Genomic DNA, 56,042 nt, shown 5'->3' with positions numbered 1-56,042 from the left:
CGGGCCGAGTGCCTTTGATTGGGTCAACGAGAGCGAACACCTGCCTGATGTGGCGGAGTTGGGCGTGGTGTTTCTGCTGTTTTCCCTCGGCCTGGAGTTTTCCCTGTCGAAGATGATCGCGCTGCGCCAGGTGGTATTTCGCCTCGGCAGCCAGCAGGTGCTGATCAGCACCGCGCTGCTCGGTTTGCTGCTGATGCTGCTGGGGATGCCGCTGACGCCGGCGCTGTTGCTCGGCGCGGGGCTTTCACTGTCTTCGACGGCGATTGTCAGCAAAGAACTCGGCAGCCTCGGCGAGGTGTTCAGCAGCCATGGCCAGAACGCTATCGGCGTGCTGCTGTTTCAGGACGTGGTCGCGGTTTTACTGCTGACCCTGGTGCCCGTGTTCGCCGGGAGCAGCACCCATGCCTGGTATTGGGCGCTGCCGTTGACGCTGGCGAAAACCGTCGTCCTCTTCATCGGGCTGCTGCTCGCCAGTCGCTGGCTACTGCCACGGTTGTTTCAGGAAGTAGCCGCCTCGCGCTCGGCGGAACTGTTTGTACTGCTGGCTCTGGTGATCGTTCTGCTGACGGCGTGGCTGACGCATTTGCTGGGCCTGTCCCCGGCCCTCGGCGCATTTCTGGCCGGCATGTTGCTCGGTGAAAGCCACTATCGGCATCAGATCGAAGCCGATATCCGGCCGTTCCGCGACATCCTGCTCGGGGTGTTTTTCGTTAGCATCGGCATGCTCATCGACCTGCAACTGTTTGCCAGTCACGGCCTATTGATCCTCGGTCTCACCGTTGGCTTGATGGTGATCAAAGGTATCGTCGTGGCGCTGTTGGTGAAATGGCGTGGCAGTGACAGCGAAACCGCTTGGCGCAGTGGTCTGGCGTTGGCACAGGGCGGCGAGTTCTGCTTCGCGCTGATGGCGCAGATGCAGCAAAACAGCCAGCTTCCGGATCAACTGGGCGCCCTTTTACTAGCGGCAACATTCTGCTCGATGCTGCTGACACCGCTGCTGCTTCGCGCCGCGCCACGCATTGCCTCCGCCCTCCACCGCAAGCCCAATGAAGAAGCGCAGATCGAAGAAATCAGCGCCCTCAACGCCGACCTCGACAAGCACGTAGTGATTTGTGGCTATGGCCGCGTCGGCCAATCCATCGGCCGCTTTATGCGCAACGCCCGGCAACCTTACATCGCGCTGGACAACGACCCGGTGCGCGTCCAGGAAGCCGCGACTGGCGAGAGCGACGTGCATTACGGCGATTCGTCACGCGGCGATCTGCTGACCGCCGTCGGCTTGCTGCGCGCCAGGTTGTTGGTGATCGCCGTCGATCAAAGTGACGTCGCCCTGCGCATTCTCAAGGAAGCGCGCCGACTCAATGCTCATGTGCCGATTCTGGTGCGCACCCGCGATGACAGCCAGTGGGCGGAACTGAAATCCGCCGGCGCCACCGAAGTGGTGCCGGAGTTGCTGGAATCGAGCCTGATGCTCGCCTCTCACGCGTTGATCATGCTCGGCTTGCCGGCGCATCAAGTGCAGGAGAAAGTCGATCAAGTGCGGATCGACCGCTACCGTCTGCTGCACGGTTTTTATCCCGGTGCTGACGATGAGGAGACTTAGTCCTGGCTCACCGCGCCGATCTTGTGCAGCGACAGATCGGCGCCGTAATACTCTTGTTCCTGACTCAGGCGCAGCCCATGCAACGCCTTGATCGCGCCGTAAACGACGAAGCCACCGATCAACGCCACGGCGACGCCGAGTGCGGTGCCGATCAACTGGCTGATCAGGCTGACGCCGCCGAGACCACCGAGTGCTGTCTGGCCGAAGATGCCGCAGGCAATCCCGCCCCATACGCCGCACAAACCGTGCAATGGCCAGACGCCGAGCACATCGTCGATGCGCCATTTCACCTGCGCGGCGGTGAAGCACCAGACAAACAGCGCGCCGGCAATCGCACCGGTCACCAGCGCACCGACCGGATGCATCAGATCGGATCCCGCACAGATCGCCACCAACCCGGCCAATGGGCCGTTGTGCAGGAAGCCTGGGTCATTGCGCCCGACTATCAACGCCGCCATGGTGCCGCCGACCATCGCCATCAACGAGTTGACCGCCACCAGCCCGCTGACACCCTGCAGCGTCTGCGCGCTCATCACGTTGAAGCCGAACCAGCCGACAATCAGAATCCACGAGCCCAGTGCCAGAAACGGAATGCTCGACGGCGCGAACGCCACCAGGCGCCCGTCGCGATAACGGCCGTTACGCGGCCCGAGCAACAGCACCGCCGCCAGCGCCAGCCAGCCGCCCATGGCATGCACCACCACGGATCCGGCGAAATCATGAAATCCGGCACCAAACTGCGCCGCCAGCCAGGCCTGCAGGCCATAGTTGCCGTTCCAGATCATCCCTTCGAAAAACGGATAGATAAACGCCACGATCAACGCCGTTGCGCACAACTGCGGAACGAAGCGTGCGCGCTCGGCAATGCCGCCAGAAATAATCGCCGGAATCGCTGCAGCGAAGGTCAGCAGAAAGAAGAACTTCACCAGTCCATAGCCGTGATCGGCGTTCAAGACCGCCGCCGGTTGCATGAAGGTCGCGCCGTAGGAGATCCAATAGCCTATAAAGAAATAGGCCAGCGTCGAGACGGCGAAATCGCTGAGGATTTTCGACAAGGCGTTAACCTGGTTTTTCTGCCGGACCGTACCGACTTCCAGAAAGGCGAAGCCGGCGTGCATCGCCAGCACCATCACCGCACCGATCAGAATGAACAACGTGTTGGAGCTGTGGACCAGGGTGTCCACAGCGCTTTGCAGATTTTCCATAAACAGGCAGACCTAAAGGCGAAAAAGGCACCAAAGCGGTTCATGCGGGCATTTCATGCACCAACTTGCGACCGGGCAGTCACTGAATTGGACATCCAGCGAACTGCTTTGGCGCACAGGGTCGATGTCCTGACACGAACCGGGATCATTTGAGATAAGGTTTCTCAAGGCGCACGCCCGGCAACAGCGCACAACGGCCGGACGACGCACCACGACACAGCAAAAGTTGTACCAGTCATTTGTAATGAACCTTCGCGCAAGGCTCATACTCGAACGCTTCAGACGTCATTTACGGAGATCCACCCATGGCCAGCATCAAGGCAAAGACCGCTCAAGAAATCCTCATGAACGACTTCCAGACCCTGGTCGCCGACACCGAACGGTTGCTCGAGCACACCGCCACTCTGGCCGGCGATCAGGCAGATGAATTGCGCGAGCAGATCCACGACAGCCTGCTGCGCGCCCGGGAAACCCTGAAATTGACCGAAGACACGCTGCGTGAGCGCGGCCAGGCGGCTGTCACCGCCACCGAAGATTATGTGTCGGCTAATCCGTGGCAATCGGTGGGTATCGCTGCCGGTGTCGGCTTTCTGATCGGCCTGCTGGCCACGCGGCGCTGATCATGGCGATCGGTGAATCCGGCCCGGCTGCGGGCACCGCTTCCTCCACGCGGCGCTTGGGCGCCGCCGTTCTCGGTTTGCTGCACAGCCATGTCGAATTGTTCGGCATCGAGTTGCAGGAACAGAAATCGCGCACCGTCAGCCTGTTGCTGTTTGCAGGTTTGGCCTTGGTATTTGCCCTGTTGTTGCTGGTGGGGTTATCGACACTGGTCATGATCATCTTCTGGGACACCTACCGTCTGGCGGCGATCATTGGCCTGTGCGTCTTTTACACCCTGGCCTCGATCTTCTGCGGACTGCGCCTCAAAGCGGCGATTTTCGATGAGTCCTCGCCCTTCCACGGCACGCTCGAAGAGCTGGCCAACGACCGGGAGCGCCTGCTGCCATGAGCCTGACTGAACTGCCACACAACGGCTCACGCCGGGAAATGCGCAAGGCGTTGATTCGCCTGCGCATGGAGATGCATCGCCAGGAAATCCGCCATGAAACCGGGCAAGTGCTGCAGCCTCTGCAGCGCATGCGCGGCATGTCGCAGAATCTGCAAGGCGGCTTCGGCATCAAGCACGCGCCATTGTGGGGCGTAGCTGCAGTCACCCTGTTGGGCTTCATCACCGGCAAAGGTGCGAAAAGCGGCGGCGGTAGTGGCCTGACTCGACTGGTTCGTCTCGGCACGACCCTCGGGCCGCTGATCAAACTGGTCATGCAGAGCTCCAGCAAACGCTGAACGGATACATCTGGCTACATTCTTGCAACATCATCGGAATGAACCTCTTATCCGGAGGTTCAATCCCGTGTGCCTACCCGGTCGGCGGGGTTCATCAGAACAAGAACTACTAAGGAGGCCCCGTGATCGACGGGCAACCGCTCGCCTGCTTTCAGCCTTTCATCGATACCGCCACGGGACGTATTGCAGGCGTCGAAGCATTGGGTCGCTTGCGCCAGGCCGACGGCCAACTGACCTCGGTCGGACCGCTGTTCGCCGATCCGCGAACCCCCGCCATCGCCTTGCGCCGCCTCGACCGGCAGATCCGGGATAATGCGTTGAGCCGTCTGCACGAGGCACCATCCGACTGGTTTCTCAGTCTGAACATGTCGCCACGCTGGATCAGCCGTTTGCGTGCGGATCAGGCGCTGCCGAGTCTCAAGCAACTGGCGCGACACGATGTGGACCCTCAGCGCATCGTCTTCGAAATCACTGAATTAGGCGGCAATATTCAGCGCCTTGCCGACGTGGCCGGTCGCTATCGCGAGGCCGGCGCAAGAATCGCCATCGACGACTTCGGTGCCGGCTATTCGCAACTCGACCGTGTACTCGCCCTGCAACCGGACATCCTCAAACTCGACATGCGCCTGTTTCAGGCTGCCGCTTTGGGCGGCCCGAGCAGTGACGTCGTCAAGGCGCTCGCGCAGATGGCCGAGAAAACCGGCTGCTGGATTATTGCCGAAGGGGTCGAGACCGAGGCGCAGCTGAATTTCGCGCTCGAATGCGGCTCGCGTTATGTGCAGGGATTTCTCTTCGCCCGGGCGCAGGAAACGTTTTTCGCCGCCGATGCGTTCGTGCAACGTTTTGCAGAACTGCGCCAGCGCTACGTGCGGCAAAAGCTCGTCGAACGCGGACGATTGATGCAGATGCGCCAACAACTCAGTGAGCTGATGGCGATTCTGCAAGCTTGGGCGCAAACGCACGCGCCGTTGAGTGCCCTGCCACACCTTGAGGCTTTTCCGTGGTTGCTGCGGTTTTATCAATGCGACCGTCACGGTACGCAACTGACGCCCAACCTCGAATGGCGACACAACGGCTGGGTCGCGGACAATCGCTATCTGGGTCACAACTGGTCATGGCGCCCGTACTTCTATCACTTGCTCGCCGAAGGTTGGGATGAGCGGCGCCTGACGCTTTCCAACACTTACCGCGATGCCACCAGCAACCAGTATTGCCTCACTGCCGGGCAGTTTTTCGATAATGGTGAACGCCTGCTGTTGATCGACATTGATGCAGCGGGCCTGTAGTTCCCCTTGCAGGCGCCGGGCTGAACCGGGAAGCTAGGGCGATCAGTCACCAGACGGAGAGAACCAGCCTTGGATTGGCAAACCCTGCTCAACCGCGAACGTCTCGGCAAGCCGCTGCACAGCCCGCAGGAACTTGGCCGCAGCCCCTTTCACAAAGACCATGACCGCATCATTTTCTCCGGAGCCTTCCGGCGTCTGGGTCGCAAGACTCAGGTGCACCCGGTATCGAGCAATGACCATATCCACACCCGCCTGACCCACTCGCTGGAAGTCAGTTGCGTCGGTCGTTCGCTGGGCATGCGCGTCGGCGAAACCCTGCGCAGCGCCCTGCCCGACTGGTGCGATCCGGCCGATCTGGGCATGGTCGTACAATCGGCCTGTCTGGCCCACGACATTGGCAACCCGCCCTTTGGCCATTCCGGTGAAGATGCGATTCGTCACTGGTTTCAACAAGCTGCCGGCCGTGGCTGGCTGGACGGCATGAGCGAAGCGGAACGTGGCGACTTCCTCAATTTCGAAGGCAACGCCCAAGGGTTCCGCGTACTCACGCAGCTTGAATACCATCAGTTCGATGGGGGGACACGGCTGACCTACGCCACCCTCGGCACTTATCTGAAGTATCCGTGGACGGCACGCCACGCCGATTCTCTCGGCTACAAAAAGCACAAGTTCGGTTGCTACCAGAGCGAACTGCCGCTGCTCGAACAGATCGCCCACAAGCTTGGCCTGCCGCAACTGGAAGAACAGCGCTGGGCACGTCACCCGCTGGTGTATCTGATGGAGGCTGCCGACGACATCTGCTACGCGCTGATCGACCTGGAGGACGGTCTGGAGATGGATCTGCTGGAGTACGCCGAAGTCGAATCGCTGCTTTTGGGTCTGGTCGGTGATGATCTGCCGGAAACCTACCGCCAGCTCGGCCCACAGGATTCACGCCGGCGCAAACTGGCGATTCTTCGCGGCAAAGCCATCGAACATCTGACCAACGCCGCAGCGCGGGCATTTGTCGAGCAGCAGGATGCGTTACTCGCCGGCACGCTGCCGGGTGATCTGGTGGAACACATGCACGGTCCGGCCAAACGTTGCGTGTTGAATGCCAAAGACATCGCCCGCAAGAAAATCTTTCAGGATAAACGCAAGACGCTGCATGAAATCGGCGCCTACACCACGCTGGAAATCCTCCTGAACGCCTTCTGCGGGGCGGCCCTGGAACAACACAACGGCCGCACGCCGTCGTTCAAAAGCCGCCGGATTCTCGACCTGCTCGGCAACAATGCGCCAGACCCGAACGGTCCGTTGCACACGTCGTTCCTGCGCATGATCGACTTCATCGCCGGCATGACGGACAGCTACGCCAGTGACATGGCCCTGGAAATGACCGGTCGCTCCCACCACTGAAACCGCACGACTCGACCGACCCATAAAGGGTCAGTCGAGCACGTTCGGCAGTATTAAACAGCGCATTTGCGAACAGATCGAACCCCCGCGCTTAAACAAATAACAACATAACGGGCGCAGTGTCTTCTCCAAGACAAGTTTCGCACCTTCACCTCTAAAAATAGTCGTGCCTACTTACGTATGACCCGGCGCAGTAGTAGGCCCAGTCCTTTTTAATTGTAGGACTTTTCCCATATAGCCTCTAAGGCCACCTTGGTCCCTGCGACCACTCATTCAACTGAGCTAAGGTGCGCGCTTTATTCGTGCTTGTATGGGATTTGATTATGAACTCCGTTTTTATCGTCGACGATCACCCGGTCATACGGCTTGCCGTCCGAATGTTGCTGGAGCATGAGGGGTACAAGGTCGTTGGCGAGACCGACAATGGGGTCGATGCCATGCAAATGGTTCGCGAATGCACGCCTGATCTGGTCATTCTCGACATCAGCATTCCCAAGCTTGACGGCCTTGAGGTGCTGGCCCGCTTCAACGCAATGGGTTCCCCCCTGAAAATCCTTATCCTGACAGCGCAATGCCCGACCTTGTTCGGCATCCGATGCATGCAATCGGGCGCATCGGGATATGTGTGCAAACAGGAAGACTTGAGCGAACTGGTCAGTGCGATCAAAGCGGTACTTTCCGGTTACAACTATTTCCCCAGCCAGGCGTTGAACCCGGTGCGCAGCGATGATGCGCGCTATACCGAACTTGAACTATTCAAAGCCGTCAATGATCGCGAACTGATGGTGCTGCAACTATTTGCCCAGGGGCGAACTAACAAGGAAATCGCCAAAGGCATGTTCCTCAGTAATAAAACCGTCAGCACTTATAAAAAGCGTCTCATGCAAAAACTGAAAGCCAAGTCCCTTGTAGAACTTATCGAAATGGCCAAACGCAACGCACTCGTGTGAGAGGCAACATGCCCAGTCGATTGAAGGATTATCTGACTGCATTAAGCACTTTTCTGTGCTTGTGCATTCCCTTGTACAGCGTGGCCGACACCTCGTCAGACTTCGCCTTGTTGAGTCGTTCGGCGAGCGAGTCGGTGCAGGTTCTGTTCGAGGCTTCGCAACGGCAATGGCTACAGAGCCGCCATGAATTGATCCTGGGAACCTCCGCACCTGATTACCCACCCTTCGACATGACGGTCAGCGGACGCGATTACGAAGGATTGACCGCCGATTACGCGGGACTGCTCAGCCAAGCCACGTTGTTACCGATCCGCATCCACCGCTTCCCTTCTCGGGATGACGCGATCCGGGCACTGGTGGACGGGCAAATCGACATGCTCGGCACCGCAAACGGCTTCGAAGCCGGCAACGCCAGACTCGCACTGTCGCAACCCTACGCCATCGACCAGCCCGTCCTGGTCACCCGTGAAAGTGAGACCCGCAGCCTCAGTGAGGGCCTGGCCGGAATGCGCCTGAGCATGGTCTACCACTATCTGCCGCTGGCCGAAGTCAAAGCGCTGTATCCCAAGGCGCTGATCACCTGCTATCCGTCCTACCAGAACGCGATCAATGCGGTGGCTTTCGATCAGGCCGATGTGTTCCTCGGCGACACCCTCTCCACCCATTACATGATCAACAAGGGTTACCTCAACAACGTGCGCATGGCCAATTTCGGCAAGCAGGAAGCCAATGGTTTCAGCTTTGCAGTGCGCCGCGACAACACCTCGCTGCTGGGCATCATCGACAACGTGATCAAAGCCGTACCCCGTAGCGAACGCGACAATATCGCCAAACGCTGGAGTGCCGGCAGTGACCTGCTGCTGACCGATCAGAAACTGCAACTGACCGGGCGCGAGGAGGAGTGGCTCCAGCGCCACCCGGTGGTCACCGTGGTGGCGAACGAGGCTTTTGCACCGCTGACATTCTTCGACAGCGACGGCAATCTGCGCGGCATCAGCGCTGATCTGCTGGAGTTGATTCGCCTGCGCACCGGCCTGCGCTTTCAGATCCAGCGCAGTCGTAACGACGCCGAAATGATCAAACAGATCGACGATCATCAGGCTGATCTGATCGCGGCGCTGTTGCCGACCGCGCAACGCGAAAAGACGTTGAATTACAGCCGGCCCTATCTGGAGAACTCTTACGTCCTGTTGACCCGCAGGAGTGCCGACAGCCCCTCGCATCTGGGTCAGCTCAAGGACAAGCAACTGGCGATCGCGCAGGGTAATCCCATGGTCGAATATTTGCGCCGAGAGTTTCCACGTATTCACTTGGTCGAGACACCGGATACCTTCAGCGCCGTATCCATGCTTGCCGATGGTCGCGTCGATGGCACCGTGAACTCGCTGGTTATTGCCAACTATTTCATCTCCTCGCAGATCTTTGAGCAACCGTTACAGATCACGACCACCATCGGTACCGGACAGGCCGCGTTCTCACTGGCCACCGCTCGCGATAACCCTGAGCTGGCGTCGATCCTCGACAAGGCATTGTTAAGCATTGCCCCTGAAGAGCTTGGCGTCATCAATGGCCGCTGGCGTGGTTACTCGGCCGCATCGCAAAGCGCATGGCGCAATTATCAGAGATTGTTCTATCAGGTAGTGCTCGGTGCATGTCTGCTGCTTTTGTTGCTACTCGCGTGGAACGCCTACATGCGACGCCAGATCAATCAGCGCAAGGCCGCCGAACGTGCCTTGGGCGATCAATACGAATTCATGCGTTCACTGGTCAATGGCACGCCGCATCCGATCTACGTCCGCGACCGCGCGGGGCTTTTACAGAGTTGCAACGACAGTTACCTGCAAGCGTTCAACGCCCGGCGAGAAGATGTGATCGGCAAAAGCGTGATGGAAGGTTCACTGAGCAATGCTTTCGAAGCACGGACCTTCCAGGCCGATTACCAGCGCGTGATTACCGAGGGCCGATCGCTGGTGCTGGATCGACCGCTGCACATCGGCAGCCAACGCCTGACGATCTATCACTGGATTCTGCCTTACCGTGATTCCAGCGGCGATGTTCAAGGCATTATCGGCGGCTGGATCGACATCAGTGAACGCCGGCAGCTGCTCGACGATCTGCGCGCTGCCAAGGAACAGGCCGACGACGCCAATCGCGCCAAGAGCACGTTCCTCGCGACCATGAGCCATGAAATCCGTACCCCCATGAATGCCGTGATCGGCATGCTGGAACTGACCCTCAAACGCATGGCCCGGGAACATCCCGATCGCTCATCGATCGACACCGCCTACCAGTCGGCCAAGGATTTGCTCGGATTGATCGGCGACATTCTCGATATCGCCAGAATCGAATCAGGGCGTTTGAGTCTGGTGCCCGAGCGGGTCAATCTCGTCGACACGGTCAACGCCGTGGTACGCATCTTCGACGGTCTGGCCCGGCAGAAAACCCTGTCCCTGCTGCTGACCGTCAATCCGCCGGAGCTCGCGGTCGATGTGTGCCTCGATCCGCTGCGCTTCAAACAGGTGTTGTCCAACCTGGTCAGCAATGCCATCAAATTTACCGAACAGGGTCAGATCAGGGTAACCCTCGATCTGATACCCGGCGACGAGCCTGCACACGCGCTCGTCCAGTTAACAGTGCAAGACAGCGGTGTCGGCATCAGTGCCGAGGATCAGCAACGTTTGTTCGAGCCGTTTGCCCAGGCCGACAGTGGCAGTCAACGCAGCCGAAGCGGCGCAGGACTGGGTCTGGTCATCAGCCGCAACCTGTGTGAAATGATGGGCGGCCAGTTGCTCTTGAGCAGCCACCCCGGGATTGGCACCCGGGTAATCATGTCCCTGCCGATGCAGACCTTTGCCGCCGAAGCGGCGCCGCGAAAAACCGAACCTGCCATCCAGGCATCAGACACCCCTTTGAATGTGCTGGTGGTTGACGATCATCCGGCCAACCGCTTGCTGATGTGTCAGCAACTGGAGTTTCTCGGTCATCGCTTCAGCATCGCCGAGGAAGGGCGTAGCGGTTTCGAGCAATGGCAAAAGGATCGCTACGATCTGGTGATCGCTGACTGCAACATGCCGTTGATGAATGGCTACGAACTGACCCGCGCCATCCGCCAGCACGAACAACAGAACCGGCAACCAGCATGCATTGTGCTCGGATTCACCGCCAATGCCTTGCCTGAAGAAGTGCAACGCTGCAAACAGGCGGGAATGGACGATTGCCTCTTCAAGCCGTTGAGCTTGAGCGTCTTGAGCGAATGGGTCGGAGGAGTACAGCCGGCGGCGCGCAGTCCTGCCTTCAACTTTGACGGTTTGAGTCTGCTGACCGGGGGCAACCCGATCCAGGCGTTGCGACTGATGACTGAGCTGCTCAACAGTAATCGCGTCGATCGTCAGGAGTTGCTGGCATTGTCCGCTGAAAACGATCGCGAGGCACTCGCGCTGATCGCCCACAAAATCAAGGGCGCAGCACGCATCGCTCAGGCAAAACAGCTCATCGACTGTTGCGATGCCCTTGAGCAAGCCTGTGAGCAGGCAATGTCCGCCCACGAGATCAGTCAGCGACGCGAAGCGAGCAGCCTGGCGATGCTCGATCTGGAGCAAGCACTGCAGCAACAATTGACCCTGACCGGGCAAAGCAGAATGAGCGGGGCTTAACTATGCTTGGACGCTGAGCAGTGAGTTAAACATCATGGAGAGTCCGAAATGCCCAGCCCACTGCGCCCGGAGCAACGCCGGTTTCCGCTGCACGTGCACATCAGTGTCATGTTCACCTTTCTCTTGTTGCTCACCGGCGTGGTGCTCGGTCTGTTCCATTATCGCCAGACCACGCAGATCATCCTCTCAAGCAGTGAAAAGCTGTTTGAAAGGATCGAACAGGATGTGCGCCTGGACATGGCGGCCACCTATCAGCCGATCAGGCACTTGCTCAGTCTGCTGGCGGACAACCCGGCCAGTCAGGCGACGAATCTCGAACAACGCTTGCCCTTGCTCAGGCCGTTCAGCCAGTCGCTCACCGATAATCCAACCCTCGCCTCGCTATACCTGGGTTATGCCAATGGCGACTTCTTCATGGTGCGACCGCTGCGAACGGCCGCACTCCAATCCCTGCTCCACGCACCCGACGGGGCCGCTTATCAGGTCTGGAGCATCGAACACGACGCCCAAGGCAGGCAGCACTCGCAATCGCTGTTCTTCGATCAGGCTCTGACGCCCATCAGCCGCCAGGACAACCCCGACGATGCCTACGATCCACGCAGTCGCGCCTGGTTCCTCGACGCGCGCCGACAATCTGAACAGATCACCACCGAACCCTATGTGTTTTTCTCCACGCACAATGTCGGCACCACCCTGGCCCGACGCAGTGGCGACAACGCGGTGATTGGCGCAGACCTGACGCTGGCGACCCTGTCTGCCACGTTGAGCAAGCACGTGGTGACGCCGTCCACCGAGATTGCGCTGTTCGATGCTGAGGGTAACGCGGTGGCTTATCCCGACAGCAGTCGATTGATCGTCGATGATCGCACCGCGCATCTGGCCAAAGTCGCCGACCTGAGTCCAAGCCTGCACGCGCTGCTCAACGGCGATCACAAAGGCAATCGCCTGCAAGCTGATGAACGCCAATGGATCGTCGCCCGCAGCAACATTCAAGAGGGTGGCCCGAAAGGCCTGCAACTGGCGCTCCTGGTGCCGGAGGACGAATTACTGGTCGATGCCTACCGCCTGCGCTGGCAAGGCGCGCTGATCACTTTGGCAACGCTGCTGCTGTGTCTGCCTCTGGGCTGGCTGATTTCCCGGATTCTGGTCAAACCTCTGCACGCTTTGGTCAAGGAAGCCGATGCAATTCGCAGCTTCGACTTCAACTTTCCCCTCGCACGGCGTTCGCCAGTGCTTGAGGTCGACCAGTTGAGCCTGTCGATGGCGCGCATGAAGGACACCCTGGCGAGCTTCTTCCGTATCACCGACACCCTCGGCGCGGAAACCCGTTTCGCGCCGCTGCTGCAGCGAGTGTTGTTCGAAACCGTGCAGATCGCTCAGGCTCAGGCGGGATTGATCTACCTGCGCGAAAGCGATGGCAATCGTATGGAACCTTATGGATTGGTCATCGACGGCGCTCCTCAAGCGTTGGAGACCTTCGACATTCAGGGACACGATCTACAAAAAAACAGCGGCCCGACATGGTTTCAGCAATTGGTCGGCAGCAACAATGTAGTGAGCAACTTCGGTTACGATCAGGCCGGGGATCTGCAGAAAGTCCTGTCGGCCATGCAGGCGCCACGGGTCCACTTGATCGGCATCCGCCTGCATAACCGCCACGACGAAACCATTGGTTTGCTGATCCTGTTGGTCAACGACAGTGGCGCACCAGCCGATCTGGAAAAACTGCGACCTGATCGCATTGCGTTCTTGCAAGCGGTGTCCGGCGCTGCGGCGGTCAGTATCGAAAGCCAGCGCCTGCAAGCCAGACAAAAGCAGTTGCTCGATGCCTTCATTCAATTGCTCGCCGGCGCCATCGACGCGAAAAGCCCCTACACCGGCGGCCATTGTCAGCGCGTGCCGGAACTGACGCTGATGCTCGCCCAAGCCGCGGCCGCCAGTCAGGCGCCGGCCTTCAGCGCCTACCAGCCGACCGAAGATGAGTGGGAAGCCCTGCATATCGCTGCCTGGCTGCACGATTGCGGCAAGGTCACCACACCCGAATACGTAGTCGACAAAGCCACCAAACTCGAAACCATCAACGACCGCATTCACGAAATCCGCACCCGCTTCGAAGTGCTCAAGCGTGATGCCTGGATCGATTACTGGCAGGCGCTGGCCAAGGGCGGGGATGAGACGGTGCTGAGCCAGGCACGCAACGCCACACTGGCGGCGCTGGACGAGGATTTTGCCTTCGTTGCCCGCTGCAATCTGGGCGGTGAAGCCATGGCCGCAGCCGATCTGCAGCGCCTCGATGGCGTGGCCCGGCGCACTTGGTTGCGCACATTGGATGATCGTCTGGGCGTGTCGTGGGAGGAAAACAAGCGTCAGTCCCGCACACCCGCGCCCAGCTTGCCGGTCAGGGAAAACCTGCTGGCGGACAAGCCTGAGCACTTGCTCGAACGCGATGTGAACGAACTGATCCCCGAGGACAATCCGTGGGGTTTCAAACTGGATGTGCCGCGCTACAAATACAATCGCGGCGAGCTGTACAACCTGAGCATCGCTCGCGGTACGCTGACCCGTGAAGAGCGCTACATCATCAACCACCACATGGTGCAGACGATCATGATGCTCAGCCACCTGCCCTTCCCCGGTCACCTCGAAAGCATCGCCGAAATTGCCGGCGGCCATCATGAAAAAATGGACGGCACCGGTTATCCGAAACGTTTGAAGCGCGAAGAAATGAGCCTGCCGGCAAGAATGATGGCGATTGCCGATATTTTTGAAGCGCTGACGGCCGCCGATCGACCGTACAAGAAAGCCAAATCATTGAGCGAGGCGCTGGGCATCATGGCGACGATGTGCCGCGAGGCGCACATCGATGCGCAGCTGTTTGGCCTGTTCATCAACGAGGGTGTGTACATGCAGTACGCCAGCCGTTTTCTCGACCCACAGCAGATTGACGCCGTGGATCCGGCCAGCCTGCTGCACAAGGCTGGCCTTACCGCGTGATCAGCAGTCGGTCAGACGCAGAAAGATCGCGGCCAGTTGCTCGATGCCGACCTGATCGTCAGCGCCAAAACGCGCCAGTTTCGGGCTGTCGAGATCGAGCACACCGATCAGGCGGCCGCCCTTGACCAGCGGTACGACCAGTTCACTGTTCGATGCGCTGTCGCAAGCGATATGCCCGGGAAACGCGTGAACGTCTTCAACCCGCTGGGTCTGCAAGGTGGCTGCCGCTGCGCCGCAAACACCGCGACCGAATGGAATGCGCACACAAGCGATCTGCCCCTGAAACGGGCCGAGCACCAGTTCCTCGTTGCGATTGAGGTAGAAACCCGCCCAGTTCAAGTCATCGAGCTGGTTGAACAGGAACGCCGAAAACTGTGCGGCATTGGCGATGAAGTCGCGCTCGTCCGCCAGCAGCGATTCCAGTTGTGCGGCCAACATGCCATAGCCTTCGAGGCCCTGGCCGCTTTGTTGCAAATCAATCATGCCTTGTGCTCCAACAATTTCAGTCCCACCCAGTAACGGGCGAATTGGTACGCGCAACGTCCGTTGCGATTACCGCGGCCGGTGGCCCAACGCACGGCAAGGATGTCCAGTTCTTCGTCGCGCTGCCAGCTCAGGCCGGCCTTGGCGGCCAACTGGCCGATCCAGTGTTCGACGACATTGAGGAAGTGTTCTTGGGTAAACGGATAAAACGACAGCCACAGACCGAACCGGTCCGACAGCGCTATTTTGTCTTCCACGGCTTCGCTTGGGTGCAGTTCGCCGTCGACGCGCTTCCAGTTTTCGTTATCGCTTTCCTTTTCCGGCACCAGATGGCGACGGTTGGAAGTGGCGTACAGCAAGACGTTATCCGGCGCCTGTTCAAGCGAGCCGTCGAGCACGCTTTTGAGGACGCGGTAATCGCCTTCACCGGACTCGAACGACAAATCATCGCAAAAAAGTACAAATCGTTGCGGCAGCTTTCCGATCTGCTCGACCACGCGAGGCAGGTCGGCCAGATGATCACGCTCGATCTCGATCAGACGCAGACCTGCCGCGGCGTGTTCCGCCAGCAGCGCGCGCACCAGCGAGGATTTTCCCGTGCCGCGCGAGCCCCACAGCAATGCGTGGTTGGCCGGCATGCCGTCGAGGAATTGTTGAGTGTTGCGCCCCAGTTGTTCGAGCTGACGGTCAACACCGATCAGGTCGGACAGGCGCATATCGAGGCTGACTTCCAGCGGCAGCAAATAACCGCTGCGCCCGTCGCGCTGCCAGCGTGCAGCCAGACAGGTGCCCCAGTCGATAACCGGACGTGGTGCCGGCAGCAACGGTTCGATCCGCGCCAGAACCGACTCGGCGCGTTCAAGAAAAGCATTCAATCGGGAATCCACGTCTTCTCCTCGGGCACTTTCACAGTGATGATGGCGATCCAGCAACGACCCACAGATCAAAATTCCCGCGCGGCGCCTTGTTACAAGGCGATTCGGGAACCTCGGTATCCATACATGATCGACTATGCTTGAGCAGCGAAGGGAAACGGAAGTGGTTCAACACCCCATGGATATCAAATTCACCCACCGGCTGTCGTACAAGCAAGCCAGGCTTACTGTGCTGGTCGGGTTCATTCTGGGCACGCTGCTCAGCCTGCTGCAGATCGGCATCGATTATGCCAGTGAAGACGCCTCCATCAACCGTGAAATCCTGTCTTTGCTGGAAATCAGCCACAATCCGGCATCACGCATCGCCTACAACATCGACGCAGAACTGGCCCAGGAGCTCACCTTGGGCCTGCTGCGCTCGCCGGCGATCATCGCCGCGCAACTGACCGACAACAACAATACCGTGCTGGCCAGCGTGAAACGGCCGGAACTGCAAAGCGGCTATCGGGTGATCAGCGACTTTCTGTTCGGTGCCAAACGTCAGTTCGAAGACCGCCTCTATCTGGATCACTTGCCCAACGAATCCCTGGGTGTGTTGCGCCTCGAGGTCGACACCTATGCATTCGGCAGCCGTTTTCTGCGCCGGGCCGAGGTGACCTTGCTCAATGGTTTCGCCCGCAGCCTGATCCTCACTGGCCTGCTGCTGGCGCTGTTCTACGTGATGCTGACCAAACCGCTGGTGCGGGTGATCCGTGAACTCAGTGGGCGCGACCCGCGCAGTGCCGAGCCAACCACCCTGGAATGTCCCGCCGGACACGGCAACGATGAAATTGGCGTGCTGGTCAAAGTCGCCAATCAGCAGTTCGAAAACATCGCCACCGAAATCCAGCAACGGCGCAACGCAGAAAACCGCTTGACCGACTACCTCAGCCAACTTGAAAACATCGTCTCGGCGCGTACCGCCGAGCTCAAGGCGATCAACACCCGGCTCAGCCAGTCCAACGAGGAACTCGAAGTCGCCCGCAGCACCGCGCTGGAAATGGCCGAAGCACGTTCGGCGTTCCTCGCCAACATGAGCCATGAAATCCGCACACCGCTCAACGGCCTGCTGGGGATGATCGCGCTGTCGCTGGATGGTCCGCTGAATGCCGAACAACAGCAGCAGCTGTCGATTGCCCACGACTCGGGCAAGGTGTTGGTGGAGTTGCTCAACGATATTCTCGACCTGTCGAAATTCGATGCAGGGCAGCTGGAGCTTGAGCACATTCCGTTCGACCTCGGCTCGTTGATCGAAGACACGGCCAATCTGCTCTCGCAGAATGCCGCGCCGAGCGTCGAGCTGACCTGCCTGATCGACCCGCACTTCCCGGCGCTGGTGCTGGGTGACCCGACCCGGGTTCGGCAAATTGTCAGCAACCTGCTGTCGAACGCGTTGAAATTCACCCGCTTCGGTCGGGTCGATGTGCGCTTGTCGACCTATAAGGATGGCGTGCGTATCGAAGTTTGCGACACCGGCATTGGCATCGCGCAGGATGCGCAGGTAAAAATCTTCCAGCCCTTCACTCAGGCGGGAGCCGGTATCACCCGCCAGTACGGTGGCACCGGATTGGGCCTGGCGCTGACTTACAACCTTTGCGAAGCGATGCAAGGACGCCTGACCATCAGCTCCGAAAGCGGGTTCGGCAGCCAGTTCTGCGCCGAACTGCCACTGCCCTGCCATACCCGTGCGCTCACGGCGGCACCACTGAATGGCAAGGTGCTCGCCATCACCCCGGCCAGCAGCGGACTGGCGGAGCTGTTGCAAAGTTTGTTGCCCGCATGGGGGGTGGCCTATGAGCAACGCACCATTGACGACTCACTGCTGGGGCTGACGCCAGACGTGGTCATCACCGATTGCCCGGAGTGTCTGTTCGGCCTGCGTCCGACGCTGGCAGCGCCGATTCTGTTGGTCACTGCTTATGGCAGTTTCTTGCCGAGCGAAGAAGCCGCCGCCCTCGCGCCTCTGCAACAACAGGCCCGGCCGCTGGCACGGAATGCGCTGTATCAGAATCTGCGCCGAACCCTGCAACCGGACATTGCCAACACCGATGATGCGCGCCCGCAGGCTTCACCTTCGGTGCGACGCGGGCGAGTGCTGCTGGTCGAGGACAATCCGGTCAATCAACTGGTGGCCAAAGGCATGCTCGGCAAACTCGGCTGCGAGGTGGTGGTTGCCGCTCACGGTGCCGAGGCGCTGGATCAACTGGAGTATCACGAATTCGATCTGGTGCTGATGGATTGCAACATGCCGGTCATGGATGGCTACGAGGCCAGTCGGCAGATTCGCCAGAGCGGGCGCTGGCCAAACCTGCCGATTGTCGCCTTGACCGCCAACGCCATGTCCGAGGAACGCGAACGTTGTCGCGCGGCGGGCATGAGCGACTATCTGGCCAAGCCGTTCCGCCGTGAAGAACTCGCCGCGCTGCTCGATCAGTGGGTGCCGACTACGACAACGCCTTGATCTGGCCCAACAGGTGATCGAGGCCATCGCGCAAATCATTGAGTCGATTCAGATCCACGCCACTGTCGCAGAGTAACCGGGCCTTCAATGGCCCGACCTGCTCACGCAGTGCCTGCCCCGTGGCAGTGAGGCTTAGGTGCACTTCACGCTCATCACGCGCCGAACGCTGACGCTGCACCAACTGCAACTGTTCCAGACGCTTGAGCAGCGGCGTCAACGTACCGGAATCGAGCGCCAGCCGTTCACCCAACGCCTTGACTGTCGGCTGCTCCGGCGCCACGTCCCGCCATTCCCACAGCACCAGCATCGCCAGATACTGCGGATACGTCAGGCCGAGCTGGTCGAGCATCGGCTTGTAAGCGCGTATCACCGCCCGGGATGCGGCATACAGCTTGAAGCACAACTGGCTGTCGAGCTTCAGCGAATCAACGGGCAGTTGGTTCATTTGAGCAGAGCTTCGATCTCGCGGCTCAGGTCCTGCGGCTTGGTGGCCGGGGCGAAGCGCTTGACCAACTGGCCGTCCTTGCCGATCAGGAATTTGGTGAAATTCCACTTGATGCCCTGGGAACCGAGCACGCCTGGAGCTCGCTTCTTCAGTTGCACGAACAGCGGATGCGCGCCGGCGCCGTTGACCTCGATCTTCTTGAACAGCGGAAAACTGACGCCGAAGTTCAGCTCGCAGAACTCACTGATTGCGCCTTCGTTGCCCGGCTCCTGCTTGCCAAACTGGTTGCACGGAAAACCCAGCACGACCAGACCTTGATCCTTGTAGGTCTGCCACAGCTCTTCGAGGCCTTTGTATTGCGGGGTAAAGCCGCATTTGCTCGCGGTGTTGACCACCAGAACTGCCTTGCCGGCGAAATCGGCCAGGGTCTTTTGCTCACCTTTGATGGTGGTGCACGGAATATCCAGCAGGTTGTCGCTCATGGTTCAGGGCTCCGTAGAGAGTCGGGAAAGGCCAAACATAGCGAGCAATTAAATTGCGTGCAATTTAATTGTCGAAAAACAAGGCGACCCGAAGGTCGCCTTCAGCGGTTTATTCGCGTGGCTCGAGATTCAGGCACACCGAGTTGATGCAATACCGCAGGCCGGTTGGCGGCGGGCCGTCCGGGAACACGTGGCCCAGATGCGCGTCGCAGCGTGCGCACTTCACTTCGGTGCGGATCATGCCGTGCGTGGTATCACGGAGTTCGGTCATGGCACTTTCGCCGATCGGCTCATAAAAGCTCGGCCAGCCACAGCCGGAGTCGAATTTGGCTTTGGAGTCGAACAATGCTTCGTTGCAGCAAACACAGTGATAAACACCGTCGGTTTTGGTGTCGTTGTATTTGCCGGAGAACGGTCGCTCGGTGGCACTGAGGCGGCAAACCTCGTACTGCTGCGGATCGAGCATGGCTTTCCATTCTTCCAGGGTTTTTTCCAACTTTTCCATCATCACACCTCTGCGGCTGAAAAAGCCCGATCTGTACCTTTTCCACGGATCGGGCGGCACGTATGATTGCGCCTCATTGGATGCCAGTCTGGCAGCCGCGTTACATGCACTCAAACGGATTTTTTGCAGCGTGACGTTCCGGCACCCGGTTGGCATGCAAACGCAGGAATCCCAGTACGGTAGTTCATACAGCGTCTGGATCGTTCATTTTCGGGATCACATCGCCATGCAGTTCAGCAAATCGAACAAGCTCGCCAACGTCTGCTATGACATTCGCGGCCCGGTGCTCAAGCACGCCAAACGACTGGAAGAGGAAGGCCAGCGCATCCTCAAGCTGAACATCGGCAACCCGGCGCCGTTTGGTTTCGAGGCGCCGGAAGAAATTCTTCAGGATGTGATCCGCAACCTGCCGACCGCGCAAGGCTACAGCGACTCCAAAGGCCTGTTCAGTGCGCGCAAAGCGGTCATGCAGTATTACCAGCAGAAAAACGTTGAAGGTGTCGGCATTGAAGACATCTACCTGGGTAACGGCGTGTCCGAGCTGATCGTGATGTCGTTGCAGGCGCTGCTCAACAACGGCGACGAAGTGCTGGTGCCGGCCCCGGACTATCCGCTGTGGACCGCTGCCGTCAGCCTCGCTGGTGGTAACGCCGTGCACTATCTGTGCGACGAAGGCGCCGACTGGTTCCCGGACCTGGCCGACATCAAGGCCAAGATCACCCCGAACACCAAAGCCATGGTGATCATCAACCCGAACAACCCGACCGGCGCGGTGTATTCGAAGGAAGTGTTGCTGGGCATGCTGGAAATTGCCCGAGCGCACAACCTCGTAGTGTTCTCCGACGAGATCTACGACAAGATCCTGTACGACGACGCCGTGCACATCTGCACTGCTTCGCTGGCGCCGGACCTGCTGTGCCTGACCTTCAACGGCCTGTCGAAGTCGTACCGCGTGGCCGGTTTCCGCTCTGGCTGGATCGCCATCTCCGGGCCGAAGCACAACGCGCAGAGCTACATCGAAGGCATCGACATGCTGGCCAACATGCGTCTGTGCGCCAACGTGCCGAGTCAGCATGCGATCCAGACCGCACTGGGTGGCTATCAGAGCATCAATGACCTGGTGCTGCCGCAGGGCCGCCTGCTCGAACAGCGCAACCGCACCTGGGAGCTGCTCAACGACATTCCAGGCGTGAGCTGCGTCAAACCGATGGGCGCGTTGTACGCCTTCCCGCGGATTGACCCGAAGGTCTGCCCAATCCACAACGACGAGAAATTCGTTCTCGACCTGCTGCTTTCCGAAAAGCTGCTGGTGGTGCAAGGCACCGCCTTCAACTGGCCTTGGCCGGATCACTTCCGCGTCGTCACCCTGCCCCGCGTCGATGATCTGGAAATGGCCATCGGTCGTATCGGCAACTTCCTCAAGTCCTACCGCCAGTAACTGGCCAGCAGTGCGCAACACCTCTGAGTTGCGCACTGTCTGATTCAGCAACACTTCTGCATCGCGCCTCTGCGCACGCCTTCTACACTTGCGATTCGTACCGTTTACCTGCGTCTGACGTAATGGCGACGGGATGCGGCTGGTCGTCATCCCTGTCGGTATCTGCCGTGGGAAACGGACTGCGCACCAAAGAATCCGCTGTAGGACACAGTTTGAAATAGTCACTCAGTTGAATAGCCCGGTGCGGCACCTTATATACCCCGCAGTACGCTACATCTTTAGCTTGAGGAGATTTCTACAACCATGATGCGCATCCTGCTGTTTTTGGCCACTAACCTGGCGGTCGTGCTGATAGCCAGCATCACCCTGAGCCTGTTTGGCTTCAACGGGTTCATGGCGGCCAACGGGGTCGATCTCGACCTTAGTCAGCTGCTGGTTTTCTGTGCAGTCTTTGGTTTCGCCGGCTCGCTGTTCTCGCTGTTCATCTCCAAGTGGATGGCGAAGATGAGCACCGGTACCCAGATCATCAGCCAGCCACGTACTCGTCATGAGCAATGGCTGCTGCAAACGGTCGAGCAACTGTCCCGTGAAGCCGGGATCAAGATGCCCGAGGTCGGTATTTTCCCGGCCTACGAGGCCAACGCGTTCGCCACTGGCTGGAACAAGAACGATGCGCTGGTCGCGGTCAGTCAGGGCCTGCTGGAGCGTTTTTCGCCTGATGAAGTGAAAGCCGTGCTGGCCCACGAAATCGGTCACGTTGCCAACGGCGACATGGTTACGCTGGCGCTGATTCAGGGCGTGGTGAACACCTTCGTGATGTTCTTCGCACGGATTATCGGCAACTTCGTTGACAAAGTGATCTTCAAAAACGAAGAAGGCCAGGGCATCGCCTATTACGTGGCAACCATCTTCGCCGAACTGGTACTGGGCATTCTCGCCAGTGCGATCGTCATGTGGTTCTCGCGCAAACGCGAATTCCGCGCCGACGAAGCCGGTGCACGCCTGGCCGGCACCAGCGCGATGATCGGTGCGCTGCAACGTCTGCGCGCCGAACAGGGTCTGCCGGTGCACATGCCGGACACCCTGAACGCCTTTGGCATCAACGGTGGCATCAAGCAGGGCTTTGCCCGCATGTTCATGAGCCACCCGCCGCTGGAAGAGCGTATCGACGCGCTGCGTCGTCGCGGTTGATCTGACCGGTGACAATGAAAAGGCCCGCAGTGATGCGGGCCTTTTTTATTGCATCTGAATTAGTTGGCTGCTCCTGATGACCCTATCGCTGGCGAGCCAGCTCCCACACTAGTCTGTGGTGTATTGAAAATCGAGAGAACACAACAGAACCCTGTGGGAGCTGGCTTGCCAGCGATGAGGCCAACACTATCGGCACAGAACTATCGGGATGAAACGCGGTAAACCCGCTCTTCCAACCGAGTAACGCCCGCTTGCAAGAACTTCCCGCTTTCCCCGAGCACATCCTGCTCTTCCAGCACCTGCAACGCCCAGCCATCCCCCATCAATCGCTGCACCTCAGCATCCCCCACCGCAAACGGCGGCCCCGAGATCTGCGCCTGATCGTAATCCAGCGTAATCAACAGCCCCTGCACAACCTGCGGCAATATCTGTTGAAGATGCGCCGCATAGCGCTCGCGCATCGCCGGCGGCAAGGCAATCAACGCTGCCCGGTCATACAGCGCCGTACAGTCGGCCACATCGCCGGCAGTCAGCGCGAAGAAGTCCCCACACCACAATTCGATGGATTCGCTGTGATAGACCTTGAATGCGCCCTTCTCGCTGATCAGCGGCTGAATCTGCTGCTCGCTGAAGAAATCCTCGATAGCCTTTTCGGACAGCTCAATTCCCAATACCTGATGACCGCGCCCGACCAGCCAAGCCAGATCCAGACTTTTCCCACACAGAGGCACGAGCACTCGCGCCGTTGCCGGCACCGCCCAGTGTCGCTGCAAATACGGATTGACGTCCGCCAAGTGAAAACCGATCTGCCCCGAATCCCACTTCTTGTGCCAAAACTCAGGCTGCATGCCTCACTCCCAAAAAATCGATCAAAAAGCGCTAAAACTTATATTAGATTTCGATCGATGAACTGACCGAAGATGAATCATCTTAACGCTCAGGAACCCATCATGTTTCCCAGCCTGTTTATTTCCCATGGCTCACCCATGCTTGCACTGGAACCCGGGGCCAGTGGCCCGGCGCTGGCGCGGCTGGCAGCCGAACTACCGAAACCCAAAGCCATCGTGATCGTCTCCGCCCATTGGGAGAGCCACGAACTGCTGGTCAGCAGCAACGCGCAACCGGAAACCTGGCACGACTTCGGCGGTTTTCCGCGTGCATTGTTTGAAGTCCAGTACCCGGCGCCAGGCGATCCGCAGCTGGCTGCCGAGGTGGCTGATCTGCTGAGCGCCAGTAACCTGCCTGCGCGCCTCGACCCGCAACGACCGTTTGATCATGGTGTTTGGGTGCCGTTGTCGTTGATGTATCCGCAAGCGGATATTCCGGTGGTGCAAGTCTCTCTGCCAAGTCGTGGCGGCCCAGCACTGCAAACCCGGGTCGGTCAGGCGCTGCAGAGTTTGCGCGATCAGGGCATTTTGCTGATCGGCTCCGGCAGCATCACCCACAACCTGCGCGAACTGGACTGGCACGCCGGGCCGGAAAGTGTCGAGCCTTGGGCAAGGGACTTCCGTGACTGGGTGATCGACAAGCTCGCAGCCGATGACGAGGCGGCGCTGCATGATTATCGCCAACAGGCGCCGAATGCGCTGCGCAGTCATCCGAGCGATGAGCATTTGTTGCCGCTGTATTTTGCGCGGGGTGCAGGAGGTGCATTCAGCGTGGCGCACAAGGGATTCACCATGGGGGCATTGGGCATGGATATTTATCGCTTCGGTTAAAAGCAAAAGATCGCAGCCTTCGGCAGTTCCTACAGGGAAATGCTTTCCAATCTAGGAGCTGCCGAAGGCTGCGATCTTTTGATCCTGAAAAACAGGCAAAAAAAATCCCCGAACCAGTCGGGGATTTTTTATGTGCGATCAATCAGCCCAAGGGCGGATCAATCTTCGCGGTAGCGACGCAGTTTCAGCTGCTTACCGGCAACGCGAGTGTCCTTCAGTTTGGTCAGGAGTTTGTCCAGACCATCTTCCGGCAGCTCGACGAGGCTGAAGCTGTCACGTACCTGGATGCGACCGATCGCTTCACGGGCCAGACCGCCTTCGTTGAGGATGGCGCCCAGCAGGTTTTTCGCAGCGATACCGTCACGTGCGCCCAGCGCGGTGCGGCAACGAGCACGGCCTTCGCCCAGAGGCATTGGCGCGCGACGCTCGCGGTCACCACGATCAGGACGATCACCGGTACGCTCAGGACGGTCGCCACGCGGTGCGTTGTTCGGCACCAGTGGACGTTCCTTCTCGATCGCTGCCAGGTTCAGCGCTTGACCGTTGGTGGCTTTGCGCAGCAGCGCAGCGGCCAGAGCACGCGGGGTGCAACCGATGTCAGCGGTCAGACGATCGAGCAGCTCACCGTGAGTCGATTCGGCATCAGCGACCAGCGGCGACAAGCTGTTAGTCAGTTTCTTGATGCGCGCATCGAGAACAGCCTGAGCATCCGGCAGGCGGACTTCAGCGACTTTCTGACCGGTTACACGCTCGATCACTTGCAGCATGCGGCGCTCACGAGGAGTCACCAGCAGCAGTGCACGACCTTCGCGACCGGCACGGCCGGTACGGCCGATACGGTGAACGTAGGATTCCGGGTCGTACGGCATGTCAACGTTGAACACGTGAGTGATGCGCGGAACGTCCAGACCACGAGCAGCAACGTCGGTCGCGACAACGATGTCCAGACGGCCATCTTTCAGCGAGTCGATGACGCGCTCACGCTGGTTCTGGGCGATGTCGCCGTTCAACGCTGCAGCTTTGTAGCCTTTGGCGTCAAGGGCGCTGGCCAGATCCAGGGTCGCTTGCTTGGTGCGCACGAACATGATCAGAGCGTCGAAATCTTCCACTTCCAGCAAGCTGAGAACGGCCGAAGTCTTCTGGTCAGCGTGAACCAACAGGTGAGCCTGTTCGATCGCGGTAACGGTCTGGGTCTTGGTCTGGATCTTCACGTGTTGCGGATCGCGCAGGTGGCGTTCGGCAATGGCGCGGATCGACTGCGGCAGGGTAGCCGAGAACAAAACGGTCTGACGGGTCGCTGGCAGAGCCTTGAAGATGACTTCCAGGTCATCCATGAAGCCCAGCTTCAACATTTCGTCAGCTTCGTCGAGAACCAGGTGATTCACGGTCGACAGGACTTTTTCGTCACGACGCAGGTGGTCGCACAGACGGCCCGGAGTGGCGACAACGATCTGTGCGCCATTACGGATTGCTTTCAGCTGTGGGCCCATCGGCGCGCCGCCGTAAACGGCCACAACGGTAACGCCCGGCATTTGCTTGGCGTAAGTTTCAAAAGCGGTTGCTACTTGCAGCGCCAACTCACGAGTTGGCGCCAGGATCAGGGCTTGCGGTTCGCGCTTGGCAGGATCGATGCGGTGCAGAATAGGCAGTGCGAACGCGGCGGTTTTACCGGTACCGGTTTGCGCCTGACCAATCATGTCCTGGCCGGCCATGATGATCGGGATCGATTGCTGCTGAATCGCCGAAGGCTCTTCGTAGCCGGTCGCTGCGACGGCTGCAAGAATATTCGGATTAAGATTAAAAGCGGCGAATCCGCCGGTTTCCTGGGTCATGGGTCTGCCTCTAAGTGCATCCGCAAAGACCCATGCTCCAAAGCTGCGCATGCCGTGTTGAGACTCAAGAGTCGCCCTGGCAGCTTTGTCGGCGGGGATTTGCGAAAACGAATGAATGAAAAAAAAGAATCGTCCGGGAAGAGCCCGCAATGCGGACGTGCAGCCGAAGCTGACTTCGGGGAATTGCGCTACCTAAACGCGGCCCGGTTAAAGGCCGGCGCGCACTATACCGGATTTTGCCCGAAAAGGGAGCTTTTTTTATCGTCTGAATGCGTGTGTCACCGCTGTGTAACGGGGTTTTGCGGATAATCGCGCCAAGGTCTATTTTTCAAAGGCCCGGCCCTGCGGGCGATGACGCTTAAACGATTCACCGACATGCGGCATACCGTCGCTGCAACCGCCCTTCCCGCTCGAGGATTTTGCCATGAATCAGCCCTGCTCCGGCCGCGTCAGCCGTGAACGCCGTGGTCACGTCCATTTGATTGGCCTGGACCGAGCGGCCAAGCGCAATGCGTTCGACCTTGACCTGCTCAATGACCTGAGCCTGGCCTACGGTGAGTTCGAGGCCGACAAAGAAGCGCGGGTGGCGGTGGTGTTCGGTCATGGCGAACACTTTACCGCCGGTCTGGATCTGGTGAATGCCAGCTCGGCACTGGCCGAAGGCTGGCAGGTACCGACCGGTGGTTGCGATCCGTGGGGTGTTTTCGTCGGGCCACGTGTGAGCAAACCGGTGATTGTCGCTGCCCAAGGTTACTGCCTGACCATCGGCATCGAGTTGATGCTGGCCGCTGATATAAACCTGTGCGCGAGCAATACCCGTTTCGCGCAAATGGAAGTGCAGCGTGGGATCTTTCCTTTTGGCGGCGCGACTTTGCGCTTTCATCAGATGGCGGGTTGGGGCAATGCGATGCGCTGGTTGCTGACCGGCGATGAGTTTGATGCGCACGATGCGTTGCATCTTGGATTGGTGCAGGAAGTGATGGCCAGTGAAGACCTGTTGCCGAGGGCGATTGAGTTGGCTGACCGGATAGCCCGGCAGGCGCCACTCGGCGTGCAAGCGACGTTGATGTCGGCGCGGCAGGCGCTATATGAAGGTGAGACAGCGGCGGCGCAGGGGTTGCCGGCGCTGGTGAAGAAGTTGCTGGCGAGTGAGGATGCCCAGGAGGGAGTGCGCTCGCTGGTGGAGCGGCGGCCTGGAATCTTTAAGGGGATCTGATAATTATGGCGCCTGTCAGAGCGCCATCGCTGGCAAGCCAGCTCCCACAGTGACCGAGTCGTTCACTCATTTTGCATACGGCGCGAACCCTGTGGGAGCTGGCTTGCCAGCGAAGGGGCCGTCAACGACGACTCAGGTCGCCGGGCGAATCGCGTTGATCAACGACTGCAACGAATACCCCAACCGCGGCGCCAGGGCTTCGGCCCGTGCGGTCAGTGCCTGTATGTCCAGTGCCTGATCGAGATCCGCCGGGACAATCAGGATCACATTGCCCTCCTTCACCGGCAGCTCCCAGTAATGGCGGTGATAGAGCCCGCGCAGTAACGCCGCGCCCAACGGCTTGCCGTCATCGGTCGCCCACTGGTTGATCACCAGCCAGCCGCGCGGATTCAAGCGTTTCTGGCAGTCGCCGAGAAAACTCCAGGCCAGATGCCCGACGCCCGGACCGACATCGGTGTACAGGTCGACGAAAATCAGATCCGCAGGCTCAGCGCTCGGCAACAACTCCAGCGCATCGCCGACGCGAATGTACAAACGCGGATCATCATCCAGGCCCAAGTACTCGATGGCCAGACGCGGCACGTCCGGGCGCAGTTCGATGGCCTCTACATCTTCCAGCGGCAGAAACTTGAGGCAGGCTTGCGTCAGCGTACCGGCGCCGAGCCCCAGAAACAGCGCGCTCTCCGGCTGCTCATGGCACAACGCGCCGATCAGCATCGCACGGGTGTAGTCATATTCCAGCCAGCTCGGGTCAGCGGTGAACACGCAGCTCTGCTCGATCGCATCGCCGAATTCGAGAAACCGGTAGTCAGCCACTTCCAGCACGCGAATCACGCCGAACTCGTCCTGTACTTCGGCGAGCAGATGCTCGACGCGCTCCTCAGTCATTTCGTCTCCTGATGGTCACCGGGCGCGGTGACGCGATGGCACCGCTGTGGCGCCGTGGCAAAGCGGCGATTGTCGGTGATGGGGCGGGAGCAGGTCACGCACTAATTGCTGCTAACATGGCCTTCCGTGCGTAGAACCTTAGAGACCGTGATGAGCCAACCCTGGAGTCCTGATAGCTGGCGCGCCCTGCCGATCCAGCAACAACCGCAATACCCCGACGCTGCGCACCTGCGCCAGGTCGAGCAAACCCTGGCCAGTTACCCGCCGCTGGTGTTTGCCGGCGAAGCGCGCGAACTGCGTCGGCAGTTTGCCGAGGTCACGCAGGGCCGGGCGTTCTTGCTTCAGGGTGGCGATTGCGCGGAAAGCTTCGCCGAATTCTCCGCAGCGAAAATTCGCGACACTTTTAAAGTGTTGCTGCAAATGGCAATCGTCATGACCTTCGCCGCCGGTTGCCCGGTGGTCAAGGTCGGGCGCATGGCCGGCCAGTTCGCCAAGCCGCGTTCGGCCAATGACGAAACCATCGATGGCGTGACACTGCCGGCTTATCGCGGCGACATCGTCAACGGCATCGGCTTCGACGAAAAGAGCCGCGTGCCGGATCCGGAACGTCTGCTGCAGTCCTATCATCAGTCCACCGCGACGCTGAACCTGCTGCGCGCCTTTGCTCAGGGCGGTTTTGCCGACCTGCATCAGGTGCACAAATGGAACCTTGATTTCATCGCCAACTCGGCGCTGGCCGAGAAGTACAGCCACCTCGCCGACCGCATCGATGAAACCCTGGCGTTCATGCGCGCCTGCGGCATGGACAGCTCGCCGCAATTGCGCGAGACCAGTTTCTTCACCGCCCACGAAGCGTTGCTGCTGAACTACGAAGAAGCCTTCGTGCGCCGCGACAGCCTGACCAACGATTACTACGATTGCTCGGCGCACATGCTGTGGATCGGCGACCGCACCCGTCAGCTCGACGGCGCGCACGTTGAATTTCTCCGTGGCGTGAACAACCCGATCGGCGTCAAGGTCGGCCCGAGCATGAATCCCGACGACCTGATTCGCCTGATCGACGTGCTCAACCCGGACAACGATCCTGGGCGCCTCAACCTGATCGCACGGATGGGCGCGAACAAGGTCGGTGATCACCTGCCCGCGCTGATCCGCGCGGTACAGTGTGAAGGCAAGCAAGTGCTGTGGAGCTCCGACCCGATGCACGGCAACACCATCAAGGCCAGCAGCGGCTACAAGACCCGCGATTTCGCGCAGATTCTTGGTGAAGTTAAACAGTTCTTCCAAGTGCATGAGGCGGAAGGGACTTATGCCGGCGGCATTCACATCGAGATGACCGGGCAGAATGTCACCGAGTGCATCGGTGGCGCGCGGCCGATCACTGAAGACGGCTTGTCGGATCGCTATCACACCCACTGTGATCCACGGATGAATGCTGATCAGTCGCTGGAGTTGGCGTTCCTCATCGCTGAAACACTCAAACAAGTTCGCCGCTAAACCGCCTCGCCGCCGCCCCTGTAGGAGCGGCCGAAGGCTGCGATCTTTTGATGTTGTTTTTTAAGATCAAGATCAAAAGATCGCAGCCTTCGGCAGCTCCTACAGGGGGTCGTCGATTTTGGCCAATGCCACCCGCAACCGCCCTGCACTCGCGCGCTGGCAATTGAGCTGCACCCGCTCAAGCCCCAACCAATCCGCCATCCGCTGCAGATTCAGCGCCAGCGCCAGCATTCCCTCCTCATCCAACCCGACCTCCTCTTCGTGCACTGCATGCACCGCCAACCGCCCTGACGCGCGCTCGGCACGCAGATCAACTCGCGCGGCAACCCGCTCATTGTGCAAAAACGGCAACACGTAATAGCCGTAAACCCGCTTGTCCTGCGGCGTGTAAATCTCCAACCGATAGCGGAAATCGAACAAGCGCTCGGTGCGGCTGCGCTCCCAGATCAATGAATCGAAGGGCGACAACAGCGCACTGGCGACAACCTTGCGCGGGACTTTCGGCTCCGGCAGGCAATAGGCGATCTGCCGCCAACAGGCGACTTCGCACATCTGCAACTGCCCCGCCTCAACCAATTCCGCCAGACGTGGACGCGCATCCGCCGGGTTCAGGCGGAAGTAATCGCGCAGGTCTTTCTCAGTGCCGACGCCCAATGCCTGCGCCGCATGCAACAGCAAACCACGCTGGGCCTCGGCCTCATCGGGCAACGCTTGCTGCAGAATGGACGAAGGAATCACCCGCTCCGGCAAATCATACAAACGCTCAAACCCACGCCGTCCCGCTACCGTCACTTCACCGGCGGCGAACAACCACTCCAGCGCGTGCTTTTCCGCGCTCCAGTCCCACCATGGCCCGGCCTTGTCTTCACGGGTCGACAGACTGCCCGCACCGACGGCGCCCTGTTCTTGAACCGAGTTCAAAACCCGGCGAACAACGTCCTGCTGTTCACGGCCAAACTTTGCCAGTTGTTGATAAATATCCTCGCCGCGTTTAGCCCGCTGCATGCGCCACCCCATCAATGGGTACATCGACAGCGGCAGCAACGATGCTTCGTGGCCCCAATATTCAAACAACGAACGACGCCGCCCCGAACTCCAGGCAGCCTGGTCGAGCAAGTCAGAGGAATAGGAACCGAGACGGGAAAACAGCGGCAGGTAGTGCGAGCGCACCACGGCGTTGACGGAGTCGATTTGCAGCAGGCCCAGCCGTTCGATCAGCCGGTTGATGTGGGCGGCCTTGACGTTCGGCGGCTGGCGCCCGTTGAACCCTTGAGCTGCCAGCGCCAGACGTCGCGCCTGTTTAAGGGAAAAGGATACTGTTGCGGGCATGAGCATCTCCTTGTCTGCTCGCAACCTACCTCACCTGAAGTTGGTTTGTGTAGCGTAGCGCCCATCATTTATGCATCGGATCGTCCCAGAACGGCCGCACGGCTTCGTGTTCAACATCGGCACGACTGACCCCGATGTCTTTCAACGCTTCGTCGCTCAGACTGGCCAGCAACTCGCGTTCGCGGTGAAGTTCGTACCAGCGGCTAAACTTGTGCAGCAGATCGGAAACGATATGGCCGCTGTATTTTTCTTCGCTTGCATACTCTCTTTGACCTTTCATCGTGTTGCCCTCCTTGTGGATGGCTCAAGTCTCGCGCCGGCGCTAAGATCAATCCAACGAATGTTTCTGATGGCATGCATCACGGAGATTCATCAATTGTCCGCCTACCCCAGTATCGATACCGATGTCCTGCGCACCTTCGTGGCGATTGCCGATCAGGGCGGTTTCACCCGCGCCGGCGAAATGGTCAACCGCACGCAATCAGCGGTGAGCATGCAGATGAAGCGTCTGGAAGAGGACGTGTTGCAGCGCCAGTTGTTCGAGCGTGATGGACGTCAGGTGCGCCTCACAGCTGAGGGCCAGGTGCTGCTCGGTTACGCCCGACGCATCCTCAAGCTGCACAGCGAAGTGTTCAACACGCTGCGCGAGCCGCACATGGTCGGCACCGTGCGCATCGGTACGCCGGATGACTACGTGATGCGTTTTCTGCCGGGAATCCTGTCGCGGTTTGCGCAGTTCTATCCGCTGATCCAGATCGAGGTGCATTGCGAGTCGACCAAACAACTGTTGCAGCGCACCGATCTGGACTTGTCGATCGTCACCCGCGAACCGGGCAACGAGATCGGCCAACTGCTGCGCAAGGAGCGTTTCGTCTGGGCCGAGGCGCAGAATTTCAGCGCCCATGAACAAACGCCGCTGCCGCTGGCGATGTTCAACAGTGATTGTTTCTGCCGATTGTGGGCGTGCAATGCGCTGGACGCGATGGGCCGCGATTACCGCATCGCCTATAACAGCACCAGTTTGTCGGCGCTGATGGCCGTGGTCAGCGCGGGTCTGGCGATCACCGCGCAACTGGAAAGCCTGATCACCCCGGACATGCGCATTCTCGGCGCCGACCAAGACCTGCCGTTGCTGCCGGAAGCCAGCATCATGCTGGTGCGCAACCTCAATCATCCGTCGCCGATCACCGAGTGCCTGGCCGAGCACATCGTCGAAGGTTTTAAACTTTAAACGCGAGCATCACCGCACACAGCACCAGAAAACCGCAGAACAGCCCGCGCAGGATTTTTTCCGGCATGGCGTGGGCGACTTTCACGCCCCAACTGATGCTGGCCAGACCCCCGATGGCCAGCGGCAGGCCGATCATCCAGTCCACTTCGTGATGCACCGCATACGTCACCAGCGTCACCCCGGTGCTCGGCAAGGCCAGCGCCAGCGACAAGCCCTGAGCGACCACCTGCGTGGTGCCGAACAGGCTGGTCAACACCGGCGTTGCGACCACCGCCCCGCCGACACCGAACAGCCCGCCCATGGTGCCGGACGCCGCGCCGAGCACACCGAGCCATGGCCACGAATAGCGCATCTCCGACGTCGCGGCGGGTTGCCGGCCAAACATCTTCAACAGGTTGTAGACCGACAGCACCACGAGGAAAGCGACGAAGCCGATACGCATGGTTTGCGCGTCGATGCCGACGGCCCAGATCGAGCCGATCCAGGCAAAGCAGAATCCCATCAGCGCCAATGGCAATGCGTGACGCAACTCAATGCGGTTGCGTTGGTGGTAGCGCCACAACGCCAACATCACGTTGGGCACGACCATGACCAGCGCCGTGCCCTGAGCGATCTGTTGATCCAGCCCGAACCACACGCCGAGCAGTGGAATGGCGATCAGTCCACCGCCGATACCGAAGATGCCGCCGAGTGTGCCGAGGGCAGCGCCGAACAGCAGGTACAGCAAAAACTCCATCACAGCCAAATTCCTCTCACGTCAGACTATTCATCCTACGCAGTCGCGGCTGGCGGGGAAACGCATAGCAACGCACAATGGCTGTGCTGATTTCGCACAGGCATTGCGTTCATGAATCCCAATCAACTCACCGACCAGCTCGGACTGTTTCTCGATGTGCTGGAAAGCGGCAGTTTTTCCGCCGCTTCGCGCCGCCATCCGCTGACACCCTCGGCAGTGGCGCGACGAATCGACAACCTGGAAAGCGCCGTCGGCAGCCAGTTATTCATCCGCACGACTCACGCCGTTCGCGCCACTCCTGCCGGTCTGGCATTTGCCGACCGCGCACGGCGAATCGTTGCCGAGTTGCAACTGGCTCGCGCCGAAGCGGTGTCCCTGAGCAGCGCACCCGAGGGCTTGATTCGCATTGATGCGCCAGCGGCGTTTGGGCGGCGACATCTGGCGCCGGTGATTGCCGACTTTCTGGTCTTATATCCCGGGCTCGACGTGCAACTGCACTTGATCGACAGCTTCGTCGATATGGCCGGTTCAAACCTGGGCAAAGTCGATCTGGTTCTGCGTGCCGGGCAAATGGCCGATACGCGATTGGTCGCCACACCATTGGCAAGTATGGTGCGCATCGCATGCGCCAGCCCCGATTATCTCAAGCGGCGAGGCATCCCGAGTCATCCTGCGCAGTTGAATGAGCATGACGGCCTGGACTGGGAAGGCCTCGCCCCGCCCTTCGCCTGGCGATTCGAACTGGACGGACAGTTGCAATTGCACCGTCCGGCACGGATTCGCATGAGCGCCAACAACGCCGAGGCGCTGGTCTGCGGTGCTTTGGCCGGATTGGGGATCGCGCATCTACCGACCTGGCTGGCCAGCGAATATTTGCTGCGCGGGGAACTGCTGCCGTTGTTTTGCGAAAACGGCCTGCCGAAACCCGAGTCCACTGGCATTTACGCCCTGCGAATGGAGCAGCAGACCAACTCACGTAGCCGCCTGTTGCTGGAATATCTCAAGACGCGCTTCAGCCCTGTGCCGCCGTGGGATCTGGCGCTGCAGCGGGACTTGGGTCGCCACTAGTGCCGGAGAATTATCTGGCGCATTAAAGATTCGGGCGCTAGATTCATGACCATCACCGATCAAGGCTTTGACATGACTTCCGAACGCGACACCTGCGACGACCTGCTACTGGATAACCAGGCCTGCTTCGCCCTGCACTCCACCTCGCTGATGATGACCAAAGTCTACAAACCACTGCTGCAAGCGCTGGGCCTGACCTACCCGCAATATCTGGCGATGATGGTGTTGTGGGAGAAGGATGGTTTGACGGTGGGAGAAATCAGCACAAAATTGCTCACCGATCCGGGGTCGCTGACGCCGCTGCTTAAACGGCTGGAAGGTGAAGGCTTATTGAGCCGTACGCGTAGCCGGGACGATGAGCGGGTCGTCATCGTCGAACTGACTGCCAAGGGGCGTGAGCTCAAAGAGAGAGCCCAAACCGTTCCGCAATGCATTCTCGGCGCCAGCGGTTTCTCCATCGAACGCCTGCAAAACCTGCAGACAGAACTACAAGCACTGCGCAGTAACCTCCAACAAACCCTCACCTGACTGCACCCTCTCCCCCTGTAGGAGCTGCAGCACGCTGCGATCTTTGGACCTTGGTTTTTAAGATCAAAAGATCGCAGCGTGCCGCAGCTCCTACAAGTGTTTAAGCGAATCTTCGCCAATCAACGCGAATTATTCTTTAAAATTTATATTGCGCGCAAAATATTCATGCGATACATTCATTTCGCACTTACTTAGCGCGCAAACAATTAGCGCAACACATCACACCCTACGAGGCTCACACCATGCAAACTCTCTACACTGCAATCGCCACTTCCACCGGCGGCCGTGATGGTCGTGCGATCTCCAGCGACAACATCCTCGACGTCAAACTCGCCACCCCGAAAGAACTCGGTGGCGCTGGCGGCGCGGCGACCAACCCTGAGCAGCTGTTCGCAGCCGGTTACTCGGCCTGCTTCATCGGCGCGCTGAAATTCGTTGCCAGCCAGACTCAACGCAAAATCCCCGACAATGCCTCGATCACCGCCCACGTCGGCATTGGTCAAATCCCTGGCGGCTTTGGTCTGGACATCGATCTGCACATCAGCCTGCCTGGCCTGGAACAAGCCGACGCGCAATCGCTGGTCGACGCCGCTCACCAGGTTTGCCCGTACTCCAACGCCACCCGTGGCAATGTTGATGTACGTCTGCACGTTACCGTTTGAAGCCATACGCAAATCGCAGGCACAAAAAAGCCCGACTCAATGGTCGGGCTTTTTCTTTCCGCAAAAAGCAGTGCTTATTTGGCACGGCCTTTGTAGGAACCGCCTTCGCGGGTGTCGATCTCGATCTTGTCACCGATTTCGATGAAGTCAGCAACCTGCAGCTCAGTACCGTTGGCCAGCTTGGCTGGCTTCATGACTTTGCCGGAAGTGTCGCCGCGAGCCGAACCTTCGGTGTAGTCAACTACACGCACGATGGTGGTTGGCAGTTCTACGGAAACCAGACGCTCTTCGAAGAATACGGCTTCGCAAACGTCGGTCATGCCTTCTTCCACGAATGGCAGAACAGCTTCGATGTCTTCAGCGTTCAGCTCGTACATGGTGTAGTCGGTGGTGTCCATGAACGTGTAGGAGTCACCGCTGATGAAAGACAGGGTGGCTTCTTTGCGATCCAGGATCACGTCGTCCAGTTTGTCGTCCGCACCGTAAACGGTTTCGGTCTTGTAACCGGTCAGCAGGTTCTTCAGCTTGGTCTTCATGATCGCGCTGTTACGGCCCGACTTGGTGAATTCAGCTTTCTGAACCAGCCAAGGATCGTTGTCGATACGGATCACGGTACCGGGTTTGAGTTCTTTACCAGTTTTCATTGCGAATATCCGAATTTGGATGGGATTTACAAAAATCTAGGCCGCGTATCATATCCAATTTAGGTAAAACTGTACCAGCGCTCCGGCAAGATCGGCCTGCAAGCCTTGTTCCAGACACCATGCTTCGGCATTTTCCTGCAGTTCTGGCCAATGATTACGGGCCGCGAGCCAGTGTTCACCGATCGGTTGACCGGCACTCCACGCACGCCACAGACCGTTCATCGCCTCGGCAGCCGCCGGCGAAAGCCTTTTCGTATAGAGCGCGAGGAAGGCGTCGAGCTTGTCCAGATGGATGTCTTCGTCCTGTTGATAGATGTGCCAGAGCATCGGCCGCCCCGCCCATTGCGCGCGAACAAACGAATCTTCGCCGCGCACCGCATTGAAATCGCAGCACCACAGCAACTGATCGTATTGATCCTGTCGGACGAACGGCAGCACTTGTACGGTCAGTGCCTGACGGACATGAATGGCTCCGACTGTCAGGGTTTCCACCCCGAGCCAGCGCGCCACGTCACCGAGAATCCGCCCTTCCGGTACCAACAAGTGAGTCGGCTTGGTGTCCGCCGACAATACGTCCAGCCAACTGGCCAGCCCGGCGTTCTCATAGGCGAAGAGTGAAATCAGCTGCGCATCCGCTGCGCGATCAATCCCCAGACCTTGCAGGAATTGTCGCTGCGCCTCGCCATCCTGTTGAAACTGCCGACGCTGCTCGAGCAGTCCTCGCTCACGCAGCAGCCCGCCAGTGCCCGGTTGAAAGCCCGGAAAGAAGAAGAACTTCTGCACCGATTTGTATTTGACCGACGGCAAACCATGGCAACCGACGACCCAGTCTTCGGCGCTGAGGTAGTCGAGGTTCATCCACAGGGGCGGTTTTTCCCGCGCCGCCATGGCGTCCATGTAATCACTTGGCAACTGACAGGCGAATGCGGCGATCACCACATCCGCCGCCTCTGTGTGCGGCCACTCAACGGGCCAGTGCCGTACGTCGACGCCCTGCCGGGATTGCTGCGCGGCACCAATGTCGATCTCGGGGCAGATCCGTTCGAAGGCTCGCAAGTCATCGACCCACAAGCGCACATCCAGTCCATGCTCGGCTACCAATTGCCGGGCCAGGCGCCAGGTCACGCCAATGTCGCCGTAGTTGTCGACGACAGTGCAAAAAATATCCCAGCGGGTGTTCAGTACCGGCATGCAAATCTCCCGTTGGCAAAAGCACCGATTGTCCGCATAAATCACCTCGCGCAGAAGAGCCGACGGCGATTAATCTTCGTGCGACAATCGCCACTCGCCCGCAATCATCCGCCAGGAGGCCGCCATGCCCTATCGCCCCAACCCGCGTCGCCCTTTGCCTGTTCAGCTTAGCGCGCTGCATTTGACCGGCAGCATAGCCTTGGGCATATGGCTGGGTTTTCTCGCCATTGCGCTGACCTGCTGGCTGCTTTCGCGCTTTGTGTTTACTGAACAATGGGCACCGGTTGCTCAAGCCGTGCAGCAATTGGCCAACCCGCCAGCGCCCCAGGTTCAGGTCCAGCCGGAGATTCCGCCGCAGAGTCCGCTGTTCGATCAGTACGAAGAAAACCTGCGCCGCAATGAGCAACAGCAACGCATGGATCAGGCCCGCAGCAGCATTCGCAATCAGTCGAACCCCAAGTGTCAGTTCTGGTTGCAACAGGATCAGAACGCTCCCAGCGAAAAAAGCCGTGCCAACGTTTTGCAATTCTGCGATTGATCATGAACAAGCACACGGTTCACCAACTGATTCTCGACAAGCTGCGCATCGACCTCGATATTGCCGAACGCGCCGCACAGACCGCCTACGAAACCGCGACCCACGAAGAAAACATCGCCGAAAACAAGTACGACACGCTGGGGCTTGAGGCGTCGTATCTGGCGGCGGGTCAGGCGAAACGGGTTGAGGAAATTCGTCGGTCACTGGCGCTGTGTCAGAACCTGACGCTGCGCGCCTACGATGAAAATCGTGGGATCGAGATCGGCGCCCTGCTCGGTCTGGAGGACGAAAAGGGTCGCGAGCAATGGCTGTTTCTGGCGCCGGACGCGGCAGGTCTGAAAGTCGACGTGGTGGGTCAGCCGATTACCGTCATCACCCCGCGCTCGCCGCTGGGCAAAAGCCTGCTGGGCAAGTTCGAGGGCGATGAGGTGGAGATTCTGGTGGCGGGCACCCGGCAACAGTTTGGTGTCACCGAGGTGCTCTGAGACAACGGATCAGTGAACCGGCAGTTCGACACCGTCGAACAGTTCTTCCAGTTCCTGCTTGTTGTGGCACTGGATGGCTTTGGCCATCACTTCGCGAGTCAGGTGCGGGGCGAACTTCTCGATGAAGTCGCACATGAAACCACGCAGGAAGGTGCCGCGACGGAAACCGATCTTGGTGATGCTCGATTCGAACAGCTCGCTGGCATCCAGCACCACCAGGTCGTTATCGAGTTTGGTGTCGACCGCCATTTTGGCGACGATGCCCACGCCCAGCCCCAGACGCACGTAGGTTTTGATTACGTCGGCGTCGGCAGCGGTGAACACCACTTTTGGCGTCAGGCCACGATGGCTGAAGGCTTCGTCGAGTTTCGAACGACCGGTGAAACCGAACACGTAAGTCACGATCGGGTATTCGGCCAAGGCTTCGAGGGTCAGCTTCGGCAGCTTGGTCAGCGGGTGGCCCTGCGGCACGACCACGCAACGGTTCCAGCGGTAGCACGGCATCATCACCAGATCGCCGAACAGCTCGAGCGCTTCGGTGGCAATGGCAAAATCGACGGTGCCGTCAGCGGCCATTTCGGCGATCTGCATCGGCGAACCCTGGTGCATGTGCAGCGCAACATCAGGGTATTGCTTGATGAAATTGCTGATCACCGGTGGCAACGCATAACGTGCCTGAGTGTGCGTGGTGGCAATCGACAAGGTGCCCTTCTTCTCGTTGGAGAATTCCTGAGCGATCTGCTTGATGCTTTCTACCTTGCGCAGAATCTCACCAGCAGTGGTGATGATGCGCTCGCCGGCCGGGGTGACGCGTGTCAGGTGCTTGCCACTGCGGGCAAACACTTCAACGCCGAGTTCGTCTTCCAGCAGGCGGATCTGTTTACTGATGCCCGGTTGCGAGGTGTAAAGGCTTTGGGCTGTAGCGGAAACGTTGAGGTCGTGGTGCGCCACTTCCCAGATGTAGCGCAATTGTTGAAGCTTCATATGAATCCCTCAAAGCAGGTAGACGCCACGGGCATCAGCGACGGTATATAACTATATTAATGGTTTGAAGAATAAATCTAGAACTTTTTTATCAAAGTGCCATTATTCCCGCTTCAGCGATCCTCCCGCCGCCGACGCTCCACCAACGGCACCAGATAAACCGGCACCTTGGCCAACTGCAGGACCCGAGCCGCCGTGCGCCCCAACGGCGTCTCCGCGCCCACCCCGTGGCTGTGGCTTCCTACGATCAGCAAATCCACCGAGAGCTTCTGCACCTGGTCGAGAATCACCTGCGACGGATCGCCCTGCACAACGCGAACTGCGCGAATGCGTTGCAGATCCTGCTCGCCCTCCTCCCCCAGCTCTTCGCGAAAACTGTCCAGTACTCGCTGCTCGATGTTGGCGATGACCGTTTTAAGACCCTGGCTGTGAAATTCGTTCAATGCCTGTTCATCGAGATAGCTCTGCAGCACCGATTCGGCAAAAAGCCCCATCGGCTCAACCGCGTGCACCACATACAAATCGGCATTGAACGTCCGCGCCAATGCCAGGGCATGCTGCATCACTAACGGTGCGTACAGACCGAGGTCAGTGGCATACAGCATCGAACGAATCATATGACCTCCTCGCAAGCCAACATGGCGGAGATTTGATTCAGCTTAGCAGTGCCTTGACGACTACGACGTGTGGCGCAACGTCTTGAACCGTTTGGGCTTTAGACCGCTGGTTCGTTGCTGATGCCGTGGGGTACATGGCCAGTGGCAACCACTTCGCGGGCGAGTTCGCAATGGCCGGCCTGATCATCGAAAAACACGTCGGCAGCGAACGCTTCGAGAAAGGCCGATTTGGTCAGGCCACCGAGAAACAAAGACTCGTCGAGACGGATATCCCATTCGCGCAACGTGCGGATCACCCGCTCATGGGCCGGTGCCGAGCGCGCGGTGACCAGCGCCGTGCGGATCGGGCAATCGTCGTCGGGAAATTCGCGCTGGAGCAAATTGAGCGCCGCCAGAAAGCCTTTGAATGGGCCGCCGCGCAGAGGTTCGCGGGCCGCTTCGCGCTCTTTGGCCTGAAACGCTTCCAGCCCACCGGACTGATAGACGCGCTCCGACTCGTCGGAAAAGATCACTGCGTCGCCATCGAAGGCGATACGCAACTCGTCGCTGGCCGCGCGACTGGCGCCACCGGACAGAATTGTCGCAGCGGCGAAACCGGCGTCCAGTGCCGCGCGCACATCCTCGGCATGAGTCGACAGAAACAAGTCGCAGCCGAAGGCTTTCAAATACGGATACGGACTGCGCCCGCCGACAAACGCCGCCCGGGAAATCGCCAGCCCGTAATGGTGAATCGAGTTGAATACGCGCAGCCCGGTATCGGCGCTGTTGCGCGAGACCAGAATCACCTCGACCCGCGCACGGCCGAGGCGACTGTTGAGTGCCAGAAGTTTTTCCACCAGCGGGAACGCATCGCCGGGTGCGAGAATTTCGTCTTCGTGCTCGATCTGATATTGCCGATACGCTTCGACGCCGCTCGACAGATAGACCTTGTGGCTCTCGCTCAGGTCGAACAGCGCACGCGACGAAATCGCCAGCACCAGTTTGTCATCGATGTTCTTGGCCATGCCTTCCCCCGCCTACAAAAAAACCGACCTAAACGTTGCGTCGGTCGATAAAACGCAAATTGCGGTACAGCGCTTCGATGCGCGGCAGCTCATAGCCTGCCGCTTTCGCCGCCGCCAGTGGCCGGGCGTAAATTGCCTCAAGTTCCAGCGGTCGCTTGTGTAAAAAATCGTGGTACATGCTCGGCCAATAGTCGGGCATTTTTTCCGTCATGCTCAACAGAAATCCGGCGTAACCCGGTGGCATGTCATGCCCACACGCCTTGGCACCCTGCACCACTTCAGCCATCAATGCCTGAATCGATGCGCGGCTGTCGGCATCGGCCATCAGCGGTGTGGTGCCGGCGCCGAGCAGCACCGACAAGCCGTTGTAGGGAATATTCCACACCAGTTTCTGCCAGCGCGCCTGTTGCAGATTGGGCATTGCCTGGGAATCAAGACCGGCGGCGCGGAACAGGCCTGAGCCCTCTTCGACAATTGCCATACGGGCAACATCATCGACGGCCGGGCCACTGTGATAACCGACGTTCACCGCGCCCAAGGCTTGATGGGTGACTTGCCCCGGCCCTTCGCGATGCACGCAAATCAGGCACAAGCCGCCGAGCAGATGCAGGGAGTCGGGCAACAGCTCACGCAAGTCGTCTTCGACATCGAGGCCGTTTTGCAGCACCAGCACTTTCGCATCGGGTTTGGCCGCTTGAATGATAGAAGGCGCCAGACCGGCATTGCTGGTGGTTTTCGCCCCGACCAACAGCCAGTCGCACTTGGGCATGTCTTCAGCCGAAGAATAGGCCTGCACCGGATTCAACGTCAGCGGGCCATGCACCGCGCTGTTGACCTGCAAACCGCGCTCGGCCACCGCCGAGAACTCGCTGCGCAACAGAAAGTGCACATCGAAACCGGCGCGCGCCAGCATCACCCCGTAGAAACCACCAATTGCACCGGTGCCGATAATCCCCACTTTCGGCTTATCAAAGCCCGGTTTATTCACTGCCCCCATCATGGCAACTCCTCTGCAATTCGACCCAGAGCCTGCGCCAATGCCTCGTTGAGTGCATCGGCAGTCAGGCGTGTGTGCAATGCCCCAAAGAACTCGCCGTCGCGCACCACAAACAACGCCGGCAAATGAAAGACCTGATAACGCTCGACCAGCCCGCCGTTGTCACCGGCATCTATCCAGCAAAGGTGATCAACCGCCAATACCATCCCCGGCAATACTTCGCGGGCATAGCGGCAACTGGCGCAGCCGACGCTGGTGAAAATCACCAGCGAAACGCCGCTCATCGCCAATAGCCGTTGGTCAGCGTCGAAATCGGTCAGTTCGGATTCGACCACTATACTGGGGGAAACAATGTCAAATGGCTGACACAGGGAGTCTGTGCTCATGGGACGTTTCATTCCTCATCCGGACGAAGTGCCGGTTGAACTGACGTTACTCAAGCCCGAGTGTATTTCCAGGCGACAGCTGCACACTATCAGCCTCGGCGGCATCGCTTGCAATTACCACCGTGCCTGGCGCCACGGCACGGCGTTGCAAGTGCGCATGCCGACACTGAATGCCGACATCTGTTATCCGGGCTATGTAGCGTGGTGCCTGCGGCGCAAAAAAGGCTACCTGGTGGGCATTGCCTTTACCGATGAGCAGACGCTGTTCAGCGCGCGAATGGGTGAGCAGGTGTGTCAGATCGAGCGCTTCTGCCGCATGAATGACGCCCACGATGATTTGCACGATATTCAGGCGCTGGCCCTGCAATGGGTCGAGCAACACGCCGACGAGTTCTCCCACGACAGCGTACACAAGGCTTTTGCGCAGCCAGCGCTGGACTAAAGCACCTTTTGCCCATTGTCTACCAGGCGCTTAACGCGCTAAGGTTCCGCTCCCCGACGCGCTTAAATCTGCTGTGCTCCGCCGCGCGGGGATCGCTGGCGGCCGGCACCCGTGACCTGACGAGTAAACGATGGCTGATTTACCGATCAACGACCTAAACGTCGCCTCTAACGAGACCCTGATCACTCCCGATCAGCTCAAGCGTGATATCCCTCTGAGCGACGCTGCCCTGCGCACCGTTACCAAGGGCCGCGAAGTCATTCGCAACATTCTTGATGGCACCGACCACCGTCTGTTCGTAGTGATCGGCCCGTGCTCGATCCACGACATCAAGGCTGCCCACGAATACGCCGATCGCCTCAAGGTGCTGGCGGAGGAAGTCTCCGACACCCTGTATCTGGTCATGCGTGTGTATTTCGAAAAGCCGCGCACCACCGTCGGCTGGAAAGGCCTGATCAACGATCCATATCTGGACGACTCGTTCAAGATTCAGGACGGCTTGCATATCGGTCGCCAGTTGCTGCTGGATCTGGCCGAAAAAGGCTTGCCGACCGCCACCGAAGCCCTCGATCCGATCTCCCCGCAGTATCTGCAGGATCTGATCAGCTGGTCGGCCATCGGCGCGCGCACCACCGAATCGCAGACTCACCGTGAAATGGCCTCTGGCCTGTCCTCGGCGGTCGGCTTCAAGAACGGCACCGACGGCGGCCTGACCGTGGCGATCAACGCCCTGCAGTCGGTCTCCAGCCCGCACCGCTTCCTCGGTATCAACCAGGAAGGTGGCGTGTCCATCGTCACCACCAAAGGCAACGCTTACGGTCACGTGGTGCTGCGCGGTGGCAATGGCAAGCCGAACTACGATTCGGTCAGCGTTGCCCTGTGCGAACAGGCGCTGGACAAGGCCAAGATCAAGCCGAACATCATGGTCGACTGCAGCCACGCCAACTCCAACAAGGATCCGGCCCTGCAACCGCTGGTGATGGAAAACGTTGCCAACCAGATCCTCGAAGGCAACCAATCGATTATCGGCCTGATGGTCGAAAGTCACCTGAACTGGGGCTGCCAGGCGATTCCGAAAGACCTTGCCGACCTGCAATATGGCGTGTCGATCACCGATGCGTGCATCGACTGGTCTGCCACCGAGAACACCCTGCGCAGCATGCACGCCAAGCTCAAGGACGTGTTGCCGAAACGTCAGCGCAGCTGATCAACGTTTCGCAGGCATAAAAAAACGCCGGGCATTGCCCGGCGTTTTTGTGTGTGCGATTCAGATCTTGGCGGCGCGGCGCTGGTGACGTTCCATGTAGCGCTCGACGTAGGAACACGACGGGATCACCGTGTAGCCCATTTCCTCGGCGTATTGCAGCGCGCTTTCGGTCAGCGCAGCGGCAATGCCGCGGCCACGCAGGGCGTTGGGCACAAATGTGCGATAGATATCCAGGGTCTGTTTCCCCAGATCCATATAGGTCAGATAGGCACGATGACCGTCCACAGTGGTCTCGAACTGATGACCAGCCTGGTCATGGTGGATGGACAACGCCTCGCTCATCACTACTCCTCGCGGGTCTTGGATTCTGACCCCTACCTTACCGATGTTTTTCCGGCGAAGGAACATCTACGCCACCCCGTGCCTGATGGACACCGAGAAGAGCCACACCGATCTCGCGCAACCGAGCACCTGATAAATAGTAGGCACCAATGGCGAAAATGCTCAAGGTGCGCTCGTCATCAAGACGGTTGACGGGGGTTGCTCCGATGGACGCAGAGGTGGCAGGGGAAAAGATCTTCCCGGGTTGCTCACCTGAACATCGCCGGATGTTGAGACTTAAGACGTGCAACCTTTTTTAAAGTCACCTCAACATGGACAAAGATAAGCGAAGCAGCACGCAAAATCGGAACAAAAGTGTGGACGAATTCATCTAGAAAGACTTTAGACAAAACTGCGAAAACAACACATGAAAGCGGGAACTTTTTCTCATTAACTCGCTCTGCGCGGGGCTTGCAGCTGGATATTTTTTATACAACGCAGTTAAAAGTTGCTCGAAAAAGAATCAGCGCCTACAATTTTTTTTGCTTCTTGCGCTACGTCAGTTTACTTACTACAAGTAATGGGTAGTATGTACGCCGGCTATTTCCTCAATCGTGAGGAGACAGCCACTTAATTTGAAAGTCCTTGAAGGGGAACACGATGAACAACGTTCTGAAATTCTCTGCTCTGGCTCTGGCCGCAGTTCTGGCTACCGGTTGCAGCAGCGCATCGAAAGAAACCGAAGCACGTCTGACCGCTACTGAAGACGCAGCTGCTCGCTCCCAGGCTCGTGCAGACGAAGCTTACCGTAAAGCTGATGAAGCTCTGGCTGCTGCTCAAAAAGCACAACAGACTGCTGACGAAGCTAACGAGCGTGCTCTGCGCATGCTGGAAAAAGCTAGCCGCAAGTAATAGTCCTTCGGGATTGTTATCAAGCCGACCCATTTTTTGGGTCGGCTTTTTTGTGCCTGATGCTTTTGTCCGGGCAATAAAAAACCCGCCGACGCTTAAAGCATCGGCGGGTTTTGGCAGACCGGTTACTGCAACTCGACCGGCGTGCTCGATACCATCGGCGCCGCTGCACTCGGCGTGCCGATTTCGGTAGGCAGACCATCTTCGGCTGCGACCACATCACGCACCACATCCCAGTTCATGCGCAGGTTGTTGGTGATGTCTTCACGCTTGAGCATGGCGTTGATCACCGCCGTGTGTTTGTCGACCACGGACGGGTTGCCCTTGTCGTCGATCGGCGTGTGCGCTTCCAGATAGACCTTGCCGTTGCTGCGACCGAACTTGTATGCGTCGTTGAGAATGCGCACTGACGTCCCGACCGGCACCATTCCAGCCATTTCCAGCACGTTGTTGTTGAACATGCGGAAGCAGCCGTGGCTGGTGCGCATGCCGATGCCGAACTTCTTGTTCGAGCCGTGAATCAGGTAGCCCGGCGTGCCCAGCGTGAACTTGAACGGCCCCAGCGGGTTGTCAGGACCGGCCGGCACCACGTTTGGCAGCGGATCGCCGTCGGCGGCGTGTTCAGCCTTGATCGAGGCAGGAGGCGTCCAGGTCGGATTCGGCGTCTTCGCGGTGATCGTGGTGTGCGCGATCGGCGAACCCCAACCTTCACGGCCGATACCCAGCGGGAAGGTGTACACCGTGTTCTTGCCTTTCGGGTAGTAGTAAAGGCGGTATTCAGCCAGGTTGATGACGATGCCTTCACGCGGGCCCGGCGGCAGGATGAAACGCGTCGGCAGGACGATTTCGGTGCCTGCACCCGGCAACCAGGCGTCGACGCCCGGGTTGGCCGCGACCATTTCCGAATAACCCAGATCGTAGGTGGTGCCCAGATCCGCGAAGGTATCTTCGTACTTGGCTTTGATCACCTGGACCTGGCCGATGATGTCTTCACCGGGCGGTGGCAGGGGGAACTCCAATGCAGCAACGGGACCGGCCACACACAGGGCGGCAAGTGACAGGCAGCGGGTGACGGCGGGAAAGCGCGGCAACATCCGGAAAATCCTTCGCATGATCATCAAGGGTATAAGAGCGCGATTGTACACCGCACTTTGAATATTCGGGGAGACAGGCCGATGGACCGCGTCAGGCCTTGAAAAGATCGCAGCCTGCGGCAGACCCTACAAGGAAACGCGTGCACTTGTAGGAGCCGCCGCAGGCTGCGATCTTTTGATCTTAAAGCTCGAAACGCAGCTCAGGCCAGATCGGCGAGGTGCCACGCTTCTGCGACTCCAGAATCGCCCGGCACAGCGAACACAAACGCTGATCCTGGAACACCCGGCGATCCACACTCGACCAGCGCGGTTGCGCCGGCAGCAGGCTGCCGCACAGCGTGCGATCAGCCGAGCCACCGAGTTCCAGCTGACGCGTCACCAGATGCACCCGCACTTCCTGGCAGGCGAACAGATCCAGCTGCTCGTCAGGCTCGATCAGTTGGTAGGCAAACAGGGACCAGGCAGAACGCGACATCGGGGGCTCCAAATAAGGGGGCGCCACATTAGCCGAAAGCCTGCCAGTAGAAAAGCCTCATAACAGCGGTTTTAGCGTCGGCCAGACATTTTCCAGCAACTTGCCCTGAGCCCCGGCTGCCGGGTGTAGACCATCGGCCTGCATCAGGTCCGGATGACCACCGACGCCTTCGAGGAAAAACGGGACCAGAGGGATCTTTTTGTCGTCCGCGAGTTTGCCGTAGACCTCGGCGAAAGCATCGGTGTAGCGCTTGCCGTAGTTAGGCGGCAGTTGCATGCCGAGCAACAACACCTTGGCACCGCTTTGGCGGGAGCTGTCGATCATCGAGGCAAGATTTTGTTGCAATTGCGTTGGCGGCATTCCGCGCAGGCCATCGTTACCCCCGAGTTCGAGGATCACCAGCTCCGGCTTATGCTCTGCAAGCAGCGCCGGCAGGCGCGCCTGGCCTCCGGCACTGGTATCGCCGCTGATGGAGGCATTGACCACTTTGTCGTCGAAACCCTCCTGTTTGAGCCGTTGTTCGAGCAACGACACCCACCCCAAGCGGGTATCCAGTCCGAAACCGGCGCTGATACTATCGCCAACGATCAGGACAGTACCCGCCGCTGCGTTCTGGGCCATGCACATCAAGGCCAGGCCAGCACTCAAAAACCACACTCGCATCGGATTCTCCATGGGCGCAAGCATTCTCACCGCGAAGAACCTCAGCAAAGTGGTTCCCAGCGCGGAAGGTGAACTGACTATCCTGCACGAACTCAGCCTGGAACTGAACAAGGGCGACAGCCTGGCCATCGTTGGCGCGTCCGGTTCCGGCAAATCCACCCTCCTCGGCCTGCTCGCCGGCCTCGACCTGCCAAGCAGCGGCGAGGTCACCCTCGCCGGGCAAGGCCTGAGCAATCTTGATGAAGACCAGCGCGCACGCATTCGCGCCGAGCATGTCGGCTTCGTCTTTCAATCGTTTCAGTTGCTCGACAGCCTCAATGCGCTGGAAAACGTCATGCTGCCGCTGGAACTCGACGGCCGCAAAGATGCGCGTGAGCGAGCGACCGAATTGCTCCAACGCGTTGGCCTCGGTCAGCGCCTCACGCACTCGCCGCGCCAGCTCTCCGGCGGCGAGCAACAGCGTGTGGCGATTGCCCGCGCCTTCGCTGCTGAGCCAGACGTGCTGTTCGCCGATGAACCCACCGGCAACCTCGACAGCCACACTGGCGAGCGCATCAGCGACCTGCTCTTCGAATTGAACAAGGAACGCGGCACCACCCTGGTGCTGGTGACCCACGACGAACGCCTGGCCCATCGCTGCCGGCGCCTGATCCGTCTTGAAGCCGGGCTGTTGGTCGCCCCTCTGGAGCCTTGATGGCACGTCTGCCGCTGTTGCGTCTGTTCAGTCTCGCCATTCGCCAACTGTTGCGCGACGCCCGCGCCGGTGAATTGCGCGTATTGTTTTTCGCCTTGGTCGTGGCAGTGGCAGCGAGTACCGCCATCGGTTATTTCGGCGCTCGCCTCAACGGCGCCATGACCCTGCGCGCCACCGAATTTCTCGGTGCCGATCTGGTGCTCGAAGGCAGTTCGCCGGCGCGCGAGGAACAAATCAAGAGCGGCACCGAATTACGCCTGAGCCATGCGCAAGTGGTGGAATTCTCCAGTGTTATCGCCACCGACAACGGCATTCAGCTGTCGAGCATCAAGGCTGTCGACCGCGCGTATCCTTTGCGTGGCGAACTGAAAAGTGCTCCGGCACCCTTCGCAACCGAAGATATTGGCGGTGAACCGCAACCGGGCGAAGCCTGGGTCGAAGCGCGCCTGCTGACAGCGCTGGACCTGAAGATCGGCGACAGCATCGATGTCGGCATGAAGACGCTGAAGCTGACCCGCGTACTGACTTACGAACCCGATCGCGCTGGCAACTTTTATAGCCTCACGCCGAGAGTCATGATCAACCTCGACGACCTCGCCGCCACCGGCGTGGTGCAACCCGGCAGCCGGGTGAGTTATCGCGAGTTGTGGCGCGGCGAACCGCAGGCACTGGAAACCTATCGGCAACTGATCAAACCCGGCCTCGCGGCCAACCAGCGCATTCAGGACGCCCGCGATGGCAATCGGCAAATTGGCGGTGCACTGGGCAAGGCCGAGCGTTATCTGAACATGGCCAGTCTGGTCGCGGTGTTGCTGGCCGGTGTAGCCGTGGCGTTGTCAGCGAACCGTTTCGCCAGCCGGCGTTTCGACGCCAGTGCGCTGTTGCGTTGCCTCGGTTTGTCGCGCCGGGAAACCATGCTGCTGTTCAGCATTCAATTGACCGTCCTCGGACTGATCGCCGCGCTCAGCGGCGCGTTGCTCGGTTGGCTGGCGCAACTGGGGTTGTTCGCGCTGCTGCATGATCTGTTGCCGAGCGATGTTCCGCCGGGCGGACTGTTTCCTGCCATTGCCGGGATCGGCACCGGGCTGGTGGCATTGGCCGGGTTTGCCTTGCCGCCCCTCGCTGCACTGGGACGAGTGCCGCCGCTGCGCGTTTTGCGTCGCGACATGCTGCCCATCCCGTCGAGCACCTGGATGGTGTACGGCGCGGCGCTGGGCGCGCTTGGCCTGATCATGTGGCGCCTGAGCCTGGACCTGCTGCTGACCTTCGCCCTGCTCGGCGGCGGCGTGGTGGCTGCGTTGGTCTTGGGCGGTTTGCTGTTGTTGTTGCTGCAAAGTTTGCGGCGAATGCTCGCTCGCGCTTCGCTGCCGTGGCGCCTGGGTCTGGGCCAACTGCTGCGTCATCCATTGGCGGCGGCAGGGCAATCGCTGGCATTCGGTTTGATTCTGCTGTCGATGGCCCTGATCGCTTTGCTGCGCGGTGAACTGCTCGACACCTGGCAAAACCAGTTGCCGAAAAACGCGCCGAACTACTTCGCCCTGAACATCCTGCCGGCAGACAAACAGGCCTTTGCCGATCATCTGGTCAATGTCTCTGCACAAGCCGCGCCGCTCTATCCAGTCGTGCCGGGACGGCTAATCAGCATCAACGGCGATCCGGTGCAACAAATCGTCAGCAAGGATTCGGCCGGTGATCGAGCGATTCAGCGTGATTTGAGCCTGACCTGGGCGGCGGACTTGCCGGCGGGCAACAAGCTCACCGCCGGTGAATGGTGGAAGGATCAACCGACCGACGATGTGCCGGGTGTCTCGGTGGAAGGCAAAGTCGCCGAGAGCCTCAAGCTCAAACTCGGCGATCACATGGTGTTCAACGTCGGCGGGGTCAATCGTGAAGCGAAGGTCACCAGCCTGCGCGAGATCAACTGGGACAACTTCCAGCCGAACTTCTTCATGATCTTCCAGCCAGGCACATTGAAGGATCTGCCGGCGACCTACCTGACCAGCTTTTATCTGGCACCGGGTCATGATCAGCAGATTGTCGAGCTGTCGCGCGCCTTCCCGGCGGTGACCATCCTGCAGGTCGAGGCGCTATTGGAACAGCTGCGCAGCATCCTCGCCCAAGTCACCCTGGCCGTGGAATATGTGTTGTTGTTTGTTTTGGCGGCGGGGATGGCGGTGCTGTTCTCAGGCCTGCAAGCAACGCTGGATGAGCGCATTCGCCAAGGTGCATTGCTGCGCGCACTGGGTGCGGAACGACGGTTGCTGATCAAGGCCCGCCGCATTGAGTTCGGTTTGCTCGGCGCGGTCAGCGGTCTGCTCGCGGCAATCGGTTCGGAAGTGGTGAGTCTGGTGCTGTATCGCTACGCCTTTGACCTGCCGTGGCATCCGCATCCGTGGCTGCTGGTACTGCCATTGATTGGTGCGGTGCTGATTGGCGGGGCCGGCGTATTTGGTACACGGCGGGCGCTGAATGCGAGCCCACTGACAGTGTTGCGCGAGGGTTGATAGACTCAAGCCGTCTTAATCACAAGAAGTTGCCATGAGCCGTTATCGCCCTCCCCGCACCGCTGGCACCGCGCTGATCACCCCCGAGGGTGAAGCGCGGATGCGCGCCGAATTCCATGAGCTGTGGCATGTGCGTCGCCCGCAGGTGACGCAGTCGGTCAGCGAGGCGGCGGCGCAAGGTGACCGCTCGGAAAACGCCGAGTACACCTACGGCAAAAAGATGCTGCGCGAGATCGACAGCCGCGTACGCTTCCTGACCAAGCGTCTGGAAGCACTGAAGGTTGTCAGCGAAAAACCCAGCGATCCGAACAAGGTCTATTTCGGTGCCTGGGTGACCATCGAAGACGAAGATGGCAAGCAATCGCGCTACCGCATTGTCGGCCCGGACGAACTGGACCTGAAACTAGGCCTGATCAGCATCGACTCGCCACTGGCCCGCGCCTTGATCGGCAAGGCGCTGGACGCTGAAGTGGGAGTGCAGACGCCGACTGGCGAGCAGTTCGTCTACATCGTCGCCATCGACTATCCGTAATCCGTATCAGCGGCGGGCGATCAAACCCTGCCGGGCAACGCGGGTCAGTTGCTTGATCATTTCCGGCGCATCTTCAGCGCTAGGCGACTGAATCACCGCCAGGTCGAAACTGTCACTGGCAAAACGTGCAAGCGACTCGCCGTCTTCGACAAACTGGATCAGGAATGCGGCAGGACCGCCGCTGCGGCGTGGCCAACCATCGAGATAACGCAACAGCGTCGGCTGATGTTTGCCGCCAAGGAGAATTTTCGGGTTGCGCTGGGTGATATGTGCCGTGATCGGCGCGGGACGTGCTTGAGGGCGTAGTGCATTCATCGTGTCGTGTCTCTGCCTCAAAAGTCTGCATGGCAGGTGAGAGGCAACACCGAACCAGCGCTTTAGCGGTATTTCGAAGCCCTGTTCCGGCTTCTGACGGCAACTGTTCAAGTCACCTGGCGCCCCGCAAGTAGCTGTTTAAATCGGCGCATGGGCAACATCCTAGAGAACGTGACCGATCAGTGTCAAGAATCAGCCGCAACAAAAAAGGCCCGCACAATGCGGGCCTTTTGCTTGAGCCAGAGCCTTCAACCGGCGATGGCGCGATCCACCGAGAGCTTGCCGGCGCCTTCGATCAGTACCGCGAGGCTGCCGCCGAGCAGGGCCAGGGCGAACTCGTAACCGTTGTTGGCCATAAACAAACCGTTACTGATGTGTACGGTGAAGATCGCCACCAGCGACAGGAAGGTCAGGCCCAACGCCGCCGGGCGCACCAGCAGGCCGATGATCAAGGCCAGACCAGCAAAGAACTCGGTACCGCCGGCCAGTGTGGCCATCAGGTAGCCCGGGTGCAGGCCGATGCTGTCCATGTACTGCGCAGTGCCCGCCAGTCCATAACCACCGAACAGGCCGAAAAGTTTTTGCGAACCGTGAGCCGCGAAGATCACGCCGACAGCGATGCGCAGGAGGGTCAGACCGTAGCCAGCGCGAGTGAACAGTACTTTGTTGATCAGAGAGCTCATGGGGCATTCCTTGTTTTTGCGAGAAGTTGTGTGTGTTGGTTGGCCGCTATATTAATCAGTAAAACAAATGTTAAAAGCGCAAATATTCCGCCATAACAATCAGTTTAGTTGATCATTTGCGTGAGACAACTTTCTGCCCACCGGGCTCCAACGACTCCCGCTCCCGGTCGAACGCCAAGTAATACTTGTTCACGCTATTAACATAGCTGACGGGCCCCATTCCCACCTGCTCCATGGCGATACGCTCGACCTGGAAGAACCACTGGTCAGGATTCAGCCCCCGGCGCCGGGCTTCCGCGCGCATGCCCTGCACGCGTTCGGGGCCGATGTTGTAGGCCGCCAGCGTGAAAGCCATACGTTCACGCTCGTTGAGCTTGGGGCTGCTGAAAAACTTGCGGCGAATCATCGCCAGGTACTTGGCCCCGGCCTGCACATTTGCATCAAGATTCTGAATATTGTTGACGCCCACCCGTTGCGCGGCTGACGGGGTGATCTGCATCAGCCCGGTCGGCCCGCTGCCACTGCGCGCATTGGGTTGCAGCGCGGATTCCTTGAACGCCAGCGCTGCCAGATTCAGCCAGTCCATGTTCTGTGCATCCGCGTGCTTTTGCAGGGTCGGACGAAGTTTTTCCAGGCGCTGGCGGTCGGACTTGGCCAATGGATAGTGGACTTGGTAGAGGCGCCGATAGATGCGAAGAAATGCTGCGTCTTCGTTCGACGGCTTCTTATAACCACCGAGGAAGCGATCAATGCTGGCGCGCAGCATCGACGCATCGCGGCGCACAAACCAGTATTCCTCGCCCGGTTCGCTGATCATCAGCTGACGGTCAAAGCGCAATTTCGGCAGGATCTTGCCCCAGCGTTCGGCAATCGGTTGCTCAACGATGGTCAGGTGAAAAATCCCGCCCTGAACCATTTCCAGGACGTCTTCGACGGCCAATGTCGGATCGACCCATTCGATCTTGATCGGCGCCAGTTTGTGCAAGGCGAGTTTCTGGTTGAGCTGACTGACCGCCTCCCCCGCCGCGCTGCCAGTTGGCAACGCTAAGGTCTTGCCGGAGAGTTGTTCGACCTTGGTGTAGCGTCGCTCGCCTTTGATGCCGACCAGCACCAGCGGCACGTTGCTCGCGATCGGTTCGCTACTGGCCACCGCATAACCCGAGGGCAAATCGAGCAACTCGCCGGGCGCGACCAGATCACCTTCGCCACGCTGCAGCGCGCCGAGCAGTTGATCCTTGGCTTTGGGAATGATCTTGAGGGTGACTTCCTGGCCGTCGCGGGCGTGGCCATTGAGGTATTGCTCGAAGGCGCGCAGGCGATGGTATTCGACACCGATGGCCTGGCCCTGGACTTCGCCGGAACTGTTGCGGCTCTGGTTGACCAATACGCGCAATACACGACTGCTGCGAATCTCCGACAAGTCGCGCACTTTGGCCGCCGGCACGGCTTGCAGCGGCCCGGGCAGGCGCGCGACCGCCGTCATCGGCAGGAGCAGCGAACCACACAACAGGAGCAAAACCGAGGGACGAACCATCCACTCTCCGGAAAGAATACGGGGCGATTTGACCGCAGAACGGTCAACATCACCGACGGAAACAGAGCGCCATGAGCGCTGGCAACGTGCGAGAGACTGGCACAGTGATGGCATCTTTGCCAAACCGGGCTGCGTCGCGGCATCAAGAGACAGCTATAACTCGTTGTAGTTCTTGGCTTTTCTTATGAATCTACAGCTCTGGTATGCTTTCCGGCCTTCGGCCCGAGGTAGCAACCATGCAACTCATCGATATCGGCGTCAACCTGACCAACCCAAGTTTCGCCGACAAACACCAGGCCGTGCTCGACCGCGCCTATGCCGCCGGGGTCTGCCAACTGGTGCTGACCGGCACCAGTGTCGAGGGCAGCGAACAGGCTCTGGAGCTGTGCCAGCAACTCGATGAAAGTGGCCAGCGACTGTTCGCCACCGCTGGCATTCATCCGCATTCGGCGAGTGACTGGAACGCTGACAGCGCGCGACGCCTGCGCAGTTTGTTGAAGGAAACCAACGTCGTCGCCGTGGGTGAGTGCGGGCTGGACTTCAACCGCGATTTCTCCCCGCGTCCACAGCAGGAAAAAGTCCTCGAAGAACATTTGGCCATGGCCGTTGAATTGCAGCTGCCGGTGTTTCTGCACGAACGTGATGCCAGTCAGCGCCTGCTGGAAATCTTGAAAGACTTCCGCGATCAACTGCCCGCCGCCGTGGTGCACTGTTTCACCGGCGAGCAAAAAGCCTTGTTCAGCTACCTCGATCTGGATCTGCACATCGGCATTACCGGCTGGATCTGCGACGAGCGTCGGGGCACGCACTTGCATCCACTGGTAAAAGAGATCAAACCCGGACGTTTGATGCTCGAAAGCGATGCGCCGTACCTACTGCCGCGAACGTTGCGACCGAAACCGAAGAACGGGCGTAACGAGCCAGCGTATCTGACAGAAGTGCTGCGTGAGGTGGCGTTGCATCGTGGCGAAAGCGAAGACGATCTGGCAGCGCACACGACGGCTTGCGCTCGCGCATTCTTCAATCTGCCGACATTGTGTAATTCGTAAAAGATCGCAGCCTGCGGCAGCTCCTGCATTGGGATGGCGTACCTCTGTTGGAGCTGCCGCAGGCTGCGATCTTTTAATCTCTTGACCTACATCAAATCCCCGTTCCTGCGTAGCGGCACAATGCTGGCACCTTGCCAAAACTGTTTCCGCTATCAGAGAAGACCTCCATGGGTGCCTGGCTTAGCAATATCTCGCTGAAATACAAATTCTGGGCGGTCAACGCGGTCGCCTTCGTCACCACCCTGTTGCTGGTGTTGTACGCCGTACAACTCGAGCAACAGGCGCGCAGTCACGCCTCACAAGCGTCCGCGCAGGCCCAGGCGCAATTGCTCAAGGCCTGGCCAAGTGGACAAGCGCTGCCCAAAACCGATCAAGTGCTGACCTTCAAACGCGGTGAAGCGCCGCGCCTCAATGATCAGCCGCTGTTGGAAATCACCGACAGCACGGGCTGGATCGAGATCAATCACCTGCCCCTGTTTGGCGAAAACCCGCTGATGGGTGCTGAAGTGTTCAGCCGTGCCGATGGCCAAAAGGTCGCTGTGATCGCCTATGGTCCGAGCCTGAGCCAAGTGTTCAGCGAGCGCTTCGCCAACTACGCGGTGGCGGTGTTTATCCTGATGCTGGCGATGCTCGGCGCCTCACAACTGCTGATCCGTTTCCTGCTCAGCCAACTCAACACGTTGAAAGACGTGATGCTGCATGTCGAGAAAAGCGGCGACCTCTCCGCGCGCGTGCCGCTGGCTGGCAAAGACGAAGTCGGGCAGATGGCCAACGCGTTCAACGCGATGCAGGCCGGTTACCAACGCGTGGTGACCACGGTCGCCAACACCGCTCGGCAACTGGATGTCGGCGCGGCGCGGCTGGCGTCGAGCATGAACGAGGTGCGTCAGGGGATGCTCGGTCAGCAAAGCGAAACCGATCAGGCGGCCACCGCGATCAACGAAATGACCGCCACGGTTTATCACATCGCCCAACACGCCGGCGCCACCCGTGATCTCTCGCAAACCGCCGACACCCTCGCCGGCAGCGGTCAGCAAGTGGTCAGCCGCGTGCAGCATTCGATCGCCGGGCTCTCCAGCGGCGTGCAGCAGACCGCCGAGATGATCCAGCGGCTGGCCGAGGACAGTCAGAAGATCAACGGCGTGGTCAGCGTGATTCACAGCATCGCCGAACAGACCAACCTGCTCGCCTTGAACGCCGCCATTGAAGCCGCCCGCGCCGGAGAGATGGGCCGTGGCTTTGCGGTGGTCGCCGATGAAGTGCGCAACCTCGCCAAACGCGTGCAAACCTCCACCGATGAGATCACCACCATGGTTTCAGCGTTGCAGGCCGGCACGCGCGATGCGGTGGATTTCATGCAGGAGAGTTCGTACAAGGCTGACGATTGCGTACAGCAGGCGCAGGAGGCTGGCGAAGCGTTGGCGGAAATCACCGGCGCGGTGGCGCAGATGCGCGAGAGCAACACGCAGATCGCCGTTGCAGCGGAACAGCAAAGTCAGGTCGCCGAGGAGATGAATCGAGCGGTGGTGAGCATTCGCGATGTGACCGAGAACACTGTGCAGCAAACGGTGGATTCGGCGACGACGAGCAATGAGTTGGCGACGTTGGCCGGGGAACTTAACAAGGCAATTGGGCTGTTGAAACTCTAAAGATCAAAAGATCGCAGCCTTCGGCAGCTCCTACATTGGTTTGTCGTACACCCTGTAGGAGCTGC

55 protein-coding genes (1 of these 55 running past the window's edge) are annotated in these 56,042 nt (G+C 59.4%); 29 read left to right on the top strand and 26 right to left on the bottom strand.

The annotated features are described in order from the left end of the window. A protein-coding gene (locus tag EJA71_RS20055) for a monovalent cation:proton antiporter-2 (CPA2) family protein (RefSeq protein WP_158959329.1) crosses the window boundary here: on the top strand, positions 1-1,603 show its 3' portion. It extends 110 nt beyond the left edge of the window; only the last 1,603 of its 1,713 coding nucleotides appear in the window; the start codon falls outside the window, past its left edge; the stop codon is at positions 1,601-1,603. Here EJA71_RS20055 and EJA71_RS20050 read toward each other — a convergent pair. Further along, positions 1,600-2,808 carry an ammonium transporter gene (locus EJA71_RS20050; RefSeq protein ID WP_158959328.1) on the bottom strand — a complete coding sequence of 403 codons (1,209 nt, stop codon included), beginning with the start codon at positions 2,806-2,808 and terminating at the stop codon, positions 1,600-1,602. The two genes, EJA71_RS20055 and EJA71_RS20050, sit on opposite strands and share 4 nt — an antisense overlap. 305 nt (positions 2,809-3,113) lie before the next feature. On the opposite strand from EJA71_RS20050, the gene EJA71_RS20045 reads away from it, so the two are divergent. The 8 genes from EJA71_RS20045 (at position 3,114) to EJA71_RS20010 (ending at position 14,433) form a co-directional block, all read left to right on the top strand. After that, positions 3,114-3,428, top strand: a complete 315-nt coding sequence (locus EJA71_RS20045) for a YqjD family protein (protein WP_122591936.1) — start codon at positions 3,114-3,116, stop codon at positions 3,426-3,428. 2 nt (positions 3,429-3,430) lie between these two features. Then, on the top strand, positions 3,431-3,817 hold the full coding sequence (locus tag EJA71_RS20040) for a phage holin family protein (protein ID WP_158959327.1): 387 nt from the start codon (positions 3,431-3,433) through the stop codon (positions 3,815-3,817). Beyond that, the gene (locus EJA71_RS20035; RefSeq protein ID WP_158959326.1) at positions 3,814-4,152 is read left to right on the top strand and encodes a hypothetical protein; all 339 of its coding nucleotides are present in this window, start codon (positions 3,814-3,816) and stop codon (positions 4,150-4,152) included. Before EJA71_RS20040 ends, EJA71_RS20035 begins: the two co-directional genes overlap by 4 nt. 122 nt (positions 4,153-4,274) lie before the next feature. Further along, the gene (locus tag EJA71_RS20030) at positions 4,275-5,438 is read left to right on the top strand and encodes an EAL domain-containing protein (RefSeq protein WP_158959325.1); all 1,164 of its coding nucleotides are present in this window, start codon (positions 4,275-4,277) and stop codon (positions 5,436-5,438) included. A 69-nt stretch (positions 5,439-5,507) separates the two neighbouring features. Further along, positions 5,508-6,836, top strand: a complete 1,329-nt coding sequence (locus tag EJA71_RS20025) for a deoxyguanosinetriphosphate triphosphohydrolase (RefSeq protein ID WP_158959324.1) — start codon at positions 5,508-5,510, stop codon at positions 6,834-6,836. A gap of 323 nt (positions 6,837-7,159) precedes the next feature. After that, positions 7,160-7,786, top strand: coding sequence for a response regulator transcription factor (locus EJA71_RS20020; protein ID WP_158959323.1), 627 nt, complete (start codon positions 7,160-7,162; stop codon positions 7,784-7,786). Positions 7,787-7,794: 8 nt separating this feature from the next. Then, positions 7,795-11,439, top strand: a complete 3,645-nt coding sequence (locus EJA71_RS20015) for a transporter substrate-binding domain-containing protein (protein WP_158959322.1) — start codon at positions 7,795-7,797, stop codon at positions 11,437-11,439. A 48-nt stretch (positions 11,440-11,487) separates the two neighbouring features. Continuing rightward, entirely contained in the window at positions 11,488-14,433 is a 2,946-nt protein-coding gene (locus tag EJA71_RS20010) for an HD domain-containing phosphohydrolase (protein ID WP_158959321.1), read from the top strand. Here EJA71_RS20010 and EJA71_RS20005 read toward each other — a convergent pair whose 3' ends face one another. Continuing rightward, complete coding sequence (locus tag EJA71_RS20005; RefSeq protein ID WP_158959320.1) at positions 14,434-14,916, bottom strand: GAF domain-containing protein; 483 nt, start codon at positions 14,914-14,916, stop codon at positions 14,434-14,436. It lies immediately after the preceding gene. Further along, the gene (locus EJA71_RS20000; RefSeq protein WP_007908631.1) at positions 14,913-15,803 is read right to left on the bottom strand and encodes an ATP-binding protein; all 891 of its coding nucleotides are present in this window, start codon (positions 15,801-15,803) and stop codon (positions 14,913-14,915) included. The genes EJA71_RS20005 and EJA71_RS20000 overlap by 4 nt, the downstream gene beginning before the upstream one ends. 166 nt (positions 15,804-15,969) lie before the next feature. Between EJA71_RS20000 and EJA71_RS19995 the strand changes: the two genes are divergently transcribed. Next, positions 15,970-18,291: a response regulator gene (locus tag EJA71_RS19995; protein WP_158959319.1), complete on the top strand. Its 2,322-nt coding sequence runs from the start codon at positions 15,970-15,972 to the stop codon at positions 18,289-18,291. On the opposite strand, the gene EJA71_RS19990 is transcribed toward EJA71_RS19995, so the two are convergent. The 3 genes from EJA71_RS19990 to msrB all read right to left on the bottom strand — a co-directional run bounded on the left by EJA71_RS19990 (position 18,275) and on the right by msrB (position 19,723). Beyond that, positions 18,275-18,736, bottom strand: a complete 462-nt coding sequence (locus EJA71_RS19990; RefSeq protein WP_158959318.1) for a MarR family winged helix-turn-helix transcriptional regulator — start codon at positions 18,734-18,736, stop codon at positions 18,275-18,277. The two genes, EJA71_RS19995 and EJA71_RS19990, sit on opposite strands and share 17 nt — an antisense overlap. Then, entirely contained in the window at positions 18,733-19,218 is a 486-nt protein-coding gene (locus EJA71_RS19985) for a glutathione peroxidase (protein WP_158959317.1), read from the bottom strand. Before EJA71_RS19985 ends, EJA71_RS19990 begins: the two co-directional genes overlap by 4 nt. Positions 19,219-19,327: 109 nt before the next feature. After that, positions 19,328-19,723 (bottom strand): peptide-methionine (R)-S-oxide reductase MsrB, encoded by a 396-nt coding sequence (gene msrB, locus EJA71_RS19980; RefSeq protein WP_158959316.1) that lies wholly within the window; start codon positions 19,721-19,723, stop codon positions 19,328-19,330. A gap of 226 nt (positions 19,724-19,949) precedes the next feature. Here msrB and EJA71_RS19975 point away from each other — a divergent pair, with 226 nt between their 5' ends. Both EJA71_RS19975 and htpX read left to right on the top strand, forming a co-directional pair. Beyond that, complete coding sequence (locus EJA71_RS19975) at positions 19,950-21,161, top strand: pyridoxal phosphate-dependent aminotransferase (protein ID WP_008079895.1); 1,212 nt, start codon at positions 19,950-19,952, stop codon at positions 21,159-21,161. 303 nt (positions 21,162-21,464) lie between these two features. Then, positions 21,465-22,352 carry a protease HtpX gene (gene htpX, locus EJA71_RS19970; protein WP_007908619.1) on the top strand — a complete coding sequence of 296 codons (888 nt, stop codon included), beginning with the start codon at positions 21,465-21,467 and terminating at the stop codon, positions 22,350-22,352. 200 nt (positions 22,353-22,552) lie between these two features. Here the strand turns inward: htpX and EJA71_RS19965 are convergent, their stop codons facing one another. Then, the gene (locus EJA71_RS19965) at positions 22,553-23,200 is read right to left on the bottom strand and encodes a thiopurine S-methyltransferase (protein ID WP_158959315.1); all 648 of its coding nucleotides are present in this window, start codon (positions 23,198-23,200) and stop codon (positions 22,553-22,555) included. Between the two features lie 102 nt (positions 23,201-23,302). On the opposite strand from EJA71_RS19965, the gene EJA71_RS19960 reads away from it, so the two are divergent. Beyond that, on the top strand, positions 23,303-24,070 hold the full coding sequence (locus EJA71_RS19960) for a class III extradiol ring-cleavage dioxygenase (RefSeq protein WP_158959314.1): 768 nt from the start codon (positions 23,303-23,305) through the stop codon (positions 24,068-24,070). 158 nt (positions 24,071-24,228) lie between these two features. Here the strand turns inward: EJA71_RS19960 and EJA71_RS19955 are convergent, their stop codons facing one another. Then, positions 24,229-25,902 carry a DEAD/DEAH box helicase gene (locus EJA71_RS19955; protein ID WP_008088238.1) on the bottom strand — a complete coding sequence of 558 codons (1,674 nt, stop codon included), beginning with the start codon at positions 25,900-25,902 and terminating at the stop codon, positions 24,229-24,231. A 424-nt stretch (positions 25,903-26,326) separates the two neighbouring features. Here EJA71_RS19955 and EJA71_RS19950 point away from each other — a divergent pair, with 424 nt between their 5' ends. Then, positions 26,327-27,118: a crotonase/enoyl-CoA hydratase family protein gene (locus EJA71_RS19950; protein WP_158959313.1), complete on the top strand. Its 792-nt coding sequence runs from the start codon at positions 26,327-26,329 to the stop codon at positions 27,116-27,118. A 132-nt stretch (positions 27,119-27,250) separates the two neighbouring features. On the opposite strand, the gene EJA71_RS19945 is transcribed toward EJA71_RS19950, so the two are convergent. Next, a complete protein-coding gene (locus EJA71_RS19945) occupies positions 27,251-28,006 on the bottom strand; it encodes a spermidine synthase (protein ID WP_158959312.1) in 756 nt (251 codons plus the stop codon). A 150-nt stretch (positions 28,007-28,156) separates the two neighbouring features. Here EJA71_RS19945 and EJA71_RS19940 point away from each other — a divergent pair, with 150 nt between their 5' ends. Next, positions 28,157-29,503 carry a class II 3-deoxy-7-phosphoheptulonate synthase gene (locus EJA71_RS19940; protein ID WP_158959311.1) on the top strand — a complete coding sequence of 449 codons (1,347 nt, stop codon included), beginning with the start codon at positions 28,157-28,159 and terminating at the stop codon, positions 29,501-29,503. 99 nt (positions 29,504-29,602) lie between these two features. Here the strand turns inward: EJA71_RS19940 and EJA71_RS19935 are convergent, their stop codons facing one another. Then, complete coding sequence (locus EJA71_RS19935) at positions 29,603-30,832, bottom strand: winged helix-turn-helix domain-containing protein (RefSeq protein ID WP_158959310.1); 1,230 nt, start codon at positions 30,830-30,832, stop codon at positions 29,603-29,605. Positions 30,833-30,896: 64 nt separating this feature from the next. Beyond that, positions 30,897-31,112, bottom strand: a complete 216-nt coding sequence (locus EJA71_RS19930) for a DUF1127 domain-containing protein (protein ID WP_122592284.1) — start codon at positions 31,110-31,112, stop codon at positions 30,897-30,899. Positions 31,113-31,208: 96 nt separating this feature from the next. Between EJA71_RS19930 and EJA71_RS19925 the strand changes: the two genes are divergently transcribed. Beyond that, complete coding sequence (locus tag EJA71_RS19925) at positions 31,209-32,063, top strand: LysR substrate-binding domain-containing protein (protein WP_178113728.1); 855 nt, start codon at positions 31,209-31,211, stop codon at positions 32,061-32,063. On the opposite strand, the gene EJA71_RS19920 is transcribed toward EJA71_RS19925, so the two are convergent. Then, positions 32,053-32,802, bottom strand: coding sequence for a sulfite exporter TauE/SafE family protein (locus EJA71_RS19920; protein ID WP_178113726.1), 750 nt, complete (start codon positions 32,800-32,802; stop codon positions 32,053-32,055). The two genes, EJA71_RS19925 and EJA71_RS19920, sit on opposite strands and share 11 nt — an antisense overlap. Before the next feature lie 108 nt (positions 32,803-32,910). Here EJA71_RS19920 and EJA71_RS19915 point away from each other — a divergent pair, with 108 nt between their 5' ends. The 3 genes from EJA71_RS19915 (at position 32,911) to EJA71_RS19905 (ending at position 35,057) form a co-directional block, all read left to right on the top strand. Then, complete coding sequence (locus tag EJA71_RS19915) at positions 32,911-33,867, top strand: LysR family transcriptional regulator (protein ID WP_158959307.1); 957 nt, start codon at positions 32,911-32,913, stop codon at positions 33,865-33,867. A 72-nt stretch (positions 33,868-33,939) separates the two neighbouring features. Next, complete coding sequence (locus tag EJA71_RS19910; protein WP_178113727.1) at positions 33,940-34,395, top strand: MarR family winged helix-turn-helix transcriptional regulator; 456 nt, start codon at positions 33,940-33,942, stop codon at positions 34,393-34,395. A 242-nt stretch (positions 34,396-34,637) separates the two neighbouring features. Continuing rightward, positions 34,638-35,057, top strand: a complete 420-nt coding sequence (locus EJA71_RS19905; protein WP_008079954.1) for an organic hydroperoxide resistance protein — start codon at positions 34,638-34,640, stop codon at positions 35,055-35,057. Positions 35,058-35,131: 74 nt separating this feature from the next. Here the strand turns inward: EJA71_RS19905 and EJA71_RS19900 are convergent, their stop codons facing one another. Further along, positions 35,132-35,701: an elongation factor P gene (locus EJA71_RS19900; RefSeq protein WP_158959305.1), complete on the bottom strand. Its 570-nt coding sequence runs from the start codon at positions 35,699-35,701 to the stop codon at positions 35,132-35,134. Positions 35,702-35,749: 48 nt separating this feature from the next. After that, complete coding sequence (gene earP, locus EJA71_RS19895; RefSeq protein ID WP_158959304.1) at positions 35,750-36,892, bottom strand: elongation factor P maturation arginine rhamnosyltransferase EarP; 1,143 nt, start codon at positions 36,890-36,892, stop codon at positions 35,750-35,752. Positions 36,893-37,016: 124 nt separating this feature from the next. Between earP and EJA71_RS19890 the strand changes: the two genes are divergently transcribed. Both EJA71_RS19890 and EJA71_RS19885 read left to right on the top strand, forming a co-directional pair. Next, positions 37,017-37,430, top strand: a complete 414-nt coding sequence (locus EJA71_RS19890) for a hypothetical protein (RefSeq protein WP_158959303.1) — start codon at positions 37,017-37,019, stop codon at positions 37,428-37,430. 2 nt (positions 37,431-37,432) lie between these two features. Beyond that, the gene (locus EJA71_RS19885; RefSeq protein WP_158959302.1) at positions 37,433-37,915 is read left to right on the top strand and encodes a GreA/GreB family elongation factor; all 483 of its coding nucleotides are present in this window, start codon (positions 37,433-37,435) and stop codon (positions 37,913-37,915) included. 9 nt (positions 37,916-37,924) lie between these two features. Here EJA71_RS19885 and cysB read toward each other — a convergent pair whose 3' ends face one another. The 5 genes from cysB to EJA71_RS19860 form a co-directional block, all read right to left on the bottom strand. Beyond that, a complete protein-coding gene (gene cysB, locus EJA71_RS19880) occupies positions 37,925-38,899 on the bottom strand; it encodes an HTH-type transcriptional regulator CysB (RefSeq protein ID WP_007908591.1) in 975 nt (324 codons plus the stop codon). A 113-nt stretch (positions 38,900-39,012) separates the two neighbouring features. Beyond that, on the bottom strand, positions 39,013-39,516 hold the full coding sequence (locus EJA71_RS19875) for a universal stress protein (RefSeq protein ID WP_158959301.1): 504 nt from the start codon (positions 39,514-39,516) through the stop codon (positions 39,013-39,015). A 98-nt stretch (positions 39,517-39,614) separates the two neighbouring features. Then, a complete protein-coding gene (locus tag EJA71_RS19870) occupies positions 39,615-40,520 on the bottom strand; it encodes a 5'-nucleotidase (protein ID WP_158959300.1) in 906 nt (301 codons plus the stop codon). 28 nt (positions 40,521-40,548) lie between these two features. Further along, entirely contained in the window at positions 40,549-41,520 is a 972-nt protein-coding gene (locus EJA71_RS19865; RefSeq protein ID WP_178113725.1) for a putative 2-dehydropantoate 2-reductase, read from the bottom strand. After that, positions 41,517-41,903 carry a co-chaperone YbbN gene (locus EJA71_RS19860; RefSeq protein WP_158959298.1) on the bottom strand — a complete coding sequence of 129 codons (387 nt, stop codon included), beginning with the start codon at positions 41,901-41,903 and terminating at the stop codon, positions 41,517-41,519. The genes EJA71_RS19865 and EJA71_RS19860 overlap by 4 nt, the downstream gene beginning before the upstream one ends. Between EJA71_RS19860 and EJA71_RS19855 the strand changes: the two genes are divergently transcribed. Then, positions 41,902-42,345, top strand: a complete 444-nt coding sequence (locus EJA71_RS19855; protein ID WP_158959297.1) for a PilZ domain-containing protein — start codon at positions 41,902-41,904, stop codon at positions 42,343-42,345. The genes EJA71_RS19860 and EJA71_RS19855 overlap by 2 nt on opposite strands. 130 nt (positions 42,346-42,475) lie before the next feature. After that, positions 42,476-43,552 (top strand): 3-deoxy-7-phosphoheptulonate synthase, encoded by a 1,077-nt coding sequence (locus EJA71_RS19850; RefSeq protein ID WP_102900377.1) that lies wholly within the window; start codon positions 42,476-42,478, stop codon positions 43,550-43,552. A gap of 60 nt (positions 43,553-43,612) precedes the next feature. Here the strand turns inward: EJA71_RS19850 and EJA71_RS19845 are convergent, their stop codons facing one another. Further along, complete coding sequence (locus EJA71_RS19845; protein ID WP_158959296.1) at positions 43,613-43,894, bottom strand: GNAT family N-acetyltransferase; 282 nt, start codon at positions 43,892-43,894, stop codon at positions 43,613-43,615. A 639-nt stretch (positions 43,895-44,533) separates the two neighbouring features. On the opposite strand from EJA71_RS19845, the gene oprI reads away from it, so the two are divergent. After that, entirely contained in the window at positions 44,534-44,785 is a 252-nt protein-coding gene (gene oprI, locus EJA71_RS19840) for an outer membrane lipoprotei OprI (protein WP_003183784.1), read from the top strand. 125 nt (positions 44,786-44,910) lie between these two features. On the opposite strand, the gene EJA71_RS19835 is transcribed toward oprI, so the two are convergent. The 3 genes from EJA71_RS19835 to EJA71_RS19825 form a co-directional block, all read right to left on the bottom strand. Next, positions 44,911-45,879: a L,D-transpeptidase family protein gene (locus tag EJA71_RS19835; RefSeq protein WP_158959295.1), complete on the bottom strand. Its 969-nt coding sequence runs from the start codon at positions 45,877-45,879 to the stop codon at positions 44,911-44,913. A gap of 181 nt (positions 45,880-46,060) precedes the next feature. Beyond that, positions 46,061-46,354, bottom strand: a complete 294-nt coding sequence (locus EJA71_RS19830; RefSeq protein WP_007908575.1) for a hypothetical protein — start codon at positions 46,352-46,354, stop codon at positions 46,061-46,063. Positions 46,355-46,411: 57 nt separating this feature from the next. Further along, a complete protein-coding gene (locus EJA71_RS19825; protein WP_163005002.1) occupies positions 46,412-47,017 on the bottom strand; it encodes an arylesterase in 606 nt (201 codons plus the stop codon). 10 nt (positions 47,018-47,027) lie between these two features. Between EJA71_RS19825 and EJA71_RS19820 the strand changes: the two genes are divergently transcribed. From EJA71_RS19820 to greB, 3 genes are read left to right on the top strand one after another with little or no spacing between them, the layout of a single operon-like run. Beyond that, the gene (locus EJA71_RS19820; protein WP_007939984.1) at positions 47,028-47,711 is read left to right on the top strand and encodes an ABC transporter ATP-binding protein; all 684 of its coding nucleotides are present in this window, start codon (positions 47,028-47,030) and stop codon (positions 47,709-47,711) included. After that, positions 47,711-50,215, top strand: coding sequence for an ABC transporter permease (locus EJA71_RS19815; protein WP_158959294.1), 2,505 nt, complete (start codon positions 47,711-47,713; stop codon positions 50,213-50,215). The genes EJA71_RS19820 and EJA71_RS19815 overlap by 1 nt, the downstream gene beginning before the upstream one ends. 34 nt (positions 50,216-50,249) lie before the next feature. Continuing rightward, on the top strand, positions 50,250-50,747 hold the full coding sequence (greB, locus tag EJA71_RS19810) for a transcription elongation factor GreB (RefSeq protein WP_158959293.1): 498 nt from the start codon (positions 50,250-50,252) through the stop codon (positions 50,745-50,747). Positions 50,748-50,753: 6 nt separating this feature from the next. Here greB and EJA71_RS19805 read toward each other — a convergent pair whose 3' ends face one another. The 3 genes from EJA71_RS19805 to EJA71_RS19795 form a co-directional block, all read right to left on the bottom strand. Next, positions 50,754-51,062 carry a class I SAM-dependent methyltransferase gene (locus tag EJA71_RS19805; protein WP_158959292.1) on the bottom strand — a complete coding sequence of 103 codons (309 nt, stop codon included), beginning with the start codon at positions 51,060-51,062 and terminating at the stop codon, positions 50,754-50,756. A gap of 248 nt (positions 51,063-51,310) precedes the next feature. Beyond that, positions 51,311-51,745, bottom strand: coding sequence for a DoxX family protein (locus EJA71_RS19800; RefSeq protein WP_158959291.1), 435 nt, complete (start codon positions 51,743-51,745; stop codon positions 51,311-51,313). 112 nt (positions 51,746-51,857) lie between these two features. Further along, a complete protein-coding gene (locus EJA71_RS19795) occupies positions 51,858-53,279 on the bottom strand; it encodes a transglycosylase SLT domain-containing protein (protein WP_158959290.1) in 1,422 nt (473 codons plus the stop codon). Positions 53,280-53,515: 236 nt separating this feature from the next. On the opposite strand from EJA71_RS19795, the gene EJA71_RS19790 reads away from it, so the two are divergent. Further along, positions 53,516-54,328, top strand: a complete 813-nt coding sequence (locus tag EJA71_RS19790; protein WP_158959289.1) for a TatD family hydrolase — start codon at positions 53,516-53,518, stop codon at positions 54,326-54,328. Positions 54,329-54,495: 167 nt separating this feature from the next. Beyond that, positions 54,496-55,977, top strand: coding sequence for a methyl-accepting chemotaxis protein (locus EJA71_RS19785; RefSeq protein ID WP_158959288.1), 1,482 nt, complete (start codon positions 54,496-54,498; stop codon positions 55,975-55,977). Positions 55,978-56,042: the final 65 nt, after the last annotated feature.

The sequence above is a fragment of the Pseudomonas sp. PB106 genome, from assembly GCF_009764645.1.
GTDB lineage: Bacteria > Pseudomonadota > Gammaproteobacteria > Pseudomonadales > Pseudomonadaceae > Aquipseudomonas.
The sequence above is the reverse complement of the archived record's forward strand: the minus strand, read 5'-3'. Positions and strand labels throughout refer to the sequence as shown.

What these genes read in the sequence shown, in the direction of transcription:
- EJA71_RS20050 (WP_158959328.1), bottom strand. Translation starts at nt 2,808, where the DNA reads ATGGAAAATCTGCAAAGCGCTGTGGACACCCTGGTCCACAGCTCCAAC.
- EJA71_RS19790 (WP_158959289.1), top strand. Translation starts at nt 53,516, where the DNA reads ATGCAACTCATCGATATCGGCGTCAACCTGACCAACCCAAGTTTCGCC.
- EJA71_RS19800 (WP_158959291.1), bottom strand. Translation starts at nt 51,745, where the DNA reads ATGAGCTCTCTGATCAACAAAGTACTGTTCACTCGCGCTGGCTACGGT.
- EJA71_RS20015 (WP_158959322.1), top strand. Translation starts at nt 7,795, where the DNA reads ATGCCCAGTCGATTGAAGGATTATCTGACTGCATTAAGCACTTTTCTG.
- EJA71_RS19930 (WP_122592284.1), bottom strand. Translation starts at nt 31,112, where the DNA reads ATGAAAGGTCAAAGAGAGTATGCAAGCGAAGAAAAATACAGCGGCCAT.
- EJA71_RS19965 (WP_158959315.1), bottom strand. Translation starts at nt 23,200, where the DNA reads ATGCAGCCTGAGTTTTGGCACAAGAAGTGGGATTCGGGGCAGATCGGT.
- EJA71_RS19990 (WP_158959318.1), bottom strand. Translation starts at nt 18,736, where the DNA reads ATGAACCAACTGCCCGTTGATTCGCTGAAGCTCGACAGCCAGTTGTGC.
- msrB (WP_158959316.1), bottom strand. Translation starts at nt 19,723, where the DNA reads ATGGAAAAGTTGGAAAAAACCCTGGAAGAATGGAAAGCCATGCTCGAT.
- EJA71_RS20010 (WP_158959321.1), top strand. Translation starts at nt 11,488, where the DNA reads ATGCCCAGCCCACTGCGCCCGGAGCAACGCCGGTTTCCGCTGCACGTG.
- EJA71_RS19820 (WP_007939984.1), top strand. Translation starts at nt 47,028, where the DNA reads ATGGGCGCAAGCATTCTCACCGCGAAGAACCTCAGCAAAGTGGTTCCC.
- EJA71_RS19825 (WP_163005002.1), bottom strand. Translation starts at nt 47,017, where the DNA reads ATGCGAGTGTGGTTTTTGAGTGCTGGCCTGGCCTTGATGTGCATGGCC.
- EJA71_RS19905 (WP_008079954.1), top strand. Translation starts at nt 34,638, where the DNA reads ATGCAAACTCTCTACACTGCAATCGCCACTTCCACCGGCGGCCGTGAT.
- EJA71_RS20005 (WP_158959320.1), bottom strand. Translation starts at nt 14,916, where the DNA reads ATGATTGATTTGCAACAAAGCGGCCAGGGCCTCGAAGGCTATGGCATG.
- EJA71_RS19805 (WP_158959292.1), bottom strand. Translation starts at nt 51,062, where the DNA reads ATGAATGCACTACGCCCTCAAGCACGTCCCGCGCCGATCACGGCACAT.
- EJA71_RS19855 (WP_158959297.1), top strand. Translation starts at nt 41,902, where the DNA reads ATGGGACGTTTCATTCCTCATCCGGACGAAGTGCCGGTTGAACTGACG.
- EJA71_RS19795 (WP_158959290.1), bottom strand. Translation starts at nt 53,279, where the DNA reads ATGGTTCGTCCCTCGGTTTTGCTCCTGTTGTGTGGTTCGCTGCTCCTG.
- cysB (WP_007908591.1), bottom strand. Translation starts at nt 38,899, where the DNA reads ATGAAGCTTCAACAATTGCGCTACATCTGGGAAGTGGCGCACCACGAC.
- EJA71_RS19960 (WP_158959314.1), top strand. Translation starts at nt 23,303, where the DNA reads ATGTTTCCCAGCCTGTTTATTTCCCATGGCTCACCCATGCTTGCACTG.
- EJA71_RS19915 (WP_158959307.1), top strand. Translation starts at nt 32,911, where the DNA reads ATGAATCCCAATCAACTCACCGACCAGCTCGGACTGTTTCTCGATGTG.
- EJA71_RS20045 (WP_122591936.1), top strand. Translation starts at nt 3,114, where the DNA reads ATGGCCAGCATCAAGGCAAAGACCGCTCAAGAAATCCTCATGAACGAC.
- EJA71_RS19945 (WP_158959312.1), bottom strand. Translation starts at nt 28,006, where the DNA reads ATGACTGAGGAGCGCGTCGAGCATCTGCTCGCCGAAGTACAGGACGAG.
- EJA71_RS19955 (WP_008088238.1), bottom strand. Translation starts at nt 25,902, where the DNA reads ATGACCCAGGAAACCGGCGGATTCGCCGCTTTTAATCTTAATCCGAAT.
- EJA71_RS19935 (WP_158959310.1), bottom strand. Translation starts at nt 30,832, where the DNA reads ATGCCCGCAACAGTATCCTTTTCCCTTAAACAGGCGCGACGTCTGGCG.
- EJA71_RS19890 (WP_158959303.1), top strand. Translation starts at nt 37,017, where the DNA reads ATGCCCTATCGCCCCAACCCGCGTCGCCCTTTGCCTGTTCAGCTTAGC.
- oprI (WP_003183784.1), top strand. Translation starts at nt 44,534, where the DNA reads ATGAACAACGTTCTGAAATTCTCTGCTCTGGCTCTGGCCGCAGTTCTG.
- EJA71_RS19835 (WP_158959295.1), bottom strand. Translation starts at nt 45,879, where the DNA reads ATGTTGCCGCGCTTTCCCGCCGTCACCCGCTGCCTGTCACTTGCCGCC.
- EJA71_RS19985 (WP_158959317.1), bottom strand. Translation starts at nt 19,218, where the DNA reads ATGAGCGACAACCTGCTGGATATTCCGTGCACCACCATCAAAGGTGAG.
- EJA71_RS19830 (WP_007908575.1), bottom strand. Translation starts at nt 46,354, where the DNA reads ATGTCGCGTTCTGCCTGGTCCCTGTTTGCCTACCAACTGATCGAGCCT.
- EJA71_RS19815 (WP_158959294.1), top strand. Translation starts at nt 47,711, where the DNA reads ATGGCACGTCTGCCGCTGTTGCGTCTGTTCAGTCTCGCCATTCGCCAA.
- EJA71_RS19860 (WP_158959298.1), bottom strand. Translation starts at nt 41,903, where the DNA reads ATGAGCACAGACTCCCTGTGTCAGCCATTTGACATTGTTTCCCCCAGT.
- EJA71_RS19900 (WP_158959305.1), bottom strand. Translation starts at nt 35,701, where the DNA reads ATGAAAACTGGTAAAGAACTCAAACCCGGTACCGTGATCCGTATCGAC.
- EJA71_RS20020 (WP_158959323.1), top strand. Translation starts at nt 7,160, where the DNA reads ATGAACTCCGTTTTTATCGTCGACGATCACCCGGTCATACGGCTTGCC.
- EJA71_RS20040 (WP_158959327.1), top strand. Translation starts at nt 3,431, where the DNA reads ATGGCGATCGGTGAATCCGGCCCGGCTGCGGGCACCGCTTCCTCCACG.
- EJA71_RS19975 (WP_008079895.1), top strand. Translation starts at nt 19,950, where the DNA reads ATGCAGTTCAGCAAATCGAACAAGCTCGCCAACGTCTGCTATGACATT.
- EJA71_RS19875 (WP_158959301.1), bottom strand. Translation starts at nt 39,516, where the DNA reads ATGATTCGTTCGATGCTGTATGCCACTGACCTCGGTCTGTACGCACCG.
- EJA71_RS20035 (WP_158959326.1), top strand. Translation starts at nt 3,814, where the DNA reads ATGAGCCTGACTGAACTGCCACACAACGGCTCACGCCGGGAAATGCGC.
- EJA71_RS19885 (WP_158959302.1), top strand. Translation starts at nt 37,433, where the DNA reads ATGAACAAGCACACGGTTCACCAACTGATTCTCGACAAGCTGCGCATC.
- EJA71_RS19940 (WP_158959311.1), top strand. Translation starts at nt 28,157, where the DNA reads ATGAGCCAACCCTGGAGTCCTGATAGCTGGCGCGCCCTGCCGATCCAG.
- EJA71_RS19950 (WP_158959313.1), top strand. Translation starts at nt 26,327, where the DNA reads ATGAATCAGCCCTGCTCCGGCCGCGTCAGCCGTGAACGCCGTGGTCAC.
- EJA71_RS19845 (WP_158959296.1), bottom strand. Translation starts at nt 43,894, where the DNA reads ATGAGCGAGGCGTTGTCCATCCACCATGACCAGGCTGGTCATCAGTTC.
- htpX (WP_007908619.1), top strand. Translation starts at nt 21,465, where the DNA reads ATGATGCGCATCCTGCTGTTTTTGGCCACTAACCTGGCGGTCGTGCTG.
- EJA71_RS19865 (WP_178113725.1), bottom strand. Translation starts at nt 41,520, where the DNA reads ATGATGGGGGCAGTGAATAAACCGGGCTTTGATAAGCCGAAAGTGGGG.
- EJA71_RS19850 (WP_102900377.1), top strand. Translation starts at nt 42,476, where the DNA reads ATGGCTGATTTACCGATCAACGACCTAAACGTCGCCTCTAACGAGACC.
- EJA71_RS19870 (WP_158959300.1), bottom strand. Translation starts at nt 40,520, where the DNA reads ATGGCCAAGAACATCGATGACAAACTGGTGCTGGCGATTTCGTCGCGT.
- earP (WP_158959304.1), bottom strand. Translation starts at nt 36,892, where the DNA reads ATGCCGGTACTGAACACCCGCTGGGATATTTTTTGCACTGTCGTCGAC.
- EJA71_RS19910 (WP_178113727.1), top strand. Translation starts at nt 33,940, where the DNA reads ATGACTTCCGAACGCGACACCTGCGACGACCTGCTACTGGATAACCAG.
- EJA71_RS19785 (WP_158959288.1), top strand. Translation starts at nt 54,496, where the DNA reads ATGGGTGCCTGGCTTAGCAATATCTCGCTGAAATACAAATTCTGGGCG.
- greB (WP_158959293.1), top strand. Translation starts at nt 50,250, where the DNA reads ATGAGCCGTTATCGCCCTCCCCGCACCGCTGGCACCGCGCTGATCACC.
- EJA71_RS19995 (WP_158959319.1), top strand. Translation starts at nt 15,970, where the DNA reads ATGGATATCAAATTCACCCACCGGCTGTCGTACAAGCAAGCCAGGCTT.